This window comes from Pandoraea cepalis, from assembly GCF_902459665.1.
Lineage (GTDB): Bacteria > Pseudomonadota > Gammaproteobacteria > Burkholderiales > Burkholderiaceae > Pandoraea > Pandoraea cepalis.
In genome coordinates, this window is the sequence record NZ_CABPSL010000019.1 from 57,535 (window position 1) to 114,984 (window position 57,450).

Below are 57,450 nucleotides of genomic sequence, written 5' to 3' on the forward strand. Positions count from 1 at the left end.
CCCGGAGATTCGAATGACAAGCGCTTCCCCCCAAGCCATCGCCCCGCAGGTTGCCAACGAGGCCCAGCCGGCATCGCTCGACTGGATCACGAAGCTGGTCAGCATCGACACCACCAGCCGCGAATCGAACCTCGGCCTGATCGAGACGGTGCGCGACAGCCTCAAGCACGCTGGCGTCGAGCCGTGGTTGTCTTACGACGCCACCCAGCGCAAGGCCAATCTGTTCGTGACGCTGCCGGCCGCGGATGGCAACACCCAGGGCGGCATCGTGCTCTCGGGCCACACCGACGTGGTGCCGGTCGACGGTCAACCATGGGACACCGATCCATTCAAGCCGGTGGTGCGCGACGGCAACCTGTACGGCCGCGGCACGTGCGACATGAAGGGGTTCATCGGCTCGGTCATGACGCTGCTGCCGGAAATGCGCGACGCCAAACTCAAGACGCCGTTCCATTTCGCGTTCTCCTACGACGAGGAAATCGGTTGCGTGGGCGCACCGGTCATGCTCGCCGCATTGCGTGAGCGCGGTATTCGCCCGGACGGCTGTATCGTCGGCGAGCCGACGAGCATGCGCGTGATCGTCGCTCACAAGGGCATCAACGCCTACCAGTGCTGTGTGCGCGGTCATGCGGCGCACTCGTCGCTCACGCCGAAGGGCTCGAACGCGATCGAATACGCCGCGCGCCTGATCTGCTACATCCGCGATCTGGCCGATCACTTCAAGCAGAACGGTCCGTTCGACGAGTTGTTCGACGTGCCGTTCACCACGGCGCAGACGGGCACGATCTCGGGCGGTATCGCCCTCAACACGATTCCGGCGCTGTGCGAGTTCGTCTTCGAATACCGCAACCTGCCGGGCGTGGATGCCGACGGCATCTTCCAGCGCATTCAGCAATACGCCACGGACGAGTTGATCCCGAAGATGCAGAAAGAGCACCCGAACGCGGGTATCGAGTTCAAGCGGATTGCCGCGGCCCCGGCACTGGACGCTTCGGAGCAGGACGCGATCACGCAACTCGTGCGCGCGCTGACCAAGGACACCGACAAGCGCAAGGTCGCTTATGGCACCGAAGCCGGTCAGTTCCAACGCGCAGGCGTGCCGTCGATCGTGTGCGGCCCTGGCAATATCGAACAAGCCCACAAGCCCAACGAGTTCGTGTCGCTCGAACAGATCGCGCAGTGCGAATCGTTCCTGCGCAAGTTGATCCACAGCAACACCGTCGGCGTCTGAACCCACGCCCGACTCGCGCAGGCCGGCGCGTCGACGAACGTTTGACCGGGCCGTATTCCGACTGCCGGATGCGGCCCGTTGCCTTGCAACATGCCTTACGCAGTAGCAGACGCCTATCGCAAGGGCGCACAGGACATTCCTCCGCAAGATAACAATCACGTACGCCAGACAGGTATTGGAGATCTCGCCCATGAGCGCAAGCGCAGCCCCCAACGCGACGGCCCCGGCCGCCCGCACTTCCCCGCACGCGTGGCGTGTGATCGTATCGGCCTCGATCGGTAATGCGCTCGAGTGGTTCGATCTCGTGGTGTACGGCTTTTTCGCCGTGACCATCGCAAAACTGTTCTTCCCGACCGGCAACGACACGGTATCGCTGCTGCTCACCCTCGGCACGTTCGGCGTGTCGTTCTTCATGCGGCCGCTGGGCGCCATTGTGATCGGCGCCTATGCCGACCGCGCCGGTCGCAAGGCGGCCCTCACCCTGTCGATTCTGATGATGATGGTCGGCACGCTGCTCATCGCGCTCATGCCCACGTACGCCACCATCGGCGTGCTGGCACCGGTCGGCATCGTCATCGCCCGCATGGTGCAGGGCTTCTCGGCGGGCGGCGAATTCGGCAGCGCCACTGCGTTTCTCGCCGAGCACGCACCGAAACGCCGCGGTTTCTTCTCGAGCTGGCAGGTCGCCTCGCAAGGGCTGACCACGCTGCTCGCCGCGGGGTTCGGCGCGCTGCTGACCGGTAATCTGTCGCCGGAGGCCATGATGTCGTGGGGCTGGCGCGTGCCGTTCTTCTTCGGCCTGCTGATCGGCCCGGTCGCGTATTACATTCGCCGCCGTCTGGACGAGACGCCCGAGTTCCTCGACATCGAGCCCACGCAAAGCCCGCTGCGCGACACGTTCGCGAGTCAGAAGGAACGGCTGCTGCTCGCCATTGGCGTGGTTGTGATGGCCACCGTGGCGACGTACCTGGTGCTCTACATGCCGACGTATGCCGTGAAGCAACTGGGCCTGCCGTCGTCGGCCGCGTTCTCGGCGGTACTGCTCACCGGCGTGGTGCAACTGATCGTGGCGCCCATCGTCGGCCACTGGTCGGATACGCATGGCCGGATCAAACCGATGCTCACGGCCGCCGTGGCATTGCTGGTACTGGTCTACCCGATGTTCAGCCTCCTCGATGCGCACCCGACGTTCGGCGCGCTGATGGTGTTCCAGATCGTGCTCGGCCTGCTGATGACAACGTACTTCGGCGCCCTGCCCGCCCTGCTCACGGAATTGTTCCCGGTGCAGGTGCGCACCACCGGCCTCTCGCTCGGGTATAACATCGCAGCAACGGTGTTCGGCGGTTTCGCCCCGTTCATCATCACGTGGCTCATCGGCGCTACCGGCAACAAGCTCGCGCCGAGCTTTTATCTGATTTTCGCTGCCCTTATCAGCATTACCGCGCTGCTGCGCACCCGTAAGCTCGGCCTGCGCTGATTTCAGCGACGGCCCAGCGCCCCCGGGCGCCGAGGCGCACATGCGTTCACCGGTGTGCGCCCGTCCCCGGGGATTCCACGACTACGGAGACCCTGTCCAAGTGACGCAACCGACCCCTGCCCCGCACGCCGAAACCATCGACACGCAACCCGTTCCGACCCGGGACGCCATTGCCGCACTCCACGAAAAGCTGCGCCCCTATGTGCGAACCACGCCAGTGTTCACGCGAAGCGACTTTCCGACGCTGGGCGACACGCAGGTGACGTTCAAGTACGAGCTGCTGCAGGCATCGGGGACGTTCAAGGCGCGCGGCGCGTTCTCGAACCTGCTCTCGCTCGACGAAGCGCAGCGCAAGGCGGGCGTGACGTGCGTATCCGCCGGCAATCATGCCGTAGCCGTCGCCTATGCCGCGCGCGCGATGGGTGTCGGGGCCAAGACGGTCATGCTCAAGACCGCCAGCCCGGCACGCTCGTCCCTGTGCCGCGAATACGGCGCGGATCTGATGTTGGCGGAGAACGTGCATGAGGCGTTCGAGGTGGTCAAGCGCGTGGAGCAGGAGGAAGGCCGTTACTTCGTGCATCCTTTCAACGGTTACCGCACCGTGCTGGGTACGGCCACCCTCGGCTACGAGTGGGCGCAGCAAGCCCCCGACCTCGACGCCGTGATCGTGCCCATCGGTGGCGGCGGGCTGATTGCCGGGGTGGCGACAGCGTTCAAGCTGTTCGCCCCGCACGTGCAGGTGTATGGCGTGGAGCCGGCGGGTGCCGATGCGATGGCACAGAGCTTCGCCGCGGGCGGTCCGGTCAAGATGGGGCCGATGAGCGGCATTGCCGACAGCCTGATGGCGCCGCACACCGAGCTTTACAGCTACACGCTGTGCCGACGCCATATCGACGAACTGGTCACCGTCACCGACGACGAGATGCGCGCGGGCATGCTCACGCTGTTCCGCCAACTGAAGCTCGCCGTGGAGCCCGCATGTGCCGCTGCCACCGCCGCATTGATGGGGCCCCTGCGCGAAAAGCTCATGGGCAAACGCGTGGGCGTCCTGCTGTGCGGCACCAATACCGACACGGCAACGTTCAACCGGCACATCGAAGCCGCCCTCGCGGCGGAAGCGAACGGCTGAGCGGCGTCGCGCTGCCTTCGCACGGCATCACGCCGCAGCCGCACCCCGACGCGACCCGACGGTCGCGTCGTCGCTTGGCCTGCGGCCGCTTCCGGCATTTTCCAGCAACGTCACCAGGATTTCGCATGTCCGCCACCGCCCCCACGCCGCCTGTCTTGCTGCTCGACGCCACGCAAATCGCCGCGCTCATGCCCGTGGCCGACGCGATTCCCGTCATGTCCAATATGTTCGGCGCGCTGGCCCGCGAGCAGATTCACCTGCCGTTGCGTCAGATCATTCGCCCACCGGAAGCGCTCGGGGCCAAGGGCATGCTCGGCATGATGCCTGCGTTCCTGGGTGGCACGGCGTCCGGCATGCCAGTCTACGGCGCGAAGGTCGGCACCTTCTTTCCCGGCAATAGCGCCCAAGGCAAAGATCCGCATCAAGGGTGCGTGCTGTTGATGAGCGGGCTGACGGGGGAACTCCTAGCGGTCATGAACGCGGCGGAGATCACGGGCATTCGCACTGCCGCCGTGACGGGGCTCGCGACACGTCAGCTCGCCCGCCACAACGCCAGCCGTCTTGCGCTAATCGGCGCCGGTCATCAGGCGCACTGGCATCTCGCGGCACTCGCCGCGGCGCGCGAGCTGCAGCACGTGCGCGTGGCGAGCCGCTCGCTCGCCACGGCACAGGCGTTTGTCGACAAGGAGCAGCCGAACTACGGCTTTCGCCTCGAAGCCGCGCAGAGCGTCGAAGCAGCCGTGCGAGACGCCGACATCGTGGTCACGGTGACCAACGCCACGGAACCGGTGCTGCAAGCGGACTGGATCGCGCCGGGCACGCACGTCAATCTGGTGGGCAGCAGCACGCCGCGTCACCGCGAGGCCGACACGGCGCTCATGGCGCGCGCGCAACTGTTCGTCGACCGGCGCGAGTCGACGATCAACGAATCCGGCGACTATCTCGCCGCCGCTGCCGAGGGCAGCATCGGACCGGCCGATCTGCTCGCGGAACTCGGCGAGCTGGTCATTGGCCATCATCCCGGGCGCACCGATGCCGAAGCCGTCACAGTCTTCAAGTCGCTTGGCATGGGGGCGCAGGACGTTGCCCTTGCCGCGGCCCTGTATCAACGCGCGCAAGCCGCAGGCATTGGCACAAGCGTCGCGATCTGAAGGTCCGACGCGCCGGTGACAACGGCGGCCCACGAGGGCGACGGGCTGACGAACACAATGTCCGGATCGGTCCGGTTCCGGTCTGGAGGCGGCCTGTCGAGGCGTCAGGGGACGCCGTAAGATGGTGCCATCGGTTCCCACCTCACGGAGAGTCCCTCATGTCGCAAAGCCAAGCTGCCCACACCGCCCGTACCGCCCTGCTCGTCATCGACGCCCAGGAGTCGTTTCGCCAACGCCCGTACTGGCGTGAAGACGATCTCGCCACGTATTTCGACCGTCAGCAGGCCCTCGTCGACGGCGCCGTGGCGCGCGGCGTGCCGATCGTGCAGGTCTTCCACATCGGATCGGGCGCGTTCTCGCGCGATTCCGGCTTCGTTCGCACGCTCGAAGAACTCCATATCGCCCCGGCGTTCACGGTGGACAAGGTCAAGCATAGTGCCCTGGCCGGCTCCACGCTCGGCGCGTGGCTCGTCGAGCATGGCATCACGCGCCTGATCGTCTCCGGCATCCGTACCGAGCAATGCTGCGAGACAACCACGCGCGCGGCGTCCGACGCGGGTTACGCCGTGGACTTCGTCACCGAAGCCACCCTCACGTTCCCGATGCAGCATCCGCGCACCGGGCGTGAGCTGTCGGTGGCCGAGTTGAAGGAGCGCACGGAAACGGTGCTCGTCGATCGCTTCGCACGCATCGTGACGGTTGAGGAAGCGCTCGCCGCGGTGTAATGTCGTGATCAACCCGCCTTGCCCCCGCTGTCCGAATCCGACCTGAATGCCTGCCGCCATGCCGCGACTGCAACCCGTCTACCTGCTGGTCATGCCCGACGCGCTGCTGCTCGACGTGGCGGCCCCCGCCGAAGCCTTGCGCATGGCCAATCACCAGCAGGACGACGTGCGCTTCGTGTTGCACTACGTCGGCACACAGCGCTCAGTCGCCACCTCGATCGGCTTGTACGTCTCGCCGCTCGACATCTTGCCGGACAACGTTCCCGACGACGCCTGGCTGGTCGTCACGGGAACCGTCGAGAAGCCACTGCCGGTATGGGCGGCGGACGGCGGCACGACACCTGACCATTCTGCGGTGCCCACCGAAGACGCCGAATCCCTTGCCATCGCGTGGCTTCGGCGGGTCGTGCGCCCCACGCATCAATTGGCCTGCATCTGCACGGGCGCCTTGCTGGCCGCGCGCGCAGGACTGCTCGACGCCCGCGCCTGCACCACGCACCACGGCAGTTGCGACGCCCTGCGCGCGCTGGCCCCCAGCGCCCGCGTGGCCGACAATCGACTTTACGTGCATGACGCAAACGTGTGGACGAGTGCCGGCGTCACGACCGGCCTGGATCTGATGTTGACGCTCATCGCCGACGCCACCGGCCCGTTGTGTGCGGCAGCCGTCGCGCGGCAGATGGTCGTCTACGCCCGGCGCGCGGGCGCCGACCCGCAGTTGTCCCCGTGGCTCGAAGGCCGCAACCATCTGCACCCGGCGTTGCATCGCGTGCAGGATGCCATCGCCGCCGATCCCGCGCACGACTGGACACTTGCCTCGATGGCGGACATCGCCTGCGCCAGCGAACGGCACGTGACGCGACTCTTTCGCGAGCACGCCGGCGTCGCGCCCATCGATTACCTGCATCGGCTGCGCATCGCGCTCGCGCGCGAGATGCTCGGCAACAGCCAGCTCGACCTGGAACATATCGCCGAGCGCACCGGCTTTGGTTCGAGCCGACATCTGCGACGCGTCTGGCACAAGTTCGATGCACTCCCGCCGAGCCGCGCACGCCGTATCGCGCACGACGGCTGAAGCAAGGCATCCGGGAGATGCGCGAAGCCCGAGATGGCGGGACATCGTGGGGAAACGTCGGGAAACCAGCGTCGGCTCGCCGCAACCCGGTAGAATGTCGATCGCACGCAAAACGCAAGACTCTCGACTTCAAGATGGCCAACGATCTCGTCATTCTGGGCGGCACCCCGCCCACTACGTCCACTACGCCCACCGCCCCCGCCACGACCTTCCCGCCGCATCTGCAGGCGGCTGTCGGCGCCTTCGTACCCGGCGCCAACGTCACATTCACGCCAGGCGCGGCGCGTATTGCCGATGTCGTCGACACGCCCGCCCTGCGCGCGGCGATGGGGGCGTTCGCACAGCAGCACGAAGTCGACACCGTGCTCGTCGACAGCCACCGACGCCTCACAGACTTCAAGCTCGTGGCCATGGACATGGACTCGACGCTCATCACCATCGAGTGCATCGACGAAATTGCCGACTACTGTGGGCTGAAGGCGGAAGTCTCGGCCATCACGGAAGCCGCCATGCGCGGCGAGATCAAGGACTTCAACGAGAGCCTCACGCGGCGCGTGGCACTGCTCAAGGGACTTGACGCGAGCGCCCTGGAAAAAGTCTTCGACGAGCGCCTGCAACTCTCGCCCGGCGCCGAAACCATGTTGCGCGGCGTTCAGGCACTCGGCATCCGCACGCTGCTGGTGTCCGGCGGCTTCACGTTCTTCACGGAGCGACTGAAGGCGCGTCTGAACCTGGATGTCGCCCGCGCCAATACGCTGGAGATCGTCGACGGCAAGCTCACGGGCCGAGTGCTCGGCGAGATCGTCAACGCCGAGGTCAAGGCGCGCACCGTGACCGAAGTGGCGACACAGCTCGGTGTCAGCGCTGCTCAGGCAATCGTCATGGGCGATGGCTCGAACGACCTGCAGATGATGGCCATCGCCGGGCTGTCGGTGGCGTTTCGCGCGAAACCGGTGGTGCGGGAGAAGGCGTCTGTCGCGTTGAATTACGCAGGTCTGGACGCCCTGCTCTCGCTGTTCCGCAAGGACTGACATCGCCGGCGCGATGCGCCGACGATGCGGCGCCCTTCGTGGGCGCGCGTTCCCCGCCTCAGGCGCCGAGGTGCGCCGTCAGACTGGCTTCGATATCGGCCTGCAAATCGCGCACGTCTTCGAGACCGACGTAAAAGCGCACCAGCGCGCCCTTATGCGGCCACGGCGTTGCCGAGCGCATGGACGGCACGCGATAGGGCACCACCAGGCTGTGCGCGCCCCCCCAACTGAAACCGATCTTGAACAAGCGAAGCGCTTCGATGAATGCGTCGATTTGCGCCGGCGTGTAGCGCTCGTCGAACACCACGGAGAACAGACCACCCGCGCCCGTGAAGTCGCGATGGAAATGCGCATGGCCGGGGCAATCCTCGAACGCCGGATGCAGCACGGCCGCAATTTCATGACGGGTGCCCAGCCACGTCGCCAGCGTCATCGCAGCACGATCGTGCGCCTCGAAACGTAGCTGCATATTCGGCAGACTGCGCAACACGAGGCTGCAATCGTCGGCCGACACACCCACGCCCATGCGCATGCGCGCCTGCTTCAGACGGTGGTGCACGTTATCGTCGACGGTCACGACCGAGCCCATCAGCACGTCGCTGCCGCCCGATTGGTACTTGGTGAGGGCCTGCACCGAGATGTCCACCCCGTGATCGAACGGACGGAATGCCAAGCCGGCGGAATATGTGTTGTCAATGGCCGTGAGCACGCCCCGCTCGCGCGCCACGCGCGCGATGGCCGGCACGTCGGGGACTTCCATCGTCACCGAGCCCGGGGCCTCGAGCCAGATCACCTTCGTGTTGGACTGAATCAGCGCGCCGATACCGTCACCGATCATCGGATCGTAGTAGCGCACGGTGATGCCGAACGACTCGGCGAGCCAGTCACCGTGCTCTCGGTTCGGACCGTAGGCGTTGTCTGGAATAAGGACATCGTCACCGCTCTTGACGAGGCCAAAGTACACATTGGAGATCGCGGCAAGTCCCGACGGGAACAGCAGGCAGTGTTTGCCGCCTTCGAGCGCCGCCAAGCGCCGCATCAACTCCATCGATGTGGGCGTGGCATGCAGACCGTAGCGCCACTGGCTGTCGTTCTTCCAGTCGAGCGAGCGCATGGCGGCCAGATCGGGGAAGATCACCGTCGATGCGCGGGCCACCGGCACCGGCATCGCGGCGAAACCGGCCGGCACGTGGGTGTCCGTATGCAGAATATTGGTTTGCCAATGCCAGCCATTGGCTTCCGGCGTGTCGAGGGGCTTACGGTTGTCTTGCGTCATTACGGCTCCGGAAAGACTCGGGCCGGCAACGACACCGGCCCCCGGGAGTAACTTACACGCGCTCGAACACGGCGGCAATGCCCTGGCCGCCGCCGATGCACATCGTCACCAGTGCATAGCGCCCGCCGATACGCTGCAACTCGTGCAACGCCTTGACCGTGATCAGGGCACCGGTCGCGCCGATCGGGTGGCCCAGCGAAATGCCGGAACCGTTCGGATTCACCTTGGCCGGATCGAACCCGAGGTCGCGCGTGACCGCGCACGCCTGCGCGGCGAATGCTTCGTTGGCTTCCACCACATCGATGTCGCCGACCTTGAGCCCGGCGCGCTCCAGCGCCTTGCGCGACGCCGGCACCGGACCAATGCCCATATAGTTCGGATCGACCCCGGCGTGGGCGTAGCTGACCAGGCGCGCGAGCGGCTTGGCACCGCGACGCTCGGCTTCGGCGCGTTCCATCAGAATCAGCGCGGCGGCCGCATCGTTAAGCCCCGAGGCGTTCCCGGCCGTGACGGTGCCGTCCTTCTCGAACACGGGGCGCAGCTTCGCCATGTCGGCCAGCGTCACTTCCGCACGCACATGTTCGTCGGTGGTGAACGACACCTCGCCCTTCTTCGACTTGATCGCGATAGGGACGATCTGGTCGTTGAAATAGCCCGCCGCCATGGCGCGCGCGGCGCGTTGATGCGATTCGACCGCGAGACGATCCTGATCGTCGCGCGTGATACCCCATTTCTTCGCGATGTTCTCTGCCGTCACGCCCATATGAATGTTGGCGAAGGGATCGTGCAACGCGCCGAGCATCATGTCGACCAGACGCGATTCGCCCATGCGCGTGCCCCAGCGGGCACCCGGCATCACGTACGGCGCGCGGCTCATGCTCTCCGCGCCGCCCGCCATCGCCACGTCGGTGTCGCCCAGCAGAATCGACTGCGCGGCAGAAACGACCGCCTGCAGACCGGAGCCGCACAGGCGATTGACGGTCATCGCGGGCGCATGCTGGCTAACGCCCGCCTCGATGGACGCCACGCGAGCCAGATACATGTCCTTGGGTTCGGTATGAATGACGTTGCCGAACACCACGTGGCCGACGTCGTCACCGCCCACCTGGGCGCGCGCCATGGCCTCGCGGGCGACGATGGCACCGAGCTGGGTCGGTGCGAAATCCTTCAGGCTGCCGCCAAAATCTCCAATCGCGGTGCGCACACCGCTGACGATCACGACTTCTCGTTGCATGTCTCTTCTCCGGGTGAATTTCAGTTGGCAATGAGTATAGCGCCGCAGGGGTTACCGCGATGGCAGACGCAGTGGAGGGAAACTTCGATGAGCAAGCTTGCGGGGGTGGCGCCCGTGTCGGGTGCCGCGCATCGCGCTGCGGCGGGAAGTGGCGCAAGCGACGGAAGTCGGGGGGAAGCGAAGCGAGGGGAAACCGGAGCATCGACGTGCCCCGGTAGGTCAAGCATTGATGCGGATCAGCCCGCCAGTGTCTGGAGCACCTGCTCGGCGCGCGGTACGGGCGCGACTGCGCCGTAACCGGTTGTCGACAACGCTGCGCAGACGTTGGCGTAGCGCGCCGCCGCGAACGGATCCTCGCCCAGCGCCAGACGGGCCACGAAAGCGCCGCCAAAGCAATCGCCGGCCCCGGTGGCGTCAACGGCCTTTACCGGATATGGCGCGACGATACGACGCTCGTCCGGCGTGGCGACATAGCAGCCCTCGCGACCGAGCTTGAGCGCCACGACCTTCACGCCGTACGAGAGCAGCGCATCGAGGATCGCATCGCGATCGTCCAGCCCAGTGACCGCCGTCACGTCGTCCCAGCTCGGCAGGCAGACGTCGGTCAGGCTGAAGGCTTCGCGCATGGTGGCGCGGGCGCGGGCCAACGGCCACAGCTTGAGGCGCAGATTCGTATCGAACGACACCTTGCCGCCGGCGGCGCGAATCATCGACATCGCCTCGAAAGCGGCGTCGCAAGCGCTCGCGCTGATCGCCAGGCTGATCCCCGACAGGTGCAGGAAAGATGCGCTCGCCAACGCTTCGCGCGGCAGATCCTGGGGCCGGTAACGGCTCGCGGCGGAGCCCGCGCGCAGATAGTCGAAATGGTGCCCGCTCGCGTCGTGGGACACGAAATAGACGCCGGTCGGAGCCTGCGCATCGACGCGAACGGCGTCCGTATCGACGGCTTCCTCACGCCACAAATCGAGCAACATGCGACCGAAGCGGTCGTCGCCGAGCGCGCTCACGAAGCCCGTGTTGACGCCTTGGCGACGCGCAGCGATGGCGAAGTTGGACGTGTCGCCGCCGAAGCCCTGCAAATACTGGCGGGGGTCGTCGGGCGACTGGTTGAACTCGACCATGGCTTCGCCCATGGCCAGCACTTGCGGGCCTGACGTATGCGTGAGCGCCATCAGACCACCTCGCCCCACAGATCGTGGCCGTCGGCGCCGGTCACCGTCACGTTCACGAACTCGCCGACCTTCAGGCGCTTGGCCGCCTTGGGCGTGGGCTCGATGTACACGAGGCCGTCGATTTCGGGGGCGTCGGCCGCCGAGCGCGCCACGCCACCGTCCTGATTGATCTCGTCGACGATGACCTGAATCGTCGTGCCGACCTTGCGCTGCTGGCGCTGCGCCGAGATCTCTTCGGCCACTTCCATGAAGCGCGCGCGGCGCTCCTCGCGCACTTCGTCGGGCAAGGCACCCGGCAATTCGTTGGCCTTCGCCCCCTCGACCGGCGAATAGGCGAAACAACCCACGCGGTCCAGTTCGGCCTCGCGAAGGAAGTCCAGCAGATACGCGAACTCGGCCTCGGTCTCACCCGGGAAACCTGCGATGAAGGTGCTGCGGATCGTCAGATCCGGGCACAGCTTGCGCCACGCCTGAATGCGCTCGAGATTCTTCTCCCCCGAGGCCGGGCGCTTCATGCGCTTGAGCACATCCGGATGGGCGTGTTGCAGCGGCACGTCGAGATACGGAAGGATGTGGCCTTCGGCCATCAGCGGAATGATCTCGTCGACGTGCGGGTACGGGTAGACGTAGTGCAACCGCACCCAGGCGCCATACTGCTTGGCCAGTTCACCCAGCGCCGTGACCAGTTCGGTCATGCGAGTCTTGAGCGGACGCCCCGCCCAAAAACCGGTGCGGTACTTCACGTCGACTCCATACGCGCTGGTGTCCTGCGAGATCACCAGCAGCTCCTTCACGCCGGCCTTGAACAGGTTCTCGGCCTCGAGCATCACTTCGGCCACCGGGCGCGAATCGAGATCGCCGCGCATCGACGGGATGATGCAGAACGTGCAGCGATGGTTGCAGCCTTCGGAGATCTTCAGATACGCGTAATGACGCGGCGTAAGCTTGATGCCGGCGGGCGGCACAAGATCGGAGAAGGGGTCGTGCGGCTTCGGCAGATGCGTATGCACCGCGCTCATCACTTCGCCCAGGGCGTGGGGACCGGTGACGGCCAGCACCTTCGGGTGCACGGCCGTTACGATGTCCTGACCGGCGGCGTCCTTTTTGGCGCCCAGGCAACCGGTGACGATCACCTTACCGTTTTCGGCCAGCGCCTCGCCGATGGCGTCGAGGCTTTCCTGAACGGCGTCATCGATGAAGCCGCAAGTATTGACCACCACGAGATCGGCACCGTCATAGGTACCGGCGATGTCGTAACCTTCGGCACGCAGTTGCGTCAGGATTTGCTCGGAGTCGACCAGCGCCTTGGGGCATCCGAGCGAAACGAAGCCGACCTTGGGGGTGCCGGCGGGCGATGGGCGGGACATGGGGCGAAATCCTGATCTAGAAAATACGGGGAACGATCGACCGGCGAAGCAGCGACCTCAGTCACTCCTGGCGCATCCCCCACAATGCCGAAACACCGCGCGAGACGCAGATCCTGCCTGCCGCCGAAACCGCCGCAAGAAGTCCCTCGCGGCGAACAACCGCGTATTTTACCCTGTTCGCCCGTGGGGCGTTCCAACTATGTTGCCGATCGCGACGTTGCGCGCCCCGTGCCACATCGCAACGTCGGCCAAACCGTCAGGGCTTCTTGTTCGGGTCGCCCGGAGCGCCCGGCGCTCCCGGGAACGGGAACGTATTGAACATCGACTTCGCCTGAGTCTGCATCTGCTCTTGCATCTGCACGAACAGGTTCTTCGACTGCTCGATGTAGTTGGTCATCATGCCCTGCATCATCGGTGCCTGCATGTTCATGAATTGCGCCCAGACGTCCGGGTTGAAGGACGCGCCTTCGTAGATGCCCTTCGACTGATCGGCCAGCTTGTTCTGAATTTCGATGAACGTCTGGATATTCTTCTCGAGATACGTGCCCATCATGCCCTGCAGCGCATGCCCATAGAAACGAATGATCTGCGAGAGCATGGCGCTCGAGAACATCGGCACGCCACCGGTTTCTTCTTCCAGAATGATCTGCAGCAGAATGCTGCGCGTCAGATCCTCACCCGACTTGGCATCGACGACCTTGAACTCCTCGGTCTCGAGTACCAATTGCTTCACATCGGCAAGGGTGATGTACGTGCTGGTCTGGGTATCGTACAGACGCCGGTTCGGATACTTTTTGATCAGGCGTTCGTCAGTCTTCTTGCTCGCGGCCATGCGGTGGGTTTCCTGCTTTTATGAAGGACTTCCCCGACCGGCGGTCGGGGTTAGTCACATATTATCGATTCTAGGACGTTTGCTGCTATGCGGCAAAGCCCTAACCCGCAACGGGGCGCGCGGCGCGGGTGTCGCCCGTCGCGCCCCCTACGCCCCGATCCCGCTTAGCCCATGTGCAGGCCGCCGTTGAGCGAGAAATCCGCCCCCGTCGAGAAGCCGGAGTCTTCCGATGCCAGCCATGCCACGATGGACCCGATCTCACCCGGTTCGCCCAGGCGCTTGACCGGAATCGTGGCCACGATCTTGTCCAGCACGTCCTGACGAATCGAGCGCACCATGTCCGTCCCGATGTACCCCGGCGACACGGTGTTGACCGTCACGCCCTTGGTCGCCACTTCCTGCGCCAGCGACATCGTGAAGCCGTGGATACCGGCCTTGGCCGTCGAGTAGTTGGTCTGACCGAACTGCCCCTTTTGCCCATTGACCGACGAAATGTTGATGATGCGGCCCCAACCACGCTCGCACATGCCCTCGATGACCTGCTTGGTCACGTTGAACAGGCTCGTGAGGTTGGTGTCGATGACGGCATCCCAGTCCTCGCGGGTCATCTTGCGGAAGACGACATCGCGCGTGATGCCCGCATTGTTCACCAGCACGTCGACCTCGCCGACCTCGGCCTTGACCTTGTTGAACGCGGCCGTCGTGGATTCCCAGTCGCCAACGTTACCTTCGGACGCGATGAAGTCGAACCCCATCGCCTTCTGGTCTTCCAGCCACTTCACGCGGCGCGGCGAATTCGGCCCGCAACCCGCCACCACCTTGAAGCCATCCTTGTGCAGCCGCTGGCAAATGGACGTACCAATACCGCCCATCCCACCTGTCACATATGCAATGCGTTGAGTCATGGAAAGCTTCCCCCAAAATAGCGGCATCTCTGCCACCTGTTGCGACTGCCAATTGACTGACGCACAAGCCGCGCGTTCCCGCGCGCGCCTTTCGTCTCCTGCCGACTTCAGCGTGCGCCCGTGCGCACTGCACGCACGGACGATACCGATTCGATTTTTTTCGAACGCTGTTCGATGCGCGTCAGACGCGCTCGAGCGCCAACGCGACGCCCATGCCACCACCAATGCACAGCGATGCCAGGCCGCGACGCGCATCCCGGCGCGCCATCTCATGCAGCAACGTCACGAGAATACGGCAGCCCGACGCCCCGATCGGGTGTCCGATGGCGATCGCACCACCGTTCACGTTGATCTTGGAAGTGTCCCAACCCATCTGCTGGTTCACGGCCAGTGCCTGCGCCGCAAAGGCTTCGTTGATTTCCATCAGGTCCAGATCGCTGGCCTTCCACCCCGCACGCGCGAGGCAACGCTGCGATGCCGGAACCGGGCCGATGCCCATCACCTTCGGATCGACGCCTGCGTTCGCGTACGCGACAATGCGCGCGAGCGGCGTAAGCCCCAGTTGCTCGGCGCGCTTGGCCGACATCACGACGACAGCGGCCGCGCCGTCGTTGATCCCCGACGCATTCGCCGCGGTCACCGTGCCGTCTTTCGCGAATGCGGGCTTCAGACTCGCGAGCGACTCAGCCGTCACGCCATGGCGAACGAATTCGTCGGTGTTGAACACCAGCGGATCGCCCTTGCGCTGCGGAATCAGGACCGGCACGATCTCGGCGTCGAAACGGCCCGCCTTTTGCGCGGCCTCGGCCTTGTTCTGCGAAGCGGCGGCGAATGCGTCCTGCATTTCGCGGGTGATGCCGTATTCCTTGGCGACGTTCTCCGCCGTGATGCCCATGTGGAACTGGTTGTACACGTCCCACAGGCCGTCGACGATCATCGTGTCGATCAGCTTGGCGTCGCCCATGCGGAAGCCGTCACGCGAGCCCGGCAGCACATGCGGCGCGGCGCTCATGTTCTCCTGCCCCCCCGCCACGACGATGTCCGCGTCGCCTGCGGTGATCGCGTTCGCGGCGAGCATCACGGCCTTCAGGCCCGAGCCGCACACCTTGTTGATGGTCATGGCCGGCACCATCGCAGGCAGTCCCGCCTTGATGGAAGCCTGTCGCGCCACGTTCTGACCCGAGCCGGCCGTGAGTACCTGACCCATGATGACTTCGCTCACGTCCTCGCCCTTGAGCTTGGCGCGCTTGAGCACCTCGTCGATCACGATGGCGCCCAGATCCGGCGCTGCCACCTTGGCGAGCGAGCCGCCAAATTTACCGACTGCGGTACGCGCAGCCGACACAATCACGATATCCGTCATGTCTCTTTCCTCGTTTCCAAATGAGTCGAACCCGCGGGGGATGCCCGTGGGTGCCGCCCGTTCAGGCCTTGGCCTTCACGTAGCGACCGGGCGCCGGTTCGATAGGGGCATAAACAACATTACCATACGCTTTTGGCGCCTTGACGCGTTTTCCTGCGTAGCCTGCAAGCCACTCGCTCCAGTCGCTCCACCAACTGCCGGGGTGCTCCGTCGCGCCGGCCAGCCAGTCGTTGGCATCGGTACCCACGTCGTCGTTGCGCCAGTAGCTGCGCTTTTTCTTGGCCGGCGGATTGACCACGCCCGCGATGTGACCGGAAGCGCCCAGCACGAAGCGTCGCTCGCCGCCCAACAACGGCAGCGAACGGAACGCCGACGTCCACGGCACGATGTGATCCTCGCGTGAGCCGAACACATATGCCGGCGCGTCGATGGCGCCCAGATCCAAGGGCACGCCGCACGTTTGCACCGCACCCGGGCGCTTCAATTCGTTTTGCAAATAAAGATGGCGCAGATACCAGCAGAACATCGGCCCCGGCAGATTGGTGCCGTCACCGTTCCAGTAAAGCAGGTCGAACGGCTGGGGCGCATTGCCCTTCAGGTAGCTGTCGACCACATAATTCCAGACCAGATCGTTCGGGCGCAGGAACGAGAACGTATTCGCCAGCTCCACACCACGCATGAGGCCCGGCGGATGCCCGGCGCCGCCGCCGATCGTCTGCTCGCGGAATTGCACATGCGGCTCGTCGATGAAGACGTCGAGCACGCCGGTATCGGAAAAGTCCAGCAGCGTAGTCAGCAAGGTCACGCTGGCGACCGGCGACTTGGCGCCCTTCTGGCCCTTCGCGGCCAGCACGGCGAGCGCGGCGGAGAGCAGCGTGCCACCCACGCAGAAGCCGAGCGCATTGATCTGCGGTTGCCCGCTGATCTCACGCACCACGTCGATCGCGGCGATCGGCCCTTCGCCTACGTAGTCGTCCCAGGTCTTGTGAGCGAGCGATACGTCGGGATTGCGCCACGACACGACAAACACGGTATTGCCCTGCTCGACCGCATAGCGGATCAACGAGTTCTCCGGCTGCAGATCGAGGATGTAGTACTTGTTGATGCAAGGCGGCACGACGAGTAGCGGCCGCTGATGCACCGTTGGCGTGAGCGGCTTGTACTGGATGAGCTGGATCAGGTCGTTCTCGAAGACCACGGCGCCTTCGGTCGTCGCCACGTTGCGACCGACTTCGAACGCGGCCTCATCGGTTTGCGACACCTTGCCCTTGCCCATGTCGGCAAGCAGGTGCTGCATGCCGGTGAGCAGGCTGTCGCCTTTCGTTTGCACGAGGCGCTGCTGCGCGTCCGGATTGGTCGCGATGAAATTGGCCGGCGAACTGGCCGCCACCCACTGCTCTACCGCAAACCGAATCCGCTCGCGCGTTTTGGCGTCGGCGTCGACCAGATCGGCCATGCGCAGCAAGAAGCGTCCATTGAGCAAATACAGCGCCGCGGGCATCGCGTAGAACGGATTACGCCAACCGTCGCCCGCGAAGCGCCGGTCTCCCAAGGCCGGCGCCGTGTCCAGTCCGGGCTGCGTGAAGCTGGCGACAAGTTCGGAAAATTCGCGCGCATATTCCGTCTGAAGCGCATTCAGACGCGCCGGATCGACGTGCGGTGACGTCGGCGGCGGAAGGCTACCGGCCTTGCCGATGAGATCGAAAAGCCCCGCGAACGGGTTTGCGGCGGACGGTGTCCCAGGGGCACCGGAGAATGAAGAGCCGGCAGCCCCTGGCAGCGCCCCGAACAGTTGTTGGGCGGCCGTGAACCACTGCGACATGTCCTGAGCGGAGAGCGAAGCGGAGGGAAACTGCTTGGCGAACGAGGCGGCCAACGAGGCCGGATCGAAGTTGGCACTGGCGCGATTCATGATAGCCTGAGTGTCACGTTCGTTGCGTTCACGGGCCAGCGCCCGAAACGCGGCGGCACGCAGCGCTTGCTTAGCGATACGCCCCACCTGCGAAGCATTCTTGCGTGCGCGCGCAAGTGTGTCAATGCTTGCAGCGTCCGTCTTGCGTGCATTTTTCCGTCGCCCCACCTATTTTTGCCTGCGCGTTTGCCCCAATGCTGATCGTCATTCTTGGCTGGCTTTATGTCATTGCGATGGTCGCCATCACCGCGCCGTCCATCGCACTGGGTATCGTCATCTTTGTCTGCGGTGGCCTCGCGCCGACGATGCTCTGTTTGTACATCGCAGGCGCCCGCCTCCGGCGTGCCCGCCCGCCGCGAACCGATGACGCCGTCGCGCAAGTCCCTTCATCGTCGGATCGCGACGCGTCACCGCGCTCGCCGCCCACGCCTTTGCCGTGACGGAACCCCGGACAGACTCGCTTGCGCGGTAATCGGCGTCAGGCCGTGCGCCACACGAGTGCCGCCATGCGACCCGTCGTCCGGTCGCGCCGGTAGGAATAGAATCGCGCCGGATCGCCGACCGTACACCATTGCCCGCCCGAGACCTGCGTCACGCCCTCACGGGCCAGTCGCAACCGTGCAAGCGCACACAAATCCGCCAACGACTTCCCCGCATCGGGATCACCGTGCGGGACGAACGCAGACTGCGTCGCTCCACGCTCGTCGGGCGTTGCGGCCGCAAGAAACGCTTCACTCACCTCCCGGCCGACTTCGAACGCTTGGGGCCCAATGCAAGGGCCGAGCCACGCCAAGACCGGCGCATCGGCGTCGCCCTTCGGCAAGCGGGCTCGCAATGCCTGCACTGTCTGCTCGATCACCCCGGCGCAAAGTCCGCGCCAGCCGGCATGCGCAGCGGCCACCGCACGCCCTTGCGCGTCGCACAGCAGCACCGGCAGGCAATCCGCCACCATGACGGTGCTCGCAAGGCCAATCTCGCTCGTCGCGCTGGCATCGGCCTGCAACGGGTCGCCGGCATCGGCCGCCTCGAGCGCTGCGCGCGCATCGACCACACGCTGGCCGTGGATCTGCGCCACCCATGCCGACGGTACGCCCGTGCGCGCCGCGAGCAACGCACGATTGATCCGCACGGCGGCCGGCTCGTCGTCCGCCTTGGTCCCCAGGTTGAACGTGGCTTGCGGCCCTTGACTCACGCCGCCCGCGCGCGTCGTGAAGACGGCGCGAACGTTGGCCGGAGCGGGCCAGTCGGGGACGATCCAGTCCGCGGGCATCAGGTCTGACTCAGGCAGGGAAGAAGTCATCGAGCGAATCGGGGAGCGTTGAAAAATCGAATTCGAGCCCGAGCGCGGCCACGAGCGCACGCAGGTCATCCGGCAAAGGTGCCTGCCAGTGCACGAGACGGCCATCCTCGGGATGAATCAACCCCAATCGCCAGGCATGCAGTGCCTGACGCGCAAAATCGCCCGGCAACACCGGTCGTTTGTGACGGGGTTTGTAGAGGGGATCGCCCAACAGCGCATGGCCGAGGTGCGAGAGATGAACGCGGATCTGGTGCGTGCGTCCCGTATCGAGCGAGCAAAGCACGAGCGACACCGGGGAACCTTCCCATTCTGCGCTGGCGACCGTCACGACGCGCGTGCGCGCCGGCTTACCGCCCTGCCCGGGCACGACCGCCATGCGAGTGCGCTCACGCGGGTCGCGACCGATGGGAGCGTCCACGACCGTGCGCTGCGGCGGGCGTCCCCACACCAGCGCGGCGTAATGGCGTTTGACGGTGCGGGCCTGCAACTGGCGCACCAGATCGGTTTGGGCCACCAGCGTACGCGCCACGACCATCAGGCCCGACGTCTCCTTGTCGAGCCGGTGAACGATACCGGCGCGTGGCAGATCGGCGGCCGCTTGGCCATAGCGATACAACAGACCGTTGAGCAAGGTGCCGGACCAGTTACCCGCCGCCGGATGCACGACCAGGCCCGCCGGCTTGTTGAAGACGGCCAGTGTTGCGTCCTCGTAGACGGCGTCGAGCGGCACCGGCTCGGGGGCAAACGCGAGTTGATCGGGCAGTGGTGCCGGCGTGATGAGGACGGCCTCGCCGCCCGCCACTTTCTGGCGCACCTTGGCGGCCTCACCGTCGAGCGTGACGCGGCCGTCTTCGACCCACGCCTGCAACCGGCTACGGGAGTATTCGGGAAAACATTGCGCGAGCGCCTTGTCCAGTCGCTCCCCGGCCAGCGACTCGGGCAAGGTGGCGCTAAGCGGCGCGCTGACGCCAGCCCCGCCCGACAAGGCGGAACCGGACAAGGGAGCACCGGGATGGGTGCCGTCGGCTGCCGTTGGGAAAGCCTCAGGAAGCGAATCGAAGTCGTCGTCAGACGAATCCTCCGCATTTTCCGTGGCAAATGAGGCGGTTACGCTATAATCCGGCAGAATTGAATGGGTCATCGAGAAGTGAAGCTAACGAGCATGCAAGCCCTGAAACTTGTCAAACACCTGACGCTGGCCGCAATCGTGGTCGGCAGCCTTGCCGCCTGCGGCATTCTGCCGGAGAAGGTCGACGAAACGGCCGGCTGGTCGACGAACAAATTATACTCGGAAGCCAAGGACAGCTTCGATAGCGGCGACTACACGAAGGCCGCCAAGTACTACGAGCTGCTCGAAGGGCGCGATCCGTTCGGCCCGCACGCGCAGCAAGCGCAGATCAACACGGCCTACTCCTATTACAAGGACAACGAGCCGGCGCAGGCCCTCACCGCCATCGACCGCTTCATCCGCCTGCATCCGGACAGCCCGTCGATCGATTACGCCTATTACCTCAAGGGTCTGATCAACTTCAATGACGACCTGGGCCTGTTCGGCCGCTTCTCGGGACAGGATCTCAGCGAGCGCGATCCGAAGGCACTGCGCGCGGCTTACGACAGCTTCAAATACCTGGTCGAGCATTATCCGAGCAGCAAGTACGCCAACGACGCCGCGCTGCGCATGCGCTACGCCGTCAACGCCATGGCCGCCCACGAAGTGCATGCCGCCGAGTACTACTATCGTCGCGGTGCGTACCTGGCGGCCGTGAATCGTGCACAAAGCGCGCTGAAGGACTACGATCAGGCACCGGCGCTCGAAGACGCACTGGGCATCATGATCAAGTCGTACGACAAACTCGGCATGACCGAACTGCGTGACGACGCTCGCCGCGTGATGGAAAAGACCTATCCGAAGAGCGGTTATCTGACGGTCGGCCATCGCACCGACAACAGCGGCGACAAGAAGTCCTGGTGGCAGCTCTGGCGGTAAACGTCGCTTCGGTCTGCCCCATCGAAAAGCCCTCGCTCGCGCGAGGGCTTTTTTGTTTTGGTGCCTGATGCGCCGGGTCGATTCCGGCGAATGCCGCGGCAATGGGTCGGCGAGTCAGTCGCCCGCGTCGGCGGCGATCTCATCGAAGAAGCCGCGCACAATGGGTAGCTCGCGCGTGCGCTTGAACGGCGGCAGGCTCTGCCAGATCCGGCGGCCGTACGGCTTGTCGACGAGACGCGGATCGCAAATCATCAACACACCACGATCGAGTTCAGAACGAATCAACCGTCCCGCGCCCTGTTTGAGCGTGATGACCGCCTGCGGCAACTGATGCACGGCGAACGGGCTGAGCCCCTTCTTCGTGAGCGCGTCGAGCCGCGCGGCCAGCACCGGATCATCCGGCGGCGCGAACGGCAATTTGTCGATGATGACAAGCGAGAGCGCCTCGCCGCGCACGTCGACCCCTTCCCAGAAACTCTGACTACCGATGAGCACGGCGTTGCCAAGCGCGCGAAACCGATCGAGCAGTTCGGTGCGGCTCGCCTCGCCCTGCACGAGCAGCGGATACGGCCAGCCACGGCGGTCGAACTCCTCACGCAGACGTTCCGCGGCGCGGTTGACCGCGCGCAACGTCGTACACAGGACAAACGCCCGGCCACCACTCACTTCGAGCACCGGCAAGGCGGCGTCGAGCACGGCGTCGGTGAAGCCCGGCGCTGACGGCTGTGGCAATCCGCGTGGCACGTACAGCAGACTCTGATTCGGATAATCGAAGGGGCTGGCGAGCGTGAGCGACTTGCCCGCATCGAGCCCCAACTGCGCCGCATAGTGCATGAAATTGCCCTTCACCGACAACGTAGCTGACGTGAAGATCCAGGCCCGCGGCGCTCCGGCACGCTGTTTCGAGAAGATCGGCGCAATCGAAAGCGGCGTCTGATGCAACTGAACCGCCTGAGAGAACACCTCGATCCAGCGTACCGTCTCCGGGGGCGTGTAGTTTTTTTCCGCCGCCCCCTCGTCCGTCGAAGTGCCCGATGCCTTCGCGTCGGCCGCCAGCCGCGCAGCTTCCGCCTCGCGCGCCTTGGCCGCCTTTTCGCGTTTGCCGTCGGTGACACGCGGCGCATCCGGATCCAGCAGCGGCAGCGGCGACTCGCCTGGCACGGGCGGCGTTGCCCCGGTCTGCCAACGTTCCAACTGCTGATGCAACTCCAGCGCGCGACGCAAGCAAGTCCCCAAGGCTTCGGCTCGCTCGGACTGGTGCTGGAGCGTCTCGATCATGTCTTGCAATGCGACGTCCACGCTATCGAGCGCGCCGAACAACTCGTGATCGTCGGCCAATTGTGCGACCGACATCCGCGTATTGTCCTGCCCGAAGGTCAAACGCACATCGCGCGCCGCCCGCTCGAGGTTCGCACCGAGTTTGACCCAGTCAGCCGCATCGCGCGCATGAATCAGCCCCTCGGCCACGCAGTCGCGCGCCAGTTCGAGCATCTGCCCGGTCGAGACCGTCTCACCGAAGAACAGCGTGGCGGTCTCGGGCAACTGATGCGCTTCGTCGAAGATGACCGTGTTCGCGCTCGGCAGCAGCTCGGCCATCCCCGTGTCGCGCAACATCACGTCCGCAAAAAAGAGGTGATGATTGACGACCACGAGATCCGCCTGCTGCGCTTCCTTACGCGCCTGCATCACGAAGCAATCCTTGTAGCGCGGGCATTCCTGACCGAGACAGTTGTCGCGGGTGGACGTGACTTGCGCCCAGATGGGCGCATTCTCCGGCACCGAGGCCAGTTCCGCCTTGTCGCCACTGTGCGTGATTTGCGCGAACGTCGTGATCTCGCGCAACTGCGCCGCTTCATGACGTGACGCGAAGCGTCCTTCCTGCTGGGCGCGCTCGAGATAGTAATGACAGAGGTAATTCGCGCGCCCTTTGAGCATGGCCACCGTCACCGGCACCGCGAGCGCCTTGCGCACCGTGGGAATGTCGCGCGCGAAAATCTGATCCTGCAAGTGCTTGGTGCCGGTCGAGATGATTGTCTTGCCGCCCCACAGCATGGCGGGCACGAGATACGCGTAGGTCTTGCCGGTGCCGGTACCGGCCTCGGCAATCAGCGTGTCGTGCGTGTCCATTGCGGCGGCCACGGCGCGCGCCATCTCGGTCTGCGGTTCACGCGAGCGATAACCGTCGATCGTGCGCGCCAGCATCCCGCCGTCGCCGAAGATCTCTTGCAACTCGCGCTCGCGCTTGGCGGCAAGCGGCTTGAGTCCATAGAACGTGGGCGTCTCGGCGGGGCTCGGGGAGATGTCGGGGAAATCGCTGGAGGCGGCGGAATCGGTCAAAACGGCAGGAAAACTCAAAGGTGCCGCGCATCGCATCGAGTGGATTCGCGACGCCGGCAATGAAAAAAGCAATCGCGCCGACGGTCGGACGCGTGTCGCAAACGTTGCGTGGGACGCCCGCTCAGGCGGGCTGGTCCGGCATTTGCTGCACTTGCAGCAGGGTGATCGTGTCCTTGATTTTCAGACGGCGCTTCTTGAGCCGTGTGACCCGGAGTTCGTCGTACGCCGGTTCCGTCAGCAACTTGTCGATCAGGAAGTCGAGATCGCGGTGTTCGATCTGCAACTCGATGATGCGGCGCCCGACGGAGTGAAGATCCTGCTGCATCGTGCTCACTCTCCTGCGACTCTCAAAAGATTCCGGGGCTGGCTTTCACTGCCCTGGCAACGGCTTCTGTGCCGGCGAACTGCCCGATTGCGACTCGTTGCGGCGCGCATCCGACTTCTTCTGGCGCTCGATGGCGTCCTGCTGCTTCTGATTGAACTTGCGCACGTTGTCTTCGCGCTCAGCCGCTTTTTGCGCCGCCGTCGCCTTCGCGTCGTCGAGCTTCTGCTGTTGCCCGGACTGCTTGGCATTGTACTGCTCGGCGTTGGCGGCACGCTGCGGCGCCTCTCCGGTACGCTCGGTCACACGCTGCTGATACTCGGCCTGCTTGGTCTGGTAATTGGATACGTTCTGCGCACGCTCCGCCGCGCGCTGCGGCGCTTCGGCCGCGGTTTGCGCCCGCTTCTCGGCCAGACGCTCGTCACGCTCCTGCGCCCGCGCCTTGCGCTCCTGGTCTTCCAGCACCAGCCGTTGGCTGCGAACGGCCTTGAGCGCCGTGCGTTGATCGTCACGCGCGTTGTCGATGCAGTAATTCACGAAAAATTTCGACGCACACTCGTACTTCGCCTGTTCGAAACGATAGTCGATCCAGGCGCGCTGCCGATCGAGCACCGCACGGCGGCCGGCGAAGTCGTCGTCAGCGGGGTGCAGATCGAGGGCGTCGTCGTACGCGACCGGCTTGTCATCTTCGGCGATGGCGGCACTCGCCGCACTGGCCGGCGACGGTGTGCGATCGGCCGTGGCATCGAACGGCACCTTCGGCACACGAAGCTGTTCGGTCGTGCGTCCTGCGGCCTCGGTCGCCGAGAGCCCCTGCGCGAACGACGTGCCGGGCACAACGGCGGCCGCCGTCACGATGCCGAACGCGCCCACCGCGGCATGGCGACACAAAGACTGGCGCGAAAACAATTTTGCGAAGGAAATCATGAGGTTGAGCAGAGTGATGCCAAATTTTAACATTGCCTGCCCGGACGCGCCCGCGGTTTATGGCAAAATGCCCCGCTCCTGGCACTTGGGTAACTCGCAACACTCATGACGCAAAACGTAGCCCTTCAGATCGTTCAACGCATCGCCGACGAACTCAACGTGCAGCCGCGTCAGGTGGCCGCCGCCGTGCAACTGCTCGACGAAGGCGCCACCGTGCCCTTCATCGCTCGCTACCGCAAGGAAGTCACCGATAACCTCGATGACACGCAGTTGCGTACGCTCGAAGAACGCCTACTTTATCTTCGCGAGCTGGAAGAGCGCCGCGCGGCGATCCTCGCGAACATCGACGAGCAAGGCAAGCTGACCGACGAGCTGCGCACCGCCATCGAGGCGGCCGACACGAAGCAGACGCTCGAAGACCTCTATCTCCCGTACAAGCAAAAGCGGCGCACGCGCGCGCAAATCGCCCGCGAAGCCGGCCTCGAACCGCTCGCGCAGGCCTTGCTTGCCGACCCGACACTCGACCCGCAGGCCGAGGCGGCAAAGTTCGTCGATGCCGAAAAAGGCGTGGCGGACGTCAAGGCTGCGCTCGACGGCGCGCGCGACATCCTGTCGGAACAATTCGGTGAAACGGCCGAGTTGCTCGGCAAGCTGCGCGACTATCTGTGGCATCAGGGCGTCGTGTCGTCGAAGGTCGTCGAGGGCAAGGAAAGCGAGGAAGGCGAGAAATTCCGCGACTATTACGACTACGCCGAGCCGATCGCCGCCGTGCCGTCACATCGCGCACTGGCCCTCTTCCGCGGCCGTAACCTCGGCATTCTGATGGTCAAGCTGGGCCTTGGCGAGGAACTCGACACGCAAATCCCGCATCCGTGCGAAGGCGTGATCGCCGGGCACTTCGGCATTCGCCAGCAGAACCGCGCCGCCGACAAGTGGCTAGGCGATGTCTGCCGTTGGTGCTGGCGAGTGAAGGTGCAGCCGCACCTCGAATCGGAACTGCTCACGCAAATTCGCGAGAGTGCCGAGAGCGAAGCCATTCGCGTGTTCGCACGCAACCTCAAGGCGCTGCTGCTCGCCGCGCCGGCCGGTCAGAAGGGCGTGATCGGTCTGGACCCGGGCCTGCGGACCGGCGTGAAGGTGGCCGTGGTCGATCGCACCGGCAAGGTGCTGGGCACCGACACTATCTACCCGCACGAACCGCGCCGCGATTGGGACGGCTCGCTCTCGCGACTCGCCAAGATCGCCGCTGCCACCGGTGCGGAACTCGTGAGTATCGGCAACGGTACGGCCTCGCGCGAGACGGACAAGCTTGCGCTGGAGTTGATCAAGCGCCATCCCGAGCTCAAGCTTCAGAAAATCGTGGTCTCGGAAGCCGGGGCCTCGGTGTACTCGGCGTCGGAATTCGCCGCGAAGGAATTCCCCGACCTCGACGTGTCGCTGCGCGGCGCGGTGTCGATTGCCCGCCGCTTGCAGGATCCGCTGGCCGAACTCGTCAAGATCGAGCCGAAGGCCATCGGCGTGGGCCAGTATCAGCATGACGTGAACCAGCGCGAGCTGGCCCGCATGCTCGACGCCGTGGTCGAAGACTGTGTGAACGCCGTGGGCGTGGACGTCAATACCGCTTCGGCACCGCTGCTCGCACGCGTCTCGGGCCTGAACGGCACGCTTGCAAAGAACATCGTGGACTTCCGCGACAGCAACGGCCCGTTCCCGAATCGCGAAGCGCTCAAGCAAGTGCCGCGCCTGGGCGACAAGACCTTCGAGCAAGCCGCCGGCTTCCTGCGCGTGACCGGCGGCGACAATCCGCTGGATCGGTCGTCGGTCCACCCGGAAGCGTATCCGGTCGTCGAACGCATTCTGGCGAAGATCAAGAAGAGCATTGGCGACGTGATGGGCAACGGCTCGATCGTGCGCAGTGTCTCGGCGACCGAATTCGTCGACGAGCGTTTCGGTCTGCCAACCGTCAAGGACATCCTGACCGAACTCGAGAAGCCGGGCCGCGATCCGCGACCGGAGTTCAAGACGGCGACGTTCCAGGAGGGGGTCGAAAAGCTCACCGACCTCAAGCCGGGCATGCAGCTCGAAGGCGTGGTGACGAACGTGGCGGCCTTCGGTGCGTTCATCGACATTGGCGTGCATCAGGACGGCCTGGTGCACGTCTCGGCGATGTCGACGAAGTTCATCAAGGATCCGCACGAGGTCGTGAAGGCCGGCGACATCGTGAAGGTGAAAGTGCTCGAAGTCGATCCGCGCCGCCAGCGCATCTCGCTCACGATGCGCCTGAACGACGACCTGCCGGTGGCGGGGGCGACCGATCGTCCGGGCAGTAGCGGCGGTGGGGCACGCAGCGGCAACGGTGGCAATGGCGGCGGCCAACGTGGCGGCGGCGGTCAACGTCAGCGTGAACCGGAGACGGTGAACGCCATGGCAGCCGCGTTCGCCAAGCTCAAGCGCTAAGTCGAGCCCCAGCGCTCACGAGTCCGACGCACGGCGCGCAAGCGCTACCTCGCGCCGCGTCCCGTCTCGTTGCGACCGGCCCGCCCTCTCCGGAAGGCGGGCTTTTTTTCGGTCCGCCAAAACGCCAAACCCCCAAGGGCTGGCGGCCTCGCCAATCCTTGGGGGTTCGTTGCATCGAGTTCACGCACGGCCATGTTAAACGGCGCAGCGTGCCCGGCCCCTCAGGGCACGGGACTCGCCGTCAGATTTCGATCTTGGTCCCCAGTTCGACCACGCGGTTCGCGGGAATGCTGAAGAAGTCGGTCGGCTTGGCGGCGTTCTGGTGCATCCATGCGAACAGACGTTCGCGCCAGATCGACATGCCCGGCAACTTGGTCGGCACCACCGTCTCGCGCGCGAGGAAGAACGACGTGTCCATCAGCTCGAAGTGCATGTCCGTCTTGCCCTCGAGCAAATTCAGGACTTCCTTGACGTCGGGCGTCTCGTTGAAACCGAACGTTGCGACTACGCTGAACAAGCCGCCGGAGTGATCCTGGACCTCGATGCGATTGAGATCTTCGACATACGGCACATCGACCGTACGGAAGGTAAGGAAGATCGTACGCTCGTGCAGGATGCGGTTGTGCTTGAGGTTGTGCAGCAAGCTCACCGGCACTTGCGTGTTGCCGCCCGTCAGGTAGATGGCGGTGCCCGCCACGCGATGCGGCGGATGCGCGAGCAACCCCTGCAAGAACGGCGCGAGCGGAATCCCGTCGGCGGCCGTGCGCTCACGCAGCAATTGGCGCCCCTTGTGCCAGGTCATCAGCATGAAGAACAGGAAAGCCCCCAGCGCTAGCGGCAGCCATCCGCCCTCTTCCACCTTGATCAGGTTCGCGCCGAAGAAAGCGAAGTCAACCACGAGGAAGCCGGTGATGATCAACGCCACCAGGAACTTGTTCCAGTTCCAGACCTTGACCATGACGACGCACGCCAGAATGGTCGTGATGACCATCGTCGTGGTCACGGCAATACCGTACGCGGCCGCGAGATTGCTCGACGACTTGAAGGCCAGCACGATCCAGATGATCACCAGCAACAGCGCCCAGTTGATCACCGGCATGTAGATCTGGCCGATTTCGCGATCTGACGTATGCAGGATCTTCATACGCGGGACATAGCCGAGCTGAATGGCCTGACTGGTCAGCGAGAATGCGCCGGAAATCACCGCCTGCGAAGCGATCACGGTCGCCGCCGTTGCCACCATCACCAACGGCACCAGCGCCCAGTCCGGGGCCATCAGGAAGAACGGGTTTTCGATGGCCTTTGGCGTCGTCAGCAGCAATGCCCCCTGGCCGAAGTAATTCAGTGTCAGCGCCGGGAACACGAGGAGCGACCACGCAAATCGGATGGGCCGAATGCCGAAATGCCCCATGTCCGCATAGAGCGCCTCGGCCCCGGTCAACACCAGGAACACCGAGCCGAGCACGATATAGGCTTGCAGGGCGTGCGTATGGATGAAGCGGATGCCGTAATACGGGTTGATCGCCTGAACGATCTCGGGCGCGGCGATGATGTTGTACACGCCGAGCACGCCGAGAATCACAAACCAGATGACCATGACCGGGCCGAAAAGGCGACCGACCTTGGCCGTGCCGGACTTCTGCATCCAGAACAGAACGATCAGGATGACGATGGTGATCGGCAGCACGAAGCGCGCGAGCGACGGGGCGGCAATCTCCAGCCCCTCGACCGCCGACAGCACGGAAATGGCCGGCGTGATGACCGCATCGCCATAGAACATACAGGCGCCGAACATGCCCAGCATCATCAGCACCGCCGCCCATCGGCTGCCGCTCCGCACGCTGCGCAGGCTGAGCGCCATGAGCGCGAGCACGCCGCCCTCGCCGCGGTTGTCCGCGCGCATCACGAACAGCACATACTTCAGGGAAACGACAATCACCAGGGCCCAGAACAGCAGCGAGATGATGCCGAACACGGCTTGCTGGGTAAACGGAATGCCGTGTTGCGGATCGAAACATTCCTTGAGCGCATAGAGCGGACTGGTGCCGATATCGCCGAAGACCACGCCGATGGCCGCCACCATGAGCGCGGGCAAAGCCTGAGGGCGCTGCCCGTGTCGTATGTTTTGCGTCATAAGGTTTGGGTAATCGCTTTATTGCGCTGCACAAAATGGGCGCTATTCTAACTGGGCGCCGGTTCCCTCGCCAGTCCGGACAGGTGCTGAGTGCCGGACGTCTGACATGGCAGGCTACGCTAGGATAATTCGAGCCGTGCGCCGTGACCAGTGCGGCGCGACAAGGGTTTTGCCACCCCGGCGCACCCTGGGATTGGGCGAGCGGCGCCGCGTTTCGAGTTGCAAATGCGCGACATATGCCCGGCATGCGCATTCACGAGTCGACAGCCCCGCCAATTGCGTGTACCGGTGCACCACGCACGACACCGCCGCCGGCGGCGAAGCGCTGGCGCGGCGGCCCATAAAAAAACCGCCCGAAGGCGGTTTTCCCAGCATTTGAGCCGTCGACCGAACGATGTCCGGCAGGTCATCGCCTTAACGATGACGCGTTGCCTTGCCGCGATGGGCGGGGCTCTTGACCGAGCGCACGAGGCTCGAATCGGCACTGTTCTGCTCGGCTTCAAGCGAGCGGATCTGGCCTTGCAGGTCGTTCAGGCGCAGACGCGCTGCGGTACGTTCGGTTTCCAGTGCCGAGGCCTGTTCGCGCACTGCCTGCTGGTTCTCGGCCAGCGCCTGTTCCTGCTGGCGTTGAATCGTCAGGTCGTTCTGCACCGCGTTCAGGCGCGCTTCACTCGCGGCGAGCTGGCGCTCCATCAGCGCCTTTTGCGCTTCGAGCTTGATGCGACGGATTTCGACGTCGGCGAGCACCTGCGTCTGGCGCACGAAGTCGCCATAAAGTGCTTCCGCCTTCTTCTCGTTGCCGAGCTTCACGACGCGCCAGAACTGGCCCTCATGGAACAGTGCGACGTAATAGCCCAACGTCTGCGGATAGAACAACAGGCTCGCGCCATAGCGGCCGTTGTAAGTTGTGCGAAGTTCGGAGACTTCCTTGTTCTGAATGCGATCGCGCAGTTCCTGAATCGTCCCCGAGGCCGCCGCCGGCGCGTTGGCCGACTGCGCAGGCACGGTCGGCGCCGCGAGTTGGGCAGGCGATGCGCCCGTCACGTCCTTCACTGCGTCCGCCGCCCCCGCTGGCGTTCCCCAGGCTGCCAGGCATGCCACCCCCACGCCCAACCAATACCGCCCCCGGCAATCACTGATTTTCATCTGATCTGTTTTCCTCTTATCGACCGGACCGTTTCACGATCCTTGTTCGCCGCATTCGTTCGCCCCCTCCGGACTCCGCCCCGAGGATCTGAGACCTGCGTATTTGTGGAATGATAACCGCACGCCCGCAATAGCCGCCAATTCTATCCATTGACGCGCCCGCTTCCAAGCGCCGAATGCGTTATTGTGCCCGCCTGAATTCATCTGTTGATACCGCGCAACTCCACACACCGTGCGAGTTCTCCTGGACGGAACTTCGATGTCAGACAAATCCCGTCATTTAGGGGCGAATCGAGGAATTGCCCACGCAACACGCGGCGATATCGGGGCACGATCCCATGGCGAGGGGCGGATGGCATCTCTCGGACCGCCGCCGGCTTTTCAGTCGTTTCCTTCGGTTTGCCAACCAGGCGCGCCGAATGCCGTCCGGTCGCGGCGCACTAGCGATCGCTACCGGTGCCCGCCTCGAACTCGCCGGCCAGTTCCGAATCGTTGCCAACGATCTGATACTTGCGCATTTTTTCCCACAGCACCTTGCGGCTGATGCCCAGGGCATTGGCGGTGTCCTGGCGTCGCCAGCCGTTGGCGTCGAGCGACGCAACGATGCGTGCGCGTTCGGTGGCATCCCAACGGGCGCGATCGGTGAGCACCGCGCCTCGTGCGCCGTCGTCACCGCGTGAGGGGGTGCCCATGGAAAGCGCGTCGAAGATAGGGCGGATGCGCCGCTCGTCCCAGCCCCCCAATTGCCGATAGATGATGCCGACACGCTCGGCGATGTTGCGCATTTCACGCACGTTGCCGGGAAACACCCCGCCCTCGACCTGTTCGCGCAGCCACGGCGGCACTTGCGCGCCGACCTCGCTGTCGCCGACGACTTTGCCGAGATAGGCCGTGAAAACGGCGAGCTTGTCGACGGGGCCGCGCTCCTCGAGACTCGGGATATGCAACTCGATCACGGCGAGACGGTAGAACAGGTCGGCACGGAACAGTTCGTCGCGCACCATCGTCTTGAGGTGCTTGTTGGTCGCCGCCACGAGCCGAAAGTCGAGCTTCACGGGTTGCGCCGACCCCAGACGCGTCACCGCGCTGTCCTCCAGCACCCGCAACAGCTTGACCTGCTGATACAACGGCAGATCGCCGATTTCGTCGAGGAAGAGCGTGCCGTCGTTGGCCTGCTCGAAATAGCCTTTGTGCGAATAGAGCGCCCCCGTAAACGCACCTTTGGCGTGGCCGAAGAAATGCGACTCGAACAGGCCATCGGGAATCGCACCGCAGTTCACGGCCACGAAGGGGCCTTGCCCGTAATGACTTTGCTTGTCGTGCAGCAGGCGCGCGATGCGCTCTTTGCCCACCCCGGTCTCGCCGTGAATGAGCACGTTCGAATCACAATCGGCGAAGGCGTCGACCTCCGCGAGCAAGCCCAGCATGGCGCTCGACTGCGCAACCAGCGGGTCCACCGGCGCGGGGGCGCGGTCGGCTTCCGCGATGGCGCCCGAGAGTTTGAAGATGAGCGTGCGCAATTCCGCGCCGGAGAAGTCGAGCGTGAGGATATTGCTGTACTCGGGCGGATAGACGCGCGGATCGTTCTCGCGCGGCGTGGTCGCGACCCAGATGACAGGCATGCCGTGGCCCAACTGCCACTCCTGGGCATTGGTCGATGCGCCTTCGATCACCGACACGCTGACCACGGCGATGGATGGACGCGCCTTGGTGCGCTCGCGCGAGAGGTCGACGCCGTCGGCACGAATGACTTCCATGTCGAAGCTCGCGAGGCAATGCGCGACGCGGTCGGCAATATCCGACTTGCCCTCCCACACGTACACATCGAGATCTTCACGTACTGGCTTGCTTTTCATGCTTGTCCGCTGGTTGCCGGACACCCCGAGGGGTGTCCGTCATGAGGTGTTTCCGTGCTTCGGTCCGGCCGAGCCCGAGGGCCTGGCTGTTTGGCTGCTCGACGCTTGGCAGGCGCTGCTAATACACCAGTTGTACCAGTCCGTTCTGACAGTTGATGCTGTCTACCGTGACGGTGGTCGTGCCGATGCTGATGCCCAATGCCGCCAGTGCCTGGTTGATAAGCCCGCTTATCGGCGCGAGTAACGGATTAAGCAACGTGTAAAGAATGCTGTTCAGCACTGGGGTCAGATTGCTCGTGCTTACGATGTTGGTGCCGTTAATGTAATTTGCGCGGCAACTCGATGGACTACCGCTGATGTTGCAAACGCCATCCGCAATCAGGCTTGTCGCGCCAGTGACCAGGCCATTGAGAATACCGCCCACGGTCCCGGCGAGACCGCTGAGGGTGGATGTCAGCCCGGAGGCAATGGTTTGCCCATTCAGCGTCAGTAACCCAGTCACGGTTGAAGCCAATCCAGTAAGCGTTGTTTGGAGGCCCGTGGCGGCCGTATTCAAGTAGGCGTTGACCGTGGAAATACTTAGACCGGTGCTCCCCGGCGGCACCGCTTGCAACAGTCCGTTGGTTATGTTCGCGACACTCGCCCCGGGCGCATTGGATAGCGGCCCTAGGCCGACATTCACGTTCAGGCCTGTGAGTAGTGCGCCGACGATCTGGCTCAGATCAACGGTCGAGCCTACCGGACCCCAAGGCTGCGGAAACGGCCCCGTGAATGTATGCGTTGGTGGAGGCAACGTGTTCGTAACTAGCGACACCTTGGCATTGCCGTTCACCGTTATCAAATTGAGCAGCGTGGCGATGGGCGTAGGGTTCGTCAGTATCGTCGTGCAACTGGCCGAACTTGTTGTGGACGTATTGCCACTAGCATCAGCGCCAACGCAGAGATTGACCAACCCGGAGGATGTCACCGCAAGCGTGGCGGAAGGCACCGCCCCGCATTGCGGATCGTGGACGACGGTGGCCGTCGACTTTGCAAGTTCAACGGTCAGCGGCAACGTCAATCTGGTGCCCGTGTTCGTTAGCAATCCGCCGAGCAAATTGCTGGTCGTCGTATTGACCGAAAGCACAATCCGTACTTGCGCCGTGCTCGCGGAAGCGCCCTTGCCACCAATTCCGATCTGAGGAGGAGAAACGATGGTAATCAGTGCAGTTGCGCCAGCTAGCGGCAGCGGGGTCGAGATCGAGATCGCATTGGTACCATTCCCGCCGATGATCGCGGTCGAGATCAGATCCATCACATTCACATTGGCCGTCAGGGCATTCGCAGCACTTACGCCCGCCAAGTCGAGGTTGGCAAACACACCAGGACTCGTTGCCGTACCGAACAGCTTCACAGGCAAACTCAGCGCATTTGATGCTCCAAAAGCACTAATGAGACCATCCAGAGCGGATACCGATGCTGAAAGCGCGCCACTTTGTGTCGCAACCGCCGTTCGCGTCGCACTAAGCAACTGTCCGACGGTCAAGTTCTGGATCGTGGCAAGTCCAGACAACGACGCAACTGATACGTCCCCAGTCACCGGAACGCCGAGCGCCTGCAACAGGCCGCTCGGGGTCACCGTGGTACCGACTAGCTGCTGCCCGCTTGCAACATACGCCTGAAGGTTCACGCCCAGCGGCGTGAGAATCCACGACAGCACCGAATTGCTCGTATTAAGCGCCAGCAGTCCCGAGTCGACCGTGAACGTCACCACCGCTGGCGCCTTGCGTGCAATCGCGGTGGCGGTGATCGTGCGGGTACCGGCGAGCTGGAAGAAGGACGGCACGCCCAACGACAACATCACCGACACTGCGTTACCACTCGTCGCATTGCCGGCATTGGTCGCGACGAACGTGCCCGGCCCGGTCGCCGAGGCCGACGGCGATGTCCAGATGCCGCACGACGTCGTCACCTGCAAGCCGGTGACGCTGCTGCCCATGTTCGATGTCACGTTGGCCTGTGCGACGCTCGCATACGACGTGGCGTTGGCGCATCCCGGCAGCGTCTGCGCACCGGCGAGCGCAGCCATGTCGGCCGCGCGCTGCAGATCGCGTCGTTGCATGAACGCATAGCCCACATCGATGGCGAACGCCAGAATCAGCGCCACGATCACGAAGACGAAGGCAAGAATCGGAACCGATCCCCGCTGCGCCCCACGTGACGAGGCCATACGATTCGTTCGGCGCAAACGCGCACGCACAGTCATGACACGTTACTGGCTCGCGCCAGCCCCCGCTGTGGCAGGCGCAGCGCCCGCGCTGCCCCCGCCATTGTTGCCGGTCCCCGTATCGCCCTGGACGATCGCCGGATAGAACTGAGGAATCGGATACGTGAAGCTATCCAGATAGCGCTTGTAGGCACGCGACGCCGTTGAGCCGAGCATCGGCAGCCCCGGCCCGGCGGCCAGGTTGCCCGCCTGCAGCGCGAGCAACGCTTCGGTTTCGTCGCCGAGCATTCCGTCGCGGGCATGCTCGCCGACACGCAGTGCCGTATCGCGCCGAACGACGTTGTGCGGCACACGCCTCGTTTGTTCTACAGGCGCTGCCGCCGTTTGCGCTGCGGGGGTTGCCGAGACAGCTGGTGCCGGTGCCGGCGCGGCGACATTGCGTGCGTCAGCGCCGCCCATCGACCCCGTGATCGGCGCATTGAGTTGCGCCGCGACCGCGCCCGCCCAAAGCGTGAGCACGGCGGCAACGAGCTGCGTCGCCCGCCGCGGCCAGGGGCTCGATGTTCCGTGTGGTTTCTGACCTGCCATCATCCCGTCTCCCTGATATTGCGTGATTCTCGTCGTGCGTCCTGCGCCATGCATGAAGGCGGAAGCCACCGCATCACTGCGAGCGGCTGAAACGGTCCATCAGCGACATCGGCATGTCGCTGCGGGTGCCATCGGTGCCATCGGTGGTATCGGCCGCCACCGCGGCACGTGCAAGCCGGGCCTGCGCCAGCGGTGCCGGAATCGATGCCGCGGCCTGCGCGGCGGCGCGTGCCGCCGCTGCATCGGCCGCCGCCCGGCGCGCCTGTCCCTCGGCGCGGATGTCGGCGGCCAGTTTGTCGATGGCGTCGCGCGTCGCCTGAGGCATGTCGGCGCGCGTCATCACCTCATCGGCCCGCGAGCGCTCGCCCGTCACCACGAGATACACCGCCAGATTGCTCAACACCTTGCGGCTGTCAGGCCGCAGCTCGGCCGCCTGAGCGAGCGGAACCCGGGCCGCCCCCGTATCGCCGCTGCGCAACAGCGCAAAACCGAGATCGCTCAGGTAGAACGCCTGCGTAGGCGCGCGCGTCACGGCCTCGTGCAGCGCCCGCGCCGCCGCCGCGTAATCCTTGCGTTGCGCTTCCACCAGCCCCATGCCGTGCCACGCCGCCGCCGCTTCGCTCCCGATCAGCAACGGGCGGTAGGCTTGCTCTGCGGCGTTGGGCTGCCCCGTCTCACGCAAGGCATCGGCCCGGAGAATGTCGATGTCCGGCGCCGCGCCGTACTGCATCCGAAATTCGTCGATATGTGCGAGCGACGCAAAATACGCGCCCTGCTCCTGCATCTGGCGAATCATCGACAGATACAACCCGCGTGTGTCGGGCTTGGCCGCCTTGGCCATGGCCTCGTCATTCTGCTCGGCCTGCATGAGCGCCGCCGCCGACGGCGCACCGTAGCCGCCGATACGCGGCCCGCTGCACCCGGCAAGCGCCGCCGCGCACAGCACGGCCATCAGCGAGCCGGCCATCGCGCGACGGGCGCGCGGTGGCTGTGGGACGCGGGTCGCGGCAGCGGCCCGGGCAAGGCGTCGTGTCTGAATTCGTCGGGTCACCGCATAGCCTCCATCGATTTCGTTAGCGACAGGATCGCCGGCCCCGCCACCACCAGCATCAGCGCGGGTAACAGGGTCAGCATCATCGCCAGCGTCATCTTCACCGTGAGTTTGCCGATGCGCTCTTTCATCGTCTGCCGGCGCTGTTCGCGCAAGCGATCGCTGAACTGTTGCAGCGGCTCCTGCACCGCCCCGCCATGCTGCTCGACCTGCACGATGAGCCGCACCAGCGCGCGCAAATCGTCGTTGTCGTAGACCTCGCGCAAGCGGCCCAGCGACGCCTCGCGACCACGCCCGGAAGCGTGCTGACGATTGGCGTTGTCGAATTCCTTGGACAGGATCGGCAGCACTTCGCGAAAATCCGACACCAGCACATACAGGCTCTGATCCATCGACAGGCCCACCCCCTGCAGCAACCGCAGCAAGTCGATGAGCAATGGCAGCTCCTCGATCAGTTCGCGACGGCGCTGGGTCGCCTTGCGTTGCACGTAGAACTTCGGCATGAGCAGTCCGGCTCCGGCCGCACCGATCAGGCGCAGCATCGTGCCAACACCCCCGCTGCCCGGGAACCACAACCAGATGAGCAGCGGCAACACCGCCGCGAGCGCCACCCGTGTGAACAGGAACAGCGACTTGGCCCGCACGCTGTCGTAGCCGCATTGCGCGAGCAGCAGGCGATCCTCGGCCGCAATCAGATGCTGACCCAGGCGCGTTTCCGACCACTGCTTGCCCAGCGCCGCGGCACGGTCGAACAACGCGCGCCAGCCTTGCCGCCGGCCCTCATGGGTCGCCAGCGTGTCGTCGTCAGGCCCCGCTTGACGCCCGCCCGGCGTACTCGCCGCACGCAGTGCCGCCAGCGCCTGTTGCTGGCGGCTGGCCAGCACCTGATCGATCATCCGTTCACTGCGTCCCTGACGCATCGCACGCAAGAGCAACGCCGACGCCGCCAGCAACAGCCCGGCCGCGACCATCAACAGGCCCAGCATCATCCACAGGTGCGAGTTGGCGAGGTGCATATCGGTCAGTCCCTCTCGCTCACAGCGACTTGGCGAGCCGGTACAACAGGAAGCCGCCGAAGACTTCCAGTCCCAGGCCGATCGCGAGCAGCCGCTGACCGGACGCCTCCTGGAACATCGGCTCGAAGAATCTCGGATTGAGCAACATCAGCACGGCACTGACGATGATCGGAAGCGCGGCCAGCACCCATGCCGATAGCCGTGTCTCGGACGACAGCGCGTACAGTTCCGCTTGCGCCTGCTCGCGATCGCGCATGAAGCCCGCCATGCGCGACAGGATCTGGTCGGCGCGTCCCCCGAACCGGGTGGAGAGGTCGACCACCGACGCGAACAGATAAATCTCTTCGACGTGATAGACACGCGCGATCTGCTTGAGCGCAACATCGAGATCCACACCTGCCTGCACCTGTCGCACGGCACGGTCGAGCAGCTCGCGCAGCGGCATGTCGGCATTGCCCGCGGCGGTCTGGAACGCGGCCGGCAGACTATTGCCGACGGTCAGCATCCGCACCATGCCGTCGAGAAAGATCGGCAACTGCCGCACGATATTGCGATGCCGGCGCGCCGCCTTGAACCAGTAGCGCAGCACTGTGCCGACGGCGTACATCAACAGTACGACGATGGCCGAGAGCGGCCCGTGCCACATCCAGAACAGCATCACCAGCAGCAGGCCGGGCGCGACCAGCATCGTGTAGAACATCGGATCGGTCTGCACACCCGCGCGCTCGAAGAAAAACTCCCACGGCAACGACTTGCGACGCGGCGCGCGCGCGGCGTCGCTCTCGCTCGCCGCGAACCGCGGCGCGCTCTGGGCGAGCTGCCGTTCAAGAAACGCGCGCGTCGCCTGCACTCTCACGCGCTGGTGCGTGCGGCGCCATAGCTCCAACCCTGCGGCGATCAGCAGCAGGGCGATGCCAATGACCCACAGCACGATGGCATTCATCGACGGCGTCCGAAGAAGCCACCACCGCCGCCCGAATCCGGCGGCGTGTTGCTTTGCGATTGCGCTGCTGCGGCGGCCGCCGCATGGCGCGTCTGCTCCTTGAACCGCTGCAATTTCGGCGAGTGCGGCTGAAGGCCGAGCGAGACCCAACGATCCTTCTCTTCGCCGTCGGGCCCCACGACCGATTCGTGACGGTACAGCTCCTGCGTCGAAATCACCGTATCCGACACCCCGGTCACCTCGGTAATCGACAGAATGCGTCGGCGCCCGCTCGACAGACGGCCGATCTGCACGATGAAATCGAGCGCGCTCGTGATCTGCCGGCGCAGGCTGCTCTCGCTGCCCTGAAACCCGGCGAAGCCCGCCAGCATCTCCAGGCGATAGAGGCATTCACGCGGCGAGTTGGCGTGGATCGTCGCCATCGAGCCTTCGTGGCCGGTGTTCATCGCCTGCATCATTTCCAGCACTTCGGACCCGCGCACTTCGCCCACGATGATGCGGTCGGGACGCATGCGCAAACTGTTGCGAATCAGATCGCGAATCGACACCTCGCCCGCGCCGTCGAAGCCGCCCTGACGCGATTCGAGCCGCACCACGTGCGGGTGGTTGAGCGAGAGCTCGGCCGTATCCTCGACCGTCACCACGCGCTCGTTCGCCGGAATGAAACTGGCCAGCGCGTTGAGTAGCGACGTCTTGCCCGAGCTGGTCCCGCCGGAGACAAGAATGTTGCAGCGTGAGCGCACTGCCGCGTCGAGCAGCGCGTAAATCTCTTCGTTGAAGCTGCCGAGCGCGAGCAGGTCGGACGGCTTGAGCGGATCCTTGCGAAACTTGCGAATCGAGACCACCGGCCCGTCGACGGCCAACGGCTCGATCACGACGTTCAGGCGCCCGCCGTCGGGCAGGCGCGCGTCGACCATCGGGTTCGACTCGTCGAGACGGCGCCCGATGGGAGCAAGAATGCGTCGCACGATGCGCAGCAGATGCTGATTGTCCGAAAAGCGCAACGCTTCACGCGCGAGCACGCCCTCGCGCGACACATACACGTCGTTGTACCCGTTGATCAGAATGTCTTCCACCGCAGGATCCGCGAGCAGATCCTCGATGGGTCCGAAGCCGGCCAGCTCTTTCGTGAGCGCATCGGAAATCTGGCGCAATTCCGATTCGTTGATCGGGATGCGGCGCAGTCGCACGAAGCCGTCCATCTCCAGATCGACGAACTGCTGAATCGCGCTGCGGCTCCAGCGCCCGAATTCCGCACCGAGTTCCTCGATCCGCGCGAGCAGGTGTTCGTGCGCTGCCGTCTTGATGTCCTGAAACTGCTGTGAATTGGCAAACGCGCGCTTGTCGTCGGCAAATTCGATGGAGTCGGTCATATCAGTGCTTTCCCATGAATCGGCCCAGCCAGCCCGACGAATGACGTTGTGCTGCCGCCCCCGCATGTTGCGCGCTGATCAGTCGTTCGACGAGCGGTTGCAACGCGCGCACGTACGGATCGCCGCGCGCGGTATCGAGAATCAGCTTGCCCTGATTGGTGGCCGAGAGCATGGCCAAGGGACGATCGGGCAGTGTGGCGAGCAGCGGAATCTCGAAGCGTTTGGCGATCTGATCGGCCGCCATGCCGTAACGCGGGTCGTAGCGATTGAGCACGAGCTGCAGGTGATGGCGCTCCACGCTCTTCTCTTCGAGATCGCGCAACATCGACGCGAGCGAGACAATCGCACCCACGCTCTGGTCGACGACCAGCCAGACCTCGTCGGCCGCGCGCACGAGACTCGCGACGAACGCGGGATTCGAGAAGCCGCCGAGGTCGGCCACGATCAGATCGAAGAACGCCCGCAGACGGTCGGTCAGCGCCAGCGCATCGGCCGCGGCCACGCTACGCATGTCGCCGAGATCGAGTGGCAGCGGCAACACCGCGAGACCGCTCGGCGTATGCGAGACCGCCGTATGCACGAGCGTTTCGTCGAAGCGACGCAGATTCTGCACCGCTTCGGCGAAGCTGAACTGACTTTGCGTGTTGAGATACAGCAGGCCGTCACCGGACGGCAAACCGAGATCGAGCAGCGCCACATGACCGAGTAGCGAGGCATCGAACTTATCGTCCTTGTTCGCCGGCACCTTCGCCGCCCGGACCGCCTTGTCGGGATGCGCGCCCACGACCATCTCCTGCCCGAGTTGCGACAGATGCGCGGCGAGCGTGCTGCACCCCACGCCGATGCGCGCGCCGAGCAGCACCACGAAGCGCCCGTGACGTTGAGGCGCGACGACACTGGGCGGTGGCGTTTGATCGACCACCCGGCGAATGACGTCGAGCGCCTCCTCGTGCGTCGAGTGCATATCGATAAAATCGTGGACCCCGGCGCGAATGGCCGCCTTCATGCCGTCGGCCCGCACCATCGAGCCCACCGCCACCAGAGGCAATTTGGGCGCCACGCGCTTGAGCATGTGCGCGAGTTCGATGGCACCGGCGAAGCCGCCGTCGGCGGCGTCGTCGGCATGGCCGGTCGGTTCGCCGGAGAAATCGAGCAGCACGACCTGCGGATCGAGATCGCCAATGCGCTGCTGCAATTGCGCCGGACGGCCCGCCTCCTGCAACACCACGCCCTCGTCGCGCAACGCCGCCGAGAGCCACTGACCGTGGCCCGCATGCGCGCTGCAAAAGAGGAAGCGATGCAACTCTGTCATGGTGTCCAGTATTCGCGTCGGTGCGTTCATTTATGCACTCCTGACTTCCCTGCCCCGGGCTCTCGCCTCTGCGCCGCTCCGTACCTTCTTGGTACCCGTATCGACGTTATTTCGAAAAACCCGGCAGTTCGCTGTCGCTTGCTACACCCATCAAGTAGGCGCCCCACACGGGGCCCGGGCGACGCTCGCGCGTATCGCCCGGTAACGGCATCGCCACCCCTTTTGCCACCGGCTTGACCAGATGGGGCGTGACGACGATCACCAGCTCCTTCTCGGCGCTGTTGTACTTCAGATTGCGGAAAAATGCGCCGATGAGCGGCAGGTCGCCGAGCAGCGGCACCTTGTCGACGGCGGCGGTGGTGGTGCGCGAAATCAGGCCGCCGATGACGAAGCTCTCGCCGTCGCCCAACTCGACGGTCGTGTCCGCACGACGTGTCGTGATGGCAGGAATCTGCGTCGAGTCGGTCACAATGGCATTCGTGTAGTCGATGTCCGACGCCTCGGGCGCCACCTTCAGCGCAATGCGGTTCGGCGCAAGAATCGTCGGCGTGACCGTGAGCCCGACGCCGAACGGCTTGTAGACGATGGTGGTGGTGCCAAGGCCGCCCGACTGCGGCACCGGAATCTCGCCACCCGCCAGGAAGCTCGCGCTCTGGCCGGAGAGGGCCACCAGGGTCGGCGCCGCAAGCACCCGGCCGAGACCGTTCGATTGCAGCAGATCGATCTCCGCCGCCATGCTGAACGCGCCGCGGGTAACCGAGCCGAAGAACGAACCGAAGTTCGGCACGGCGCTCGTCCCACCCGCGCCGCCGAAGGCGGAGTTAAGCGCTGAACTCACGCCGAAGGTGCCCGACCCGGTCTTTTTCGACGCGCCGAAGCGCGCCCCCAACTGATTGAGAATATTGCGATTGATCTCGACGATCTTCACGTCGACCTGCACGACCCCAGTGTCCCCGACCGTCGAGCGATCGACGACGACGCCGCCCTTGCCCGCCGCATCGAGCGCCGCCGATTGCAGTGCGCTGTGTTCGATGACGGTATTCGCATGCCCCTTGATAAGCGCCGCGCCGCCACGCGCATCCACGCTGGCCGTGCCGGTATCGCCCAGGGCGCCCTGCAGACTGCCCTTCACATGCACTTCCCAACGCACCGGTTCGCCGCCACGCGGCCACGCGGCGATCTGCGTGGTGCCCGCCTGCTTGCCGACGACCAGCACCGAGCCGCGTCGTCCGCCCGAGCCCTTGAGCACGACGACATCCGCCACCGCCGGATCGGCCACGGCAACGCGCTCGAGCGCGCCGGGCACTTGCAGTTCGCGTTGCTCGTGAACCCCCAGCGTCAGCGAGCGCGATCCGGCGCCCGAGCCGGTGTCGGCCGCATCGGCCAGACGCACCGACACTGTGGCGGCGCACGCGAGCAGCGCGGCTAAGCACAACAGCATGCCCGTCACGCGTCGGGTCTGTCGTCTGGCAGTGCGAACCTGGCTTCTGATCATGGCGTGGCGATATCGGTCACTGTGTGGGTGAACTGGCGTAGCGTTTCGGGTCGAATCCGTAGGCATCGGCGGCGTCAATAAGCGGCGGTGCTTTGCTGCGCGCCGCGAACGACTTCGATCGTGGCGCCGCCGCTCCCCCGTGCACCCGCCACATGGGGGGTCCCCGTCGGCGCGCGCGTCGGTGCACCCGCCAGCCCCGTCGCGGCAATGCCGGCATAGGCCTGGTTCTCGGGCGTCTCGAGCGCCGCCTTGTCATCCGCCTTGAGTCCGGCCTTGCCCGCGAGCACGGGCGGTGGCGCCGGGAACAGCGACGGGTCGGGTTTGGCGTCGTCCCCCGGGTTGCGAAGCGCCAGCGTGATCTTGCCCTGCTGTGTACCAAGCACCACCCGATTGACGTCGGCCACCGGCACGGCCACGACCGCGGCAGTCGCCGGCATGGGCGCCTGCGCATTGATGGCCGGTTGCGCAGGCGCCGGGGCGGTGGTCGTGGCGGCTTGCACGCTGGACGCCACGCTCGGCGTGGCCGGCGGCGGCGACACATCGTCGAGCGATGCGTTGCCATAGCTCAGCACCCGCACGCGGGAGGCCAGCAGACGCGCTTGCGTGTCATCAACCAAGCCCACTGCCGGTCCTGCCGGTCCTGCCGGTCGATTGGTTTTCATCGTGAAGAAGACGTCGACGTAATCCCCCGGACGGATGCGGTTGCTCACGCCGACGGTCTCGGAGACCGGAATGGCCACGGCCCGCTCGCCCGGCGCGAGCTGCAGGGCGAGGCCGCGTGCGAGCGCGTTTTGCGTAACGGGCACGCCGGCCGCGAGGGCAATGAGGGGCACGCGGCCCACGACGTCGGCCGGGTTGGCGAAGCCGCCCGCGGTCTGGCTATCGAACGAGACGAGCTTCACGCCGTCTGCTGCGATGGGTTGGCCCGGCGCGAGCGCCTTGGCCGCCACCACGGCCGGATAGCGCTGCGTGAGCGTCTGGGTTACCGGTGAAGGCGTCGCGGCCGGCGCCGGCGCGTTGGATGTGCCGAGACGCAGCGCGAATAGCGCGAGCAACACACCGGCGACAACCAACACAGCAGCAAGAATCTTGGTGGCTTTGTTCATGGCTTGGGGCCTGAGGGCCGTTCAGTCACAACTTGCGGGACGCCGGCGAACCGACGGCATGACAACCTGGCATAACCGCACATCTCATTTGGGCGCTCGGGGTGAATGTTCGTGGCACCGGCGCGCCGCTTTCCTGTAATGCTCGCGTCTCTCATTCAGCTGCCGCCCAACGTCGATGTGTCGAGCGTGATCGCGGCCGTCCCGACAATGTTTTGCGGCACGAGCGCTCCCAGCCCCGGCCAATTGACGGTCATCGGCTGGGTCAGCGTCAACGTGACGTGAACGATGCATTGCGAACTGGCGCTGGTGCCCGACGCCGGACACGGGTAGGTCGCGTCGGGCGTAAAACCGGTGCTCACCGCCGACGCCGACGGCCAGGTCAACGTGGTGTTGATCGCCTGCGTGGCGTATCCCTGGCGCTGCGCCATGGTGCCGGCGCGCAGCATGGCGCGGCCAGCCTCGGAGGCGGCCTGCGTCAGCATCTGCCGGGCAAGAATGGTGATGGAGAACGCGACGGCAACATAGAACGCGGGCAGCAGGATCATCAGGATGAGCATGAATTCCAGCGCGGCGACGCCACGCGAGCGCGTGCCTCGCAACCCTGACCCTGCCCGTGCCCCAAACCGCTTCATGACGATGCTCCCCGTCGCTCACGGCACTGTGTGGCCGTGTTTGGCGACGCATTGGTCATACTAATTTGCGCGGCGTCGCCCGCGCCTCTCGTTATTTCGGTGCCGCTTGCCGCCGCACTCGTCATCGCCTGTCGTCGCCTGCGGCATGTGGCGTGGAGACTCGCACGACCTGCCGCTGCCTGACTCAATGCAACCTTTGTTACGACCGCACCTACCGCACTACAAGCGCCGCCGCTGCCAGATAGGCCCCATAGGGCAATCCGATGCGTCCGGCTCGCCACTGCAGAACGCGTTGCCAGGCGGTGGAAGCGCTCAGACCATCGCACCATCGCGATAGCCACTTCAACCGCAAGGTCAACAACACCAGCGCATGCCCCCCAGCCGCCACGCTGGCCAGGCACCAAACCGGCAGCAGCGCGGAATATCCTGCCACCAGCCCAATCAGCGCGAAAAGCTTGACATCGCCCGCCGCCATCACGTTGCGCCACCAGAAAGGTAGCAGTGCGATCAATCCCAACAGCGCGCCGAGCCCGTGAACCCACATGACCCGAGGCTCGCCATGCCACGCTCGCCATGCAATCCAGATCAGTGCCAGCCCTCCTACGCCCAACAGCCAGACATTCGGGATACGGCGCGCGACCAGATCGGTGATCACGATCGGCAGGCATAACAGCCACAGCAAGGTGAGCACGTTGCGTCTCGCGTCAGTGGTTCACGGCGGACGTTGCGACCGATGTGAGGTTGCTGAACACATTCGTTAGCACGGTCGTCAAATTGGTGAACACCGTCGCGCCGACCAAGAGGGCGACGATGGCGGCCAGAATGCCGTACTCAAGCGCCGTGACCCCTGTCTGCCGGGACAGGCTGCGCTGCCGTCCGGCCTCCCCTGTTCGCTTTGCCCGCATGATTCGCGTCCTCGCGAATACTCCCGCCCGCCACCCTGAAGGACGCCAGAAAATTACGGTGTCCTTCCCAATATTGCCACCCACAATCTCGACACCCGTGCCACCGCGCTCACGCCGGCGCCAAACAGGCAGCGATGCCGAAACGTCACGAACCGACGTTCGTGACGACCGACGTGATCTTCGTAAATACCGAATCGAACACGTCTGACAGTTTCGTATAGACTGTGCCACCGATCAGCACGGCCACGATCGCGGCGAGAATGCCGTACTCCAGTGCCGTGACCCCGCGTTCGTCGCGAGCAAACAGTCGAATGCGATTGCCGAGTTTCATATCACGCTCCCACTAAAAAGGCGCCAAGCGCCCGTTCGGACACAACGGAACATCGACGGCCTCTCGGTCGCCGACGCACGTGCGCCATATCGCTTATCAATGCTTGAGTTCGGCCTCGGATTCGTTGCGCCGTCAGGCTTGCGAACCTCTTTTGCGTTGTACGCCAATATTTCTAAGCTTGTCGATACCGCTTTTGTCGCGGCGTACGCTTTTTTTCGATGCTAATTTAAACCTGCAAACAAAAACTAGAGCCTTGCTTCCAATCACCCTGAAGAATGTAAGAAAGCGTTACATCGATGGATCAAACAATACTCCAAATCCAGGTAATCCAACGCCCGCGAGGGAAAACCATGATGGGTGTCACGCCACACGTGCACGCGCAATACCTGTAGCACGCCGCTAAATATCGATTCATCTGATTCAACGGATTCACCCCGTGTTGTCGCTGTTGATCACCGTTGCACTTCGTTCAACATCCCCCGCCTCCCGACATCCCCCGACACACGCCTCGCCCAGAAACGAGATTCGGCTCGCCAGCGCCGCGACACGCCAGCATCCACCCTTTGCGCGCCTTGCACGCTCAAACGTCGCATGGCTTGGCAATTTACTTCGTATTTCTACACGACACCGACATCGGCCTCCCCGGGAACGTTACGTAACGTTCCCCGTAACACCCCCCGTAACGGGAACGTCATTTCGACGAAAACCGCTCATTTTTCGATGGCGTTAACCCTGCCCCATCCCCCTTCCGAAGACGGTCGATCTCTCGATCCGAAAGATTCTTGTTTTCCGAAACGCAAGTAAATACAGGCTTTTCAGCCCGCCTCCGGAAAAACTAGAAGTTTTATTCAAACCCAGCCTTGGCGATTGGCACAGCTCTTGCGGATATCCCTGCATCGCAACGCTGAAGATCACCGGGGGACACCATGATCATTGGCAATACCAATCAAACGATGCCGCGCCCCGCCGCCCTGTCTGGCGGTCAGCAACGCATCGCGGCAACGCAGCGCAGCGCTGCTGCCGAGAACGATCGTAGAGGCGCAAGCCCAGGGAGGGGCGGTGCAGAAGGCGGTGGCGTACGCGCCACCGCCACACCGACCGATTCGCCCATCGCCGCTCGCGCCGACCACACGCATTCGGCCCACGCGATGACGGGCCCCGATAGCGCGATCGTCAACGCGCTCCTGTTCGCACTCATCGCACAACGCATGAACAGCCGATTGGCAGCGCAAGACGCGCTCGCCTGACCAACGATACAGACCAGAGGACATCATCATGAAAAACATTCAACGCCATCTTCTCGCTTCCGCCTGCCTGCTCGCGATCGTCACGATGACCGGCTGCGCGAGTTCGGGCTCCGGCGGCACCAGCGGGTCACTCGGCGATAGCGGCACCAGCGCCGGTACCGGCGGCGGCGGCGGAACGGGCGCCGGTACGGTGACCGACGGTTCGGGCCTCGGCGGCAATGGCAGCGGCGGAAGTGGGAACGGAAGCGGCGGCAATGGAAACGGCAGCGGGAACGGCGGCACCGGAAGCAGCGCCGCCACCAACCCGATCGGCACCGTGGCCGCCACTGCGAGCACGGGTGTCGTGACGCAAGTCGGCAAGACCGTCAGCGATCTGGGCACCACGCTGGCCGGCACGCAACTGCCGCTGGTCAGCACGCAAACGCAAAGTGGTCTCGCCGGCGCCGCCGTCTCGACCGGCAACGCTGTGCAGACGCTTGGCAATGGCCTCACGAACGGTCTCGGCAAGCTGGGTTCGGTGAGCGATCCGCTCAATCCGACGCTCGCCAGCGTGGGCGGCGCGGTCACCGACCTCGGCACGGCCGGCACGCAACTGGGTAGCGCCGTCGCCGGCCTCGGGCAGACCGGTCCGCTGGCCAATACGCCGGTCAATGGCGTGACTTCGCTGCTTGGCGGTGTCGTGACGTCGGTAGGCATGGCAGGCCAAAGCCTCGGCAGCGGTTTGACGCAGACGATCACGAGCGGCCCGGTGCAGCAACTGACCACATCGCTCTCGTCGGCCATCACGCCGATCACGAACGTCGTGACCAATACCACGCAAACGGTCGGTAACACGACAGGCCTCGGCACACCGGTTTCCGGGCTGCTGGCGCAAATCGGCGGCGGCCTGGCCGGTGTCGGCACGCAGATCGCCGGTCAGCTCAACAATCCGGTGGCCACCGACGTCGGCGGCATCGTGGCGGGCGTGGGTAACACGGTGGCCAGCCTGGGCGGCGCGGTCCACGGCACCCCGACGAGCACCAACCCCCTCGCCCCGCTCACCTCGCTCCTTGGCGGGCTGCCCGGTGGCCTCGGTGGTGGCGCTGGCGCAGGCCCGCTGGCGCCGGTCACGAACCTCGTCTCCGGCCTGACGGGCACGCTCGGCGGTGCTACCGGCGGCACCTCGGGTGGCAACCCGCTGGCCCCGGTCACGAGCCTCGTCTCCGGCCTGACCGGCACGCTCGGCGGTGCCACGGGCGGCGCCTCGGGCAGCAACCCGCTGGCCCCGGTCACGAGCCTCGTCTCGGGCTTGACCGGCGGGCTCGGCGGTGCCACGGGCAGCGCCTCGGGCAGCAACGCGCTGGCCCCGGTCACGAGCCTCGTCTCGGGCCTGACCGGCGGGCTCGGCGGTGCCACGGGCGGCGCCTCGGGCAGCAATCCGCTGGCTCCGGTCACGAGCCTCGTCTCTGGCCTGACGGGCGCGCTCGGCGGTGCCACCGGCGGCGCCTCGGGCAGCAATCCGCTGGCTCCGGTCACGAGCCTCGTCTCTGGCCTGACCGGTGCCCTTGGCACCGCCACCGGCGGCGCTTCGACGGGGACGGGTGGCACGGCGGCAGGCGGTGCTCTGGCCCCGGTGACGGCGCTGCTCAGTTCCGTGACAGGCACGGTCGGCGGAGCCACAGGCTCGGGTAGCAGCAGCGGCCCGCTCGCGCCGGTGACCAATCTGCTCGGCGGCTTGCTCGGCGCCAAGAAGTAACCAGGCATCCATCCAGAACGATCTAGGGAGATAGACATCATGACCAACGCACTTCAACGCACCCTCCTGGCTTCGGCCGCCATCGGCCTCATCGCCCTCACCGGCTGCTCCAGCGGCGGCGGCGGGAGCGGCGCTTCGGGCGGCACCTCGGGCACCCCGAATGCCGTCGGCACGACCGCCACCGGCGCAGGCGGCGTCGTGAGTTCCGCCGGCAACGTCGTCAGCGCCTTGGGCAATCAGGTTTCCAGCACCCAATTGCCGCTCGTGTCCACGCAAGCGTCGCAAGGCTTCGGCGGTGCGCTCACGCAGACCGGCAACGCCGTCACCGCCCTCGGCAACGGCGTGAGCAGCGGTCTCGGCCAAACGGGTGCCTCGGCGGATCCGGTCGGCACCACGCTCGCGAGCACGGGCAATGTCGTGACCGACCTCGGTCAGGCAGGCGTATCGCTGGGCAGCGGCGTGGCCGGTGTCGGCAAGAGCGGTCCGCTGGCAGGCACGCCCGTCGATACGCTGACCGGGGCACTTGGCAACGTGGTCGCGACCGTCGGCCAAGGTGGCATCGCCGGCGGTGCGATCCTGAAACAGGCCTTCACGGGCGGCCCGGTGGTTCAGGCCACCACGGCGCTCTCGTCGGCCATCACGCCGATCACCAATGTCGTGTCCGACACCACCCGCACCGTGGGAATGACCACGGGCCTGGGCAGTCCGGCACAGGGCTTGCTGCAGACGGTCGGCGGCGGCGTCGCCACGGTCGGCACGACGATGCAGGGTACGTCGTCGAACCCGGTCGTCACCGCACTCGGCAACACGGTGATTGCCACCGGCAACACCGTGGGTGGCGTCGGCACGTTCCTGAACGGCAGCACCTCCACCGGCTCGGCGAATCCGTTCGGATCGCTGCTGGGCAACCTGGGCACGACGACCGCAGGCGGTTCGTCGAACCCGCTCGGCTCGGTCACGGGATTGCTCGGCGGCCTCGGCGGTTCGGGCAGCAGCCCGCTCGCGCCGGTCACCGGCCTGCTCGGCGGGGTGAGTGGCGCCACGTCGGGCGGCAGCAGCAGCCCGCTGGCCCCGGTCACGAGCCTGCTCTCCGGTGTGACGAGCACGGCTGGCGGTAGCTCGGGCGGCGCAACGGGCGGTCTGACGGGACTGCTCGCACCGGTCACCAGCCTGCTCGGCAGTGTGGCCAGCGTCGGCAAGTAATCGCCAGTCCAATGGTGCGTCGCGCGAATCGCGCGCGCACCACGTGATTCATCGATAAGGAGATGCCATGGCCCGCTTCATTCCCGACACCAGCGTTCTGATGCGCGGTCATGGCGATTGCGCCCCGCAACTTTCCGAACCCGTCGCCATGCGCGACACCGGCAACGGGTTCGCCGCCGGCCACCGCCACAACACATACGGCGTCGATTCGGGCGCCGCCTCCGGGGCGACGTCGACGGCCTCCCCGCTCAACACATCGCACGGCACCATGAGCGACCGACACACGAACCGTAACGATCTCGTCGCCGGCATCGTCCGCTCGCTCGGACGCCGGCTCGCCGTGTACACGGCGCTGTATCACGCAGCGCTTGCCGAGCAGCTCGGCCTGAATGTCACCGACCTGAACGCGCTCGATCTCATCCTTGAAATCGAGTCGATTACCGCGGGCCAGCTCGCCGAACTCATGGGCGTCAGCTCGGGCGGCATCACCACGGTCATCGATCGGCTCGAGCGCGCGGGCTTCGTCGAGCGGGAGAAGAACCCGCACGACCGGCGCATGGTGATGATCCACCCCATCGAAGAGCGTTGCGCTCAGATCGAACAGTTCCTGTCCTCAGTCTCGCGCGAACTCACGGCGGTCAGCGCGGCATACGACCAGAGCGAACTCGCCGCGATTCACGATTTCCTGGTGCAGAGCATCCGCACCCTGAAGAGCGAAACCTTCCGTCTTCGCTTCGAGGCCGATCAGGACATCGCCGGTCTGGTCTCCAATGGCCGAAGCGCGTCGACCAAGGTCTGAACGCGCGTCGACGACCACGACCCCAACGAGGAGAAAACTCATGTCGAAGCTTTTGCGTCCCACGATGCTTGCCGTGCTGGTGGCGAGCATCGTCAGTGTTACCGGTTGCTCCAGTTCGGGCGGCGGCAGCGGCGCCACGGCGAACACGCCGACCAACCCGTCGGACCCGACGAATCCCGTCACGCCGACCAACCCCACGAATCCGACCACGAGCAGCGCCGGTGTCGTCAGTTCGGTCGGCTCGGTGGTGAGCGCGCTCGGCAATCAGGTCGCCGGCACGACGGTGCCCGGCGTATCCACGCAAGCCACGCAGGGTTTCGGCGGCGCGCTCACGCAAACGGGTAATGCCGTCACGGACCTGGGCAAAGGCGTGGGTAGCGGACTGGGCCAGCTCGGCACGTCCGGCACGAACCCGGTCGGCACCACGCTCGCGAGCACGGGCGGTGTTGTGTCCGATCTCGGCAATGCCGGGGTATCGCTCGGCAGCGGCATTGCCGGCATCGGCAAGAGTGGCCCGCTGGCGAACACACCCATCGACACGCTCACGGGCGTGCTGGGCACCGCCGTCGCGACCGTTGGCCAGGGGGGCGTGCAAGGCGGTTCGGCACTCACTCAGGCACTGACGAGCGTCCCCGTCGTTCAAGCGACGACGGCCCTCTCGTCGGCCATCACACCGATCACCAATACGCTCACGACGACAACGCAGACGCTCGGCAACACCACCGGTCTGGGCACTCCGGCGGCCGGTCTGCTCGGCACACTGGGCGGCGCATTGAATTCGACCGGCGCGCAGGTCAAGGCGGCCGCACCGAACGCCGCTGTCGCAAGCCTTGGCAATCCGCTCATGGCGCTGGGCAACACCGTCACGAGTGCGGGCGGCCTGCTCTCAGGGACCACCAGCGCGACGCAACCGAATGCGCTCGGCAACGTGCTCGCCAACGTGGGGAACACCACGGTGACGCCGACCACGGCGAGCGGCAACAATCCGCTGGGCGCGCTCACCGGTTTGCTCGGCGGGCTGTCGAGTGCGACGGGCGCATCCGGCAGCAATCCATTGGGGGCCGTCACGGGCCTGCTGGGCGGTGTGACGAGTCTCTCGGGCGCCAGCGGCGGTGCTGGCACTGCGCTGGCCCCCGTGACGACGCTGCTGAACACGGTCACTGCGCCGCTTGCGACGCTGGCCAGCGTCGGTTCGGGTAGCACCAGCGGCACGGGCGGCGCAAGCGGCCTGCTCGCGCCGGTGACGGGACTGCTGGGCGGCGTGGCCAAATAAAGCTAGACGGAAGCGGGACAGTGACGAGACAGGGGATGGGAGAGTAGCGCGACGTACCTAAGCGTCGCAAGATCGCGAGAGGGGGAACGTCGGCGGGGTGCAGGCCCAATGACGACGGCAAACCCGGACAGTGAAGCGACACTGGCCGGGCTTTGCCGTGTCTGGCGTCGAGCGGTCGCTCATTCCGACAGACGGCTGTGAACGTGATCGAGGTCGTCGAGGTCGGCGATCTCATGACACGTTGCGGCCACCGCGCTGTGACGTTGTTGCGTGTTGCGTTAGCGTCGCGCTCGCACACCAACAAAAAAGACCCGGACGAGTACTCGTCCGGGTCTTCTTGCCTTGGGTGTCCTGCAGAATCTGCCTATGGCGCAGTGGCGGTGCAGAAGAATCGTAGCAACGACCCCGACGCGACGCCGACGCCGATTACTGGTCTCGGATCCAGGTCTGCGTGCGACCGAGCAGCGAAATCCCGAGGTAGCCACGCACGTCGAGTTTCTTGCCGCCGTCGATCACGGTGATCTTGCAGCTGTACTCCATGCCGTTTTCCGGATCGAGGATCTTGCCGCCGTCATACACTTCGCCGTCCTTGCGGATGCCGCGAATGATCTGCATGCCCAGCATCTTCTGTCCCTTGCGCGCGTCGGTGCAGGCCGTGCAGACACGCGCCGGATCGTCGTTTTCGCCAAGGCCCTTGGTGACGACGCCCACGTATTCACCGTCCTTTTCCGAGATCGTGACAAGCGCCTTCGGCTTGCCGGTATTGTCGTCGATGGTCTTCCATACGCCGACCGGCGACATGTCGTTGGACGCGATTGCCGCCTTGGCAACGCCACCCAACAATGCCACTGCAACGAGCGCGTGCGCCCCCAGACGTCGCCACGACGTCGCGTTCGAAATTTGCTTCATGATTGTCATCCTCCCGGATACGGAATTGATTGTCGTAGGACTCACGATAGCCGTCATCACCGCACCGCTACTCGCGCGAGTCGCTTTGCAGATTACGCCAAAGGCGTAACGCCGTGCTGAGGAAGTCCTCTAGCCGAAATCGCCGCGCGTGCCGAGCGCCCCGCCGCCGTCGACGATTACAACGGCGGCAAGGCAATCGCGGTCAGACGCCACTGCACGAGATTGCGTCGCGTCAGCGTGAACGTCACGATGCGCGTCGGACGGTCGCTGCGCGACACATGGACAAGGAAATGATTGAAGTCCTGATACTCGGTCCGCGTGGTGGTACGCGGCGGTGTGTTGCCCGACGACGGCGACGCATCACCTGAGCGCGCGTCGGGCGGGTTGGCGGCATAGGGGTCGGCTGCGGCCGGCGGCGGCGCCGGCGGGGCGCTGCCCTGCGCCTGCGGTGCCGCATCGCGCGGCGCGGGTGCTCCGGGCGCTGGCGGCAATCCGGTGCTGTCACCCCGCAGCATGGCCGCCACCGCTTCCGGCGTGAGCAACGCCTCCACAACGCGATCCGACACCCACCCACCGAGCGCGAGGGCAAGGGCCCCGAAGGCGTTGCCACGCTGCTTGTCCATCTGACGAGAGAGTTCGTCGTGAAGACTCGTTTTCAGGCTTTCACGCACGGCCGGATAGTCGACGTACGACGACAGCGCCGTCGCATCGCGCGCATCGGCCGCGTCGCGCGCCCGCCACAACGTGTAATACGGCGTGCCGAAAAGTAGACCCAGCACGACAACCAGTGCCCCGAGGGATATCGCGATCGTTGACCGCTTACGCATGGCAAAACTCCGTCAATCAAACTGCGCATAGTAGGCGACGTACTGCCACTCTCCCCTGCTGGCTTACATTGCTTTACAAATCTTTACAGCAAGCGACGCCGCGCCCTTTTACTCTGGAAACGTGGCCGCAAATACGTGACACGTTCCGGCGCTCGCCCACTCGGCAGAGCATGGTACGTGCAGGGTACGCGGCAGTTCAACCGACAAGGAGGTGGCACCATGCGGCTCACCCGACTTGTCCGGATGACGTGTTGCGTCATGCTGGCCGTCACCGCCCTGGGCGCAACGGCACATCCGTGGTCGAACAGCCGGTTTTTCCAGAGTTGGTTTGCACAGGGCGCCGAGCGCCCCGACGGACGCGGCAATCACCGCGGCGGCGCACGGCCTGAACCGTCACGGCCGCCGCCTCAGGCCGTACGGCCGCAGGGCGACTTGCGCGGCGACATCTACAACCATCTGCGCGAACAGCGGCAAGCACCCCCGCCACCGCCCGCCGACGCCCCGCGTGGGCGCGATCATGGCGATCGCGGCACGCGTTCACGCTGAACGCAAACCCGCGAGCGGTCTACACGCGGCGCGCAACGCTCAGGTGAGCGACGTATCCACCACGCGACGCGGGGCTTCAAGATATTCCAATGACTGCATCTCCACCAGACGCGACACCGTCCGAGCAAACTCGTTAGCGAGCGTGCCCTCCACGTACAACTCCTCGGGCGCGACTTCCGCCGACATCAGCAGCTTGACCTTGTGGTCGTAGAAAACGTCGACGAGCCATGTGAAGCGGCGCGCCTCCGACGCCATGCGCGGCGTCATCTTCGGCACGTCCGATAGCACGACGGTGTGGAAGCGGTTGGCCAGTTCGAGATAGTCGTTCTGCGAACGTGGGCCCCCGCACAACATATGGAAGTTGAACCACACCACGCCGCCCGCGCGACGCAGGGCCTTCAGCTCGCGCTGCTCGATATGCAGCACCGGGCTCTCGTCGGGAACCCCGGCGATCTCGGCAAACGCCGCACGCAGCGCTCGATTCGCCTCGTTGCCAAGGGGATAGTGATAGACCTGCACCTGCGCCAGCGTGCGGCGTCGATAGTCGATGCCGGCGTCGACATTGAGCACGTCGAGCTTCTCTTCGAGCAGCCGGATCGCGGGCAGCACGCGATCACGATGCAAACCGTCCGGGTACAGCGTGTCGGGACGATAGTTCGACGTCATCACGAACTGCACGCCGTTCTTGAACAGCTCGGCAAGCAGGCGGTGAAGGATCATGGCGTCGGCCACGTCGGAGACGTGGAATTCGTCGAAGCAGATCAGGCGATACCGCTTGGCGATGCGTTTGGCCAATTCGTCGAGCGGATCGGGCTGCCCCTTGAGCGCCTGCAACTGATGATGTACCTCACGCATGAACTCGTGGAAATGCAGACGCGTCTTGCGCTGCAGCGGCACCACCGAGTAGAAGCTGTCCATCAGGAAGCTCTTGCCACGGCCCACCCCGCCCCACAGATACACGCCCTTGGGCAGATCGGGATGCACGAGCCACTTCTTGAGGGTGCTCGAACGCCTGGCCTTGTATGCCGCCCATTCGTCGTAGCACTGTTGCAGACGCTCGACGGCGCGCTCCTGCGCCTCATCGGGCTCGTAGCCGCGCGCGGCCAGCTCCTGTTGATAGTATTCGCGAACGTTCATGCGGTGCGGCGACCGGCCGGGGGGCAGAGGAAATCGGGGAAAAAACAAAGGCGAGTTGCCTCGCCTTTGATCGTACTGTCAGCGTAAAGCGACTTACTTGTTCAGCGCGCGCTTCTCGACATCGAGGGCGGCTTCACGCATCACTTCCGACAGCGACGGGTGCGGATGACAGATACGGCCGATGTCTTCCGACGCCGCCTTGAACTCCATCGCCACCACGGCTTCGGCGATCAGGTCCGAAGCGTTCAGGCCGATCACGTGCACGCCGAGGATCTCGTCGGTCTTGGCATCGGCCAGCACCTTCACGAAACCGTCCGACGAGCCCATGCCCAGCGCACGGCCGTTGGCCGCGAACGGGAACTGACCCGGCTTGAACTCACGGCCTTCGGCCTTCAATTGCTGCTCGGTCTTGCCGACCCAGGCAATTTCCGGGGACGTGTAGATCACCCACGGAATGCAGTTGTAGTCGATGTGCGGCTTCTGGCCAGCGATGACTTCCGCCACCAGCACGCCTTCGTCTTCGGCCTTGTGCGCGAGCATCGGGCCACGCACCACGTCGCCGATCGCGTACACGTTCGGCAGCTTGGTACGGCAGTGGTCGTCCACCGGAATGAAGCCGCGCTCATCGGTCGCCAAACCAATGTTGCCCAGGCCGAGGTCATCGGTGTTCGGCACGCGGCCGACCGACACGATCAGACGATCGACGTCGAGCGTCTTGGCGTTGCCGTCCTTGTCCGTGTAGCTGATCGTGACGTTGTTCTTGCCGGTCTTGACCTCGCCGACCTTCACGCCGACGTTGATGTCCAGTCCCTGCTTCTTGAACTGCTTGGCCGCTTCCTTCGCAACGCCGGCATCGGCCGCCGCCAGGAATTCCGGCATGGCTTCGAGCACGGTGACTTCGGCACCCAGACGGCGCCATACCGAACCCAGCTCCAGACCGATCACGCCGGCGCCGATCACGCCCAGCTTTTTCGGCACAGTGTCGAACGAGAGCGCACCTTCGTTATCCGAGATGAGCTTGTTGTCGACCGGCATGCCCGGCAGATGACGCGCCTTCGAACCGGTAGCGATGATGATGTTCTTTGCCGTGACGGACTCCGCCTCGGCACCCTTCACATCGATCTGATAGCCGCCGTCGTTCTTGGCAATGATCGTGCCGTGACCCTTGAGCCACGTGATCTTGTTCTTCTTGAACAGGTATTCGATACCGCCCGTCATCTTGTCGACGATACCCTGCTTGCGCGAGAGCATCTTCTCGATGTCGATCTTGACGTCCGACGTGGTGATACCGTGATCGGCCAGGTGATGACCGATCTTCTCGAACTCTTCCGACGAGGCGAGCAGCGCCTTCGACGGAATGCATCCGACGTTCAGGCAGGTCCCGCCGAGCACCATCTTGCCGGCCGGGTTGGTCCATTTCTCGACGCAAGCGACCGAGAAACCGAGTTGGGCAGCGCGGATGGCGGCAATATAACCACCGGGGCCGGCGCCGATTACGACTACATCAAATTCTTTTGCCATTTTGATTGTGACTCACTGAAGGTAGACGGCAGGGGGAGGCGCGGCGCTGCCCGGCCATGCGAAGATGGCCGGGCAGCGCCGCGCAATGCGCGCTATCGCTTACAGGTCGAGCAGCAGGCGCGCCGGATCTTCCAGCGCTTCCTTCATGGCGACGAGGCTCAGCACGGCTTCGCGACCGTCGATGATACGGTGGTCGTAGCTCATGGCCAGGTAGTTCATCGGGCGAATGACGATCTCGCCGTTCTCCACGACCGCGCGGTCCTTCGTGGCGTGCACGCCCAGAATGGCCGACTGCGGCGGGTTGATGATCGGGGTCGACAGCATCGAACCGAACACACCGCCGTTCGAGATCGAGAACGTACCGCCGGTCATTTCTTCGATCGACAGCTTGCCGTCGGCCGCCTTCTTGCCGTATTCGGCGATCTTCTTCTCGATGTCGGCCAGGCTCAGCTGGTCGGCATTGCGCAGAATCGGCACCACCAGGCCACGCGGCGAACCGACCGCGATACCGATGTCGAAGTAGCCGTGGTAGACGATGTCGTTACCGTCGATCGAGGCGTTCACGGCCGGGTACTTCTTGAGCGCGTGGACCGCGGCCTTGACGAAGAACGACATGAAGCCCAGCTTCACGCCGTGCTCCTTCTCGAACTTGTCCTTGTACTTGTTGCGCAGATCCATCACCGGCTTCATGTTGACCTCGTTGAACGTGGTCAGAATGGCGTTGGTCTGTTGCGATTGCAGCAGGCGCTCGGCGATACGGGCGCGCAGGCGCGACATCGGCACGCGCTGTTCCGGACGGCCTTCAAGCGACGTGTCGCGGCCCACCGAAGCGGCCACCGACGGCAGCGCGGCGCGCGGGGCCGGTGCCGGGATCGACGATGCGACGGCAGCCGGCTTGGCGCCCGCGGCCAGGGCGTCGCCCTTGGTCACGCGACCGTCGCGGCCCGAG

At 64.9% G+C, this 57,450-nt stretch carries 50 protein-coding genes; 16 read left to right on the plus strand and 34 right to left on the minus strand.

Translation table 11 applies throughout. The annotated features are described in order from the left end of the window. Positions 1-13: 13 nt before the first annotated feature. The 7 genes from argE to serB all read left to right on the plus strand — a co-directional run bounded on the left by argE (position 14) and on the right by serB (position 7,819). The gene (gene argE, locus PCE31106_RS19805) at positions 14-1,231 is read left to right on the plus strand and encodes an acetylornithine deacetylase (RefSeq protein WP_017234075.1); all 1,218 of its coding nucleotides are present in this window, start codon (positions 14-16) and stop codon (positions 1,229-1,231) included. A gap of 190 nt (positions 1,232-1,421) precedes the next feature. Continuing rightward, entirely contained in the window at positions 1,422-2,708 is a 1,287-nt protein-coding gene (locus PCE31106_RS19810) for an MFS transporter (RefSeq protein WP_017234074.1), read from the plus strand. 100 nt (positions 2,709-2,808) lie between these two features. Then, on the plus strand, positions 2,809-3,837 hold the full coding sequence (locus PCE31106_RS19815) for a threonine/serine dehydratase family protein (RefSeq protein ID WP_150564456.1): 1,029 nt from the start codon (positions 2,809-2,811) through the stop codon (positions 3,835-3,837). A gap of 125 nt (positions 3,838-3,962) precedes the next feature. Continuing rightward, complete coding sequence (locus tag PCE31106_RS19820) at positions 3,963-4,988, plus strand: ornithine cyclodeaminase family protein (RefSeq protein WP_150564457.1); 1,026 nt, start codon at positions 3,963-3,965, stop codon at positions 4,986-4,988. Between the two features lie 158 nt (positions 4,989-5,146). Beyond that, on the plus strand, positions 5,147-5,713 hold the full coding sequence (locus PCE31106_RS19825; protein ID WP_150564458.1) for a cysteine hydrolase family protein: 567 nt from the start codon (positions 5,147-5,149) through the stop codon (positions 5,711-5,713). Between the two features lie 58 nt (positions 5,714-5,771). Then, positions 5,772-6,788, plus strand: coding sequence for a GlxA family transcriptional regulator (locus PCE31106_RS19830; protein WP_150564459.1), 1,017 nt, complete (start codon positions 5,772-5,774; stop codon positions 6,786-6,788). 134 nt (positions 6,789-6,922) lie between these two features. Next, positions 6,923-7,819: a phosphoserine phosphatase SerB gene (gene serB, locus PCE31106_RS19835; RefSeq protein ID WP_017234069.1), complete on the plus strand. Its 897-nt coding sequence runs from the start codon at positions 6,923-6,925 to the stop codon at positions 7,817-7,819. A gap of 58 nt (positions 7,820-7,877) precedes the next feature. On the opposite strand, the gene PCE31106_RS19840 is transcribed toward serB, so the two are convergent. The 8 genes from PCE31106_RS19840 to phaC form a co-directional block, all read right to left on the minus strand. Beyond that, positions 7,878-9,095 (minus strand): cystathionine beta-lyase, encoded by a 1,218-nt coding sequence (locus PCE31106_RS19840; RefSeq protein WP_017234068.1) that lies wholly within the window; start codon positions 9,093-9,095, stop codon positions 7,878-7,880. A 52-nt stretch (positions 9,096-9,147) separates the two neighbouring features. Beyond that, entirely contained in the window at positions 9,148-10,329 is a 1,182-nt protein-coding gene (gene bktB, locus PCE31106_RS19845; protein ID WP_150564460.1) for a beta-ketothiolase BktB, read from the minus strand. A gap of 236 nt (positions 10,330-10,565) precedes the next feature. Further along, entirely contained in the window at positions 10,566-11,501 is a 936-nt protein-coding gene (locus tag PCE31106_RS19850; RefSeq protein WP_150564461.1) for a sugar kinase, read from the minus strand. Then, entirely contained in the window at positions 11,501-12,868 is a 1,368-nt protein-coding gene (gene rimO / locus PCE31106_RS19855; protein ID WP_150564462.1) for a 30S ribosomal protein S12 methylthiotransferase RimO, read from the minus strand. Before rimO ends, PCE31106_RS19850 begins: the two co-directional genes overlap by 1 nt. A gap of 256 nt (positions 12,869-13,124) precedes the next feature. Continuing rightward, positions 13,125-13,700, minus strand: a complete 576-nt coding sequence (gene phaR / locus PCE31106_RS19860; RefSeq protein WP_017234064.1) for a polyhydroxyalkanoate synthesis repressor PhaR — start codon at positions 13,698-13,700, stop codon at positions 13,125-13,127. A 164-nt stretch (positions 13,701-13,864) separates the two neighbouring features. After that, entirely contained in the window at positions 13,865-14,605 is a 741-nt protein-coding gene (locus PCE31106_RS19865; protein ID WP_026131972.1) for a 3-ketoacyl-ACP reductase, read from the minus strand. 181 nt (positions 14,606-14,786) lie between these two features. Continuing rightward, positions 14,787-15,968, minus strand: a complete 1,182-nt coding sequence (locus PCE31106_RS19870; RefSeq protein ID WP_150564463.1) for an acetyl-CoA C-acetyltransferase — start codon at positions 15,966-15,968, stop codon at positions 14,787-14,789. Positions 15,969-16,029: 61 nt separating this feature from the next. Beyond that, on the minus strand, positions 16,030-17,880 hold the full coding sequence (phaC, locus tag PCE31106_RS19875) for a class I poly(R)-hydroxyalkanoic acid synthase (protein ID WP_254441207.1): 1,851 nt from the start codon (positions 17,878-17,880) through the stop codon (positions 16,030-16,032). 194 nt (positions 17,881-18,074) lie between these two features. Between phaC and PCE31106_RS19880 the strand changes: the two genes are divergently transcribed. Then, on the plus strand, positions 18,075-18,320 hold the full coding sequence (locus PCE31106_RS19880) for a hypothetical protein (protein WP_150564465.1): 246 nt from the start codon (positions 18,075-18,077) through the stop codon (positions 18,318-18,320). 38 nt (positions 18,321-18,358) lie between these two features. Here the strand turns inward: PCE31106_RS19880 and pgeF are convergent, their stop codons facing one another. Continuing rightward, positions 18,359-19,180, minus strand: a complete 822-nt coding sequence (gene pgeF, locus PCE31106_RS19885) for a peptidoglycan editing factor PgeF (protein ID WP_437343834.1) — start codon at positions 19,178-19,180, stop codon at positions 18,359-18,361. Beyond that, positions 19,161-20,321: an RluA family pseudouridine synthase gene (locus PCE31106_RS19890; protein WP_437343835.1), complete on the minus strand. Its 1,161-nt coding sequence runs from the start codon at positions 20,319-20,321 to the stop codon at positions 19,161-19,163. The genes pgeF and PCE31106_RS19890 overlap by 20 nt, the downstream gene beginning before the upstream one ends. Positions 20,322-20,342: 21 nt before the next feature. On the opposite strand from PCE31106_RS19890, the gene PCE31106_RS19895 reads away from it, so the two are divergent. Then, entirely contained in the window at positions 20,343-21,167 is an 825-nt protein-coding gene (locus tag PCE31106_RS19895; RefSeq protein WP_150564466.1) for an outer membrane protein assembly factor BamD, read from the plus strand. A 114-nt stretch (positions 21,168-21,281) separates the two neighbouring features. On the opposite strand, the gene PCE31106_RS19900 is transcribed toward PCE31106_RS19895, so the two are convergent. The 3 genes from PCE31106_RS19900 to PCE31106_RS19910 form a co-directional block, all read right to left on the minus strand. Then, positions 21,282-23,540, minus strand: a complete 2,259-nt coding sequence (locus tag PCE31106_RS19900; RefSeq protein WP_039830365.1) for an ATP-dependent DNA helicase — start codon at positions 23,538-23,540, stop codon at positions 21,282-21,284. 85 nt (positions 23,541-23,625) lie between these two features. After that, positions 23,626-23,829 (minus strand): YdcH family protein, encoded by a 204-nt coding sequence (locus PCE31106_RS19905; protein ID WP_017234055.1) that lies wholly within the window; start codon positions 23,827-23,829, stop codon positions 23,626-23,628. A gap of 45 nt (positions 23,830-23,874) precedes the next feature. After that, positions 23,875-24,717: a hypothetical protein gene (locus PCE31106_RS19910; RefSeq protein ID WP_150564467.1), complete on the minus strand. Its 843-nt coding sequence runs from the start codon at positions 24,715-24,717 to the stop codon at positions 23,875-23,877. Positions 24,718-24,858: 141 nt separating this feature from the next. Between PCE31106_RS19910 and PCE31106_RS19915 the strand changes: the two genes are divergently transcribed. Then, entirely contained in the window at positions 24,859-27,210 is a 2,352-nt protein-coding gene (locus PCE31106_RS19915; RefSeq protein WP_150564468.1) for a Tex family protein, read from the plus strand. A gap of 241 nt (positions 27,211-27,451) precedes the next feature. On the opposite strand, the gene PCE31106_RS19920 is transcribed toward PCE31106_RS19915, so the two are convergent. From PCE31106_RS19920 to PCE31106_RS19995, 16 genes are all read right to left on the minus strand, one after another. Further along, positions 27,452-29,344, minus strand: coding sequence for a potassium transporter Kup (locus tag PCE31106_RS19920; protein WP_039830364.1), 1,893 nt, complete (start codon positions 29,342-29,344; stop codon positions 27,452-27,454). A 414-nt stretch (positions 29,345-29,758) separates the two neighbouring features. Beyond that, positions 29,759-30,490 carry a DUF2968 domain-containing protein gene (locus PCE31106_RS19925; RefSeq protein WP_083902309.1) on the minus strand — a complete coding sequence of 244 codons (732 nt, stop codon included), beginning with the start codon at positions 30,488-30,490 and terminating at the stop codon, positions 29,759-29,761. 440 nt (positions 30,491-30,930) lie between these two features. After that, positions 30,931-32,346 (minus strand): sigma 54-interacting transcriptional regulator, encoded by a 1,416-nt coding sequence (locus tag PCE31106_RS19930; protein ID WP_150564469.1) that lies wholly within the window; start codon positions 32,344-32,346, stop codon positions 30,931-30,933. A 118-nt stretch (positions 32,347-32,464) separates the two neighbouring features. Then, positions 32,465-34,555: a pilus assembly protein TadG-related protein gene (locus PCE31106_RS19935; protein ID WP_174975323.1), complete on the minus strand. Its 2,091-nt coding sequence runs from the start codon at positions 34,553-34,555 to the stop codon at positions 32,465-32,467. A gap of 42 nt (positions 34,556-34,597) precedes the next feature. Then, complete coding sequence (locus PCE31106_RS19940; protein ID WP_254441215.1) at positions 34,598-35,143, minus strand: DUF3613 domain-containing protein; 546 nt, start codon at positions 35,141-35,143, stop codon at positions 34,598-34,600. Between the two features lie 70 nt (positions 35,144-35,213). Continuing rightward, positions 35,214-36,191 (minus strand): tetratricopeptide repeat protein, encoded by a 978-nt coding sequence (locus tag PCE31106_RS19945; protein WP_150564471.1) that lies wholly within the window; start codon positions 36,189-36,191, stop codon positions 35,214-35,216. After that, the gene (locus PCE31106_RS19950; protein WP_150564472.1) at positions 36,188-37,207 is read right to left on the minus strand and encodes a type II secretion system F family protein; all 1,020 of its coding nucleotides are present in this window, start codon (positions 37,205-37,207) and stop codon (positions 36,188-36,190) included. The genes PCE31106_RS19945 and PCE31106_RS19950 overlap by 4 nt, the downstream gene beginning before the upstream one ends. 19 nt (positions 37,208-37,226) lie before the next feature. After that, a complete protein-coding gene (locus PCE31106_RS19955) occupies positions 37,227-38,150 on the minus strand; it encodes a type II secretion system F family protein (protein WP_150564473.1) in 924 nt (307 codons plus the stop codon). Beyond that, complete coding sequence (locus PCE31106_RS19960; RefSeq protein ID WP_150564474.1) at positions 38,147-39,523, minus strand: TadA family conjugal transfer-associated ATPase; 1,377 nt, start codon at positions 39,521-39,523, stop codon at positions 38,147-38,149. The genes PCE31106_RS19955 and PCE31106_RS19960 overlap by 4 nt, the downstream gene beginning before the upstream one ends. A 1-nt stretch (position 39,524) precedes the next feature. After that, positions 39,525-40,865: a MinD/ParA family protein gene (locus tag PCE31106_RS19965; protein WP_017231743.1), complete on the minus strand. Its 1,341-nt coding sequence runs from the start codon at positions 40,863-40,865 to the stop codon at positions 39,525-39,527. 76 nt (positions 40,866-40,941) lie between these two features. Continuing rightward, complete coding sequence (locus PCE31106_RS19970) at positions 40,942-42,276, minus strand: type II and III secretion system protein family protein (RefSeq protein WP_150564475.1); 1,335 nt, start codon at positions 42,274-42,276, stop codon at positions 40,942-40,944. Positions 42,277-42,404: 128 nt separating this feature from the next. Continuing rightward, complete coding sequence (cpaB, locus tag PCE31106_RS19975; RefSeq protein WP_150564476.1) at positions 42,405-43,436, minus strand: Flp pilus assembly protein CpaB; 1,032 nt, start codon at positions 43,434-43,436, stop codon at positions 42,405-42,407. 155 nt (positions 43,437-43,591) lie between these two features. Then, complete coding sequence (locus tag PCE31106_RS19980) at positions 43,592-44,068, minus strand: TadE/TadG family type IV pilus assembly protein (protein WP_026132154.1); 477 nt, start codon at positions 44,066-44,068, stop codon at positions 43,592-43,594. 211 nt (positions 44,069-44,279) lie between these two features. Beyond that, complete coding sequence (locus PCE31106_RS19985) at positions 44,280-44,759, minus strand: prepilin peptidase (RefSeq protein WP_017234998.1); 480 nt, start codon at positions 44,757-44,759, stop codon at positions 44,280-44,282. 13 nt (positions 44,760-44,772) lie between these two features. After that, positions 44,773-44,973: a Flp family type IVb pilin gene (locus tag PCE31106_RS19990; protein WP_017234999.1), complete on the minus strand. Its 201-nt coding sequence runs from the start codon at positions 44,971-44,973 to the stop codon at positions 44,773-44,775. A gap of 145 nt (positions 44,974-45,118) precedes the next feature. Further along, positions 45,119-45,304, minus strand: coding sequence for a Flp family type IVb pilin (locus PCE31106_RS19995; RefSeq protein WP_150564477.1), 186 nt, complete (start codon positions 45,302-45,304; stop codon positions 45,119-45,121). Between the two features lie 926 nt (positions 45,305-46,230). On the opposite strand from PCE31106_RS19995, the gene PCE31106_RS20000 reads away from it, so the two are divergent. The 5 genes from PCE31106_RS20000 to PCE31106_RS20020 all read left to right on the plus strand — a co-directional run bounded on the left by PCE31106_RS20000 (position 46,231) and on the right by PCE31106_RS20020 (position 51,561). Next, on the plus strand, positions 46,231-46,551 hold the full coding sequence (locus PCE31106_RS20000; RefSeq protein ID WP_150564478.1) for a hypothetical protein: 321 nt from the start codon (positions 46,231-46,233) through the stop codon (positions 46,549-46,551). 28 nt (positions 46,552-46,579) lie between these two features. After that, a complete protein-coding gene (locus tag PCE31106_RS20005) occupies positions 46,580-48,286 on the plus strand; it encodes a collagen-like triple helix repeat-containing protein (protein ID WP_150564479.1) in 1,707 nt (568 codons plus the stop codon). A 39-nt stretch (positions 48,287-48,325) separates the two neighbouring features. After that, positions 48,326-49,489, plus strand: coding sequence for a collagen-like triple helix repeat-containing protein (locus PCE31106_RS20010; protein ID WP_150564480.1), 1,164 nt, complete (start codon positions 48,326-48,328; stop codon positions 49,487-49,489). 67 nt (positions 49,490-49,556) lie between these two features. Further along, positions 49,557-50,288, plus strand: coding sequence for a MarR family winged helix-turn-helix transcriptional regulator (locus PCE31106_RS20015; protein WP_150564481.1), 732 nt, complete (start codon positions 49,557-49,559; stop codon positions 50,286-50,288). A 40-nt stretch (positions 50,289-50,328) separates the two neighbouring features. Next, entirely contained in the window at positions 50,329-51,561 is a 1,233-nt protein-coding gene (locus PCE31106_RS20020; protein WP_150564482.1) for a collagen-like triple helix repeat-containing protein, read from the plus strand. Positions 51,562-51,987: 426 nt separating this feature from the next. On the opposite strand, the gene PCE31106_RS20025 is transcribed toward PCE31106_RS20020, so the two are convergent. After that, the gene (locus tag PCE31106_RS20025; RefSeq protein ID WP_150564483.1) at positions 51,988-52,470 is read right to left on the minus strand and encodes a DUF2147 domain-containing protein; all 483 of its coding nucleotides are present in this window, start codon (positions 52,468-52,470) and stop codon (positions 51,988-51,990) included. A gap of 176 nt (positions 52,471-52,646) precedes the next feature. Beyond that, positions 52,647-53,297: a DUF2939 domain-containing protein gene (locus PCE31106_RS20030; RefSeq protein ID WP_150564484.1), complete on the minus strand. Its 651-nt coding sequence runs from the start codon at positions 53,295-53,297 to the stop codon at positions 52,647-52,649. A gap of 219 nt (positions 53,298-53,516) precedes the next feature. On the opposite strand from PCE31106_RS20030, the gene PCE31106_RS20035 reads away from it, so the two are divergent. Continuing rightward, a complete protein-coding gene (locus tag PCE31106_RS20035) occupies positions 53,517-53,843 on the plus strand; it encodes a hypothetical protein (RefSeq protein ID WP_150564485.1) in 327 nt (108 codons plus the stop codon). Between the two features lie 39 nt (positions 53,844-53,882). Here the strand turns inward: PCE31106_RS20035 and zapE are convergent, their stop codons facing one another. The 3 genes from zapE to odhB all read right to left on the minus strand — a co-directional run. Next, entirely contained in the window at positions 53,883-54,980 is a 1,098-nt protein-coding gene (gene zapE, locus PCE31106_RS20040) for a cell division protein ZapE (RefSeq protein WP_017231548.1), read from the minus strand. Between the two features lie 93 nt (positions 54,981-55,073). Then, the gene (gene lpdA / locus PCE31106_RS20045) at positions 55,074-56,501 is read right to left on the minus strand and encodes a dihydrolipoyl dehydrogenase (RefSeq protein WP_017231547.1); all 1,428 of its coding nucleotides are present in this window, start codon (positions 56,499-56,501) and stop codon (positions 55,074-55,076) included. A 99-nt stretch (positions 56,502-56,600) separates the two neighbouring features. Beyond that, positions 56,601-57,450 (minus strand): 2-oxoglutarate dehydrogenase complex dihydrolipoyllysine-residue succinyltransferase (gene odhB / locus PCE31106_RS20050; RefSeq protein WP_150564486.1); only part of this gene is annotated, 850 nt, incomplete at its 5' end.

What these genes read in the sequence shown, in the direction of transcription:
- argE (WP_017234075.1), top strand. Translation starts at nt 14, where the DNA reads ATGACAAGCGCTTCCCCCCAAGCCATCGCCCCGCAGGTTGCCAACGAG.
- PCE31106_RS19810 (WP_017234074.1), top strand. Translation starts at nt 1,422, where the DNA reads ATGAGCGCAAGCGCAGCCCCCAACGCGACGGCCCCGGCCGCCCGCACT.
- PCE31106_RS19820 (WP_150564457.1), top strand. Translation starts at nt 3,963, where the DNA reads ATGTCCGCCACCGCCCCCACGCCGCCTGTCTTGCTGCTCGACGCCACG.
- PCE31106_RS19825 (WP_150564458.1), top strand. Translation starts at nt 5,147, where the DNA reads ATGTCGCAAAGCCAAGCTGCCCACACCGCCCGTACCGCCCTGCTCGTC.
- PCE31106_RS19830 (WP_150564459.1), top strand. Translation starts at nt 5,772, where the DNA reads ATGCCGCGACTGCAACCCGTCTACCTGCTGGTCATGCCCGACGCGCTG.
- serB (WP_017234069.1), top strand. Translation starts at nt 6,923, where the DNA reads ATGGCCAACGATCTCGTCATTCTGGGCGGCACCCCGCCCACTACGTCC.
- PCE31106_RS19840 (WP_017234068.1), bottom strand. Translation starts at nt 9,095, where the DNA reads ATGACGCAAGACAACCGTAAGCCCCTCGACACGCCGGAAGCCAATGGC.
- bktB (WP_150564460.1), bottom strand. Translation starts at nt 10,329, where the DNA reads ATGCAACGAGAAGTCGTGATCGTCAGCGGTGTGCGCACCGCGATTGGA.
- PCE31106_RS19850 (WP_150564461.1), bottom strand. Translation starts at nt 11,501, where the DNA reads ATGGCGCTCACGCATACGTCAGGCCCGCAAGTGCTGGCCATGGGCGAA.
- rimO (WP_150564462.1), bottom strand. Translation starts at nt 12,868, where the DNA reads ATGTCCCGCCCATCGCCCGCCGGCACCCCCAAGGTCGGCTTCGTTTCG.
- phaR (WP_017234064.1), bottom strand. Translation starts at nt 13,700, where the DNA reads ATGGCCGCGAGCAAGAAGACTGACGAACGCCTGATCAAAAAGTATCCG.
- PCE31106_RS19865 (WP_026131972.1), bottom strand. Translation starts at nt 14,605, where the DNA reads ATGACTCAACGCATTGCATATGTGACAGGTGGGATGGGCGGTATTGGT.
- PCE31106_RS19870 (WP_150564463.1), bottom strand. Translation starts at nt 15,968, where the DNA reads ATGACGGATATCGTGATTGTGTCGGCTGCGCGTACCGCAGTCGGTAAA.
- phaC (WP_254441207.1), bottom strand. Translation starts at nt 17,880, where the DNA reads ATGAATCGCGCCAGTGCCAACTTCGATCCGGCCTCGTTGGCCGCCTCG.
- PCE31106_RS19880 (WP_150564465.1), top strand. Translation starts at nt 18,075, where the DNA reads ATGCTGATCGTCATTCTTGGCTGGCTTTATGTCATTGCGATGGTCGCC.
- pgeF (WP_437343834.1), bottom strand. Translation starts at nt 19,180, where the DNA reads ATGACTTCTTCCCTGCCTGAGTCAGACCTGATGCCCGCGGACTGGATC.
- PCE31106_RS19890 (WP_437343835.1), bottom strand. Translation starts at nt 20,321, where the DNA reads ATGACCCATTCAATTCTGCCGGATTATAGCGTAACCGCCTCATTTGCC.
- PCE31106_RS19895 (WP_150564466.1), top strand. Translation starts at nt 20,343, where the DNA reads ATGCAAGCCCTGAAACTTGTCAAACACCTGACGCTGGCCGCAATCGTG.
- PCE31106_RS19900 (WP_039830365.1), bottom strand. Translation starts at nt 23,540, where the DNA reads ATGCGATGCGCGGCACCTTTGAGTTTTCCTGCCGTTTTGACCGATTCC.
- PCE31106_RS19905 (WP_017234055.1), bottom strand. Translation starts at nt 23,829, where the DNA reads ATGCAGCAGGATCTTCACTCCGTCGGGCGCCGCATCATCGAGTTGCAG.
- PCE31106_RS19915 (WP_150564468.1), top strand. Translation starts at nt 24,859, where the DNA reads ATGACGCAAAACGTAGCCCTTCAGATCGTTCAACGCATCGCCGACGAA.
- PCE31106_RS19920 (WP_039830364.1), bottom strand. Translation starts at nt 29,344, where the DNA reads ATGACGCAAAACATACGACACGGGCAGCGCCCTCAGGCTTTGCCCGCG.
- PCE31106_RS19925 (WP_083902309.1), bottom strand. Translation starts at nt 30,490, where the DNA reads ATGAAAATCAGTGATTGCCGGGGGCGGTATTGGTTGGGCGTGGGGGTG.
- PCE31106_RS19930 (WP_150564469.1), bottom strand. Translation starts at nt 32,346, where the DNA reads ATGAAAAGCAAGCCAGTACGTGAAGATCTCGATGTGTACGTGTGGGAG.
- PCE31106_RS19935 (WP_174975323.1), bottom strand. Translation starts at nt 34,555, where the DNA reads ATGGCCTCGTCACGTGGGGCGCAGCGGGGATCGGTTCCGATTCTTGCC.
- PCE31106_RS19940 (WP_254441215.1), bottom strand. Translation starts at nt 35,143, where the DNA reads ATGATGGCAGGTCAGAAACCACACGGAACATCGAGCCCCTGGCCGCGG.
- PCE31106_RS19950 (WP_150564472.1), bottom strand. Translation starts at nt 37,207, where the DNA reads ATGCACCTCGCCAACTCGCACCTGTGGATGATGCTGGGCCTGTTGATG.
- PCE31106_RS19955 (WP_150564473.1), bottom strand. Translation starts at nt 38,150, where the DNA reads ATGAATGCCATCGTGCTGTGGGTCATTGGCATCGCCCTGCTGCTGATC.
- PCE31106_RS19960 (WP_150564474.1), bottom strand. Translation starts at nt 39,523, where the DNA reads ATGACCGACTCCATCGAATTTGCCGACGACAAGCGCGCGTTTGCCAAT.
- PCE31106_RS19965 (WP_017231743.1), bottom strand. Translation starts at nt 40,865, where the DNA reads ATGAACGCACCGACGCGAATACTGGACACCATGACAGAGTTGCATCGC.
- PCE31106_RS19970 (WP_150564475.1), bottom strand. Translation starts at nt 42,276, where the DNA reads ATGCTGTTGTGCTTAGCCGCGCTGCTCGCGTGCGCCGCCACAGTGTCG.
- cpaB (WP_150564476.1), bottom strand. Translation starts at nt 43,436, where the DNA reads ATGAACAAAGCCACCAAGATTCTTGCTGCTGTGTTGGTTGTCGCCGGT.
- PCE31106_RS19980 (WP_026132154.1), bottom strand. Translation starts at nt 44,068, where the DNA reads ATGAAGCGGTTTGGGGCACGGGCAGGGTCAGGGTTGCGAGGCACGCGC.
- PCE31106_RS19990 (WP_017234999.1), bottom strand. Translation starts at nt 44,973, where the DNA reads ATGCGGGCAAAGCGAACAGGGGAGGCCGGACGGCAGCGCAGCCTGTCC.
- PCE31106_RS19995 (WP_150564477.1), bottom strand. Translation starts at nt 45,304, where the DNA reads ATGAAACTCGGCAATCGCATTCGACTGTTTGCTCGCGACGAACGCGGG.
- PCE31106_RS20000 (WP_150564478.1), top strand. Translation starts at nt 46,231, where the DNA reads ATGATCATTGGCAATACCAATCAAACGATGCCGCGCCCCGCCGCCCTG.
- PCE31106_RS20005 (WP_150564479.1), top strand. Translation starts at nt 46,580, where the DNA reads ATGAAAAACATTCAACGCCATCTTCTCGCTTCCGCCTGCCTGCTCGCG.
- PCE31106_RS20010 (WP_150564480.1), top strand. Translation starts at nt 48,326, where the DNA reads ATGACCAACGCACTTCAACGCACCCTCCTGGCTTCGGCCGCCATCGGC.
- PCE31106_RS20015 (WP_150564481.1), top strand. Translation starts at nt 49,557, where the DNA reads ATGGCCCGCTTCATTCCCGACACCAGCGTTCTGATGCGCGGTCATGGC.
- PCE31106_RS20020 (WP_150564482.1), top strand. Translation starts at nt 50,329, where the DNA reads ATGTCGAAGCTTTTGCGTCCCACGATGCTTGCCGTGCTGGTGGCGAGC.
- PCE31106_RS20025 (WP_150564483.1), bottom strand. Translation starts at nt 52,470, where the DNA reads ATGAAGCAAATTTCGAACGCGACGTCGTGGCGACGTCTGGGGGCGCAC.
- PCE31106_RS20030 (WP_150564484.1), bottom strand. Translation starts at nt 53,297, where the DNA reads ATGCGTAAGCGGTCAACGATCGCGATATCCCTCGGGGCACTGGTTGTC.
- PCE31106_RS20035 (WP_150564485.1), top strand. Translation starts at nt 53,517, where the DNA reads ATGCGGCTCACCCGACTTGTCCGGATGACGTGTTGCGTCATGCTGGCC.
- zapE (WP_017231548.1), bottom strand. Translation starts at nt 54,980, where the DNA reads ATGAACGTTCGCGAATACTATCAACAGGAGCTGGCCGCGCGCGGCTAC.
- lpdA (WP_017231547.1), bottom strand. Translation starts at nt 56,501, where the DNA reads ATGGCAAAAGAATTTGATGTAGTCGTAATCGGCGCCGGCCCCGGTGGT.